The organism is Klebsiella sp. JN_Kp127 (assembly GCF_040062505.1).
Lineage (GTDB): Bacteria > Pseudomonadota > Gammaproteobacteria > Enterobacterales > Enterobacteriaceae > Klebsiella > Klebsiella quasipneumoniae.
Map to the genome: position 1 here is coordinate 1 of NZ_JBEAHS010000050.1, position 57,671 is coordinate 57,671.

Below are 57,671 nucleotides of genomic sequence, written 5' to 3' on the forward strand. Positions count from 1 at the left end.
AACCTGCGACCAATTGATTAAAAGTCAACTGCTCTACCAACTGAGCTAACGACCCACTCTGGCGTCGCTTTGGGCTTGTTTGATATCCCTTGGCAACGGCGGCATATATTACTGATTTCAGAATTCAGCGCAACTAAAATTTCGATAAAGATCACTTAACTGCTGGCGATTCAGGCGACAAGACCAGAAATAACGCGATTTCTGGTCATGCCGTAATCAACCAAGAGCATTAAGTCGTTTTTGCGCTTGTTTCGCACCGTCGGTGCCGGGGAATTTGCTGATCACCTGCTGGTAAACCGCTTTCGCTTTCGCGGTATCACCTTTGTCCTGCATGATCACGCCGACCTTAAACATGGCGTCCGGAGCTTTTGGCGATTTCGGGTAGTTCTTCACCACCGAGGCGAAGTAAAACGCCGCATCGTCTTTTTTCCCCTTATTGTAGTTCAACTGTCCGAGCCAATAGTTGGCGTTCGGCTGATAAGTTGAATCCGGGTACTTTTTAACGAAGTTCTGAAACGCCACCATGGCGTCATCCTGGCGTGAAGCATCCTTCACCAGGGCAATGGCCGCATTGTAATCGGTGTTCGCATCGCCGGTCATCGCCGGAGCGCCTGACGAGGCCGCTGGCGCTGCGCTGGCGGTAGCCGCACTCTGATCGCTGGAAGACGACGACGCCTGAGCGCCCGCCGCCGCTGCGCCACCTCCGCTCGTCAGCCCGTCAATCTGCAGCAGAATCTGCTTCTGACGCTCAACGATCTGATTCAGCTGATACTGGTTCTCCTGGATCTGACCACGGAGAGAATCAATGTCAGTCTGGTTATCAGAGAGTTGTTGCTGGAGTTGGGTTAAAAGCTGGCTGTGAGCATTGGAAATACGCTCGAGTTGAGTGACACGGTCTTCGACCGAGCCTGAGCCGACACTACTGATTGGCGCCTGAGCAAAAGCGGCCCAGGGGGCCGCTATGCCAACCAGTAACGACAGACTCAATAAATGATGTCTGAAGTTACTGCTCATGCAATTCTCTTAGTAAACCAGTACGGCGCGACGGTTTTTGGCATATGCCGCTTCGTCATGACCCAGTACTGCTGGTTTTTCTTTACCGTAAGAAACGATGGAGATCTGATCGGCAGAAACACCTTTGCCCTGCAGATACATCTTAACGGCGTTAGCACGACGCTCACCCAGCGCGATGTTGTATTCCGGGGTACCGCGCTCATCCGCGTGACCTTCTACAGTCACTTTGTAGGACGGGTTGCTGCGCAGGAAGTTAGCGTGCGCGTCCAGCATTGCAGCGAAGTCAGAACGGATATCGTACTTGTCCAGATCGAAGTAAACGATGTTGTTCTGCTGCAGCTGCTGCATCTGCAGACGAGCTTGCTCTTCAGAAGACATGTTGCCGCCGTTACCGTTAGCGTCCATACCAGTGCCGGCACCCAGCATGCCTTCACCGCTCTGGTCGTTGCTGGCGTTCTTGTTAGAAGAACATGCCGCGATTGCCATAACCGGCAGAGCGATCATCAGCCCTTTCAGCACTTTGTTCAGTTGCATTTCTTTGATTCCTTTAATAATCAATTATTTATTATCACAGATACGGCGACCAGGCAGGCGATTTTACCTGTCCATCAGTTGCCGGAAGACGCGCTTTGAAACGCCCATCTGTAGAAACCAGATTCAGCACGGATCCCATCCCCTGAGAAGAGCTGTAGATTACCATAGTGCCGTTAGGTGCCAGACTTGGCGTTTCGTCTAAAAACGTTGATGACAGAACCTGTACACCACCCGCTTCCAGATCTTGTTTGGCAATGTGCTGCTGGCCGCCGGCCGAGCTGACCATTACCATCGTTTTACCATCCGCGCTCACGTCAGCGTCCTGGTTCTGCGAACCTTCCCAGGTGATACGCTGCGGCGTGCCGCCATTAATATTGACTTTATACACCTGCGGACGACCGGCCTGGTCAGAGGTGAAGGCCAGGTTCTGGCTGTCCGGGAACCAGCTTGGTTCGGTGTTGTTGCTGCGACCGTTGGTCACCTGACGAATCTGACCCGAGCCCAGATCCATCACGTACAGGTTCAGGCTACCGGTTTTCGACAGCGCGAAGGCCAGTTTAGAACCATCCGGCGAGAACGCCGGCGCGCCGTTGTGCTGCGGGAAGGAGGCAATCTGACGCACAGCGCCGTTCGCCAGGGTCTGCACCACCAGCGCAGAGCGACCGCTCTCGAAGGTGACGTAAGCCAGTTTTGAACCGTCCGGTGACCAGGCCGGGGACATCAGCGGCTGGGAGGAGCGGTGAACCACAAACTGGTTGTAGCCATCATAATCGGAAACGCGCAGCTCATACGGGAACTGACCGCCATTGGTCTGCACCACGTAGGCGATACGAGTCCGGAAGGCGCCTTTAATACCGGTCAGCTTTTCAAATACCGCGTCGCTGGCAGTGTGCGCGGCATAGCGCAGGTACTGTTTAGTGACTTTGAAAGAGCCTTGCGCCAGCGTTGTGCCCGGCGCACCGCCGGTATCCACCAGCTGATACGCTACCTGGTAAGAACCATCCGGGTTTGACGTCACCTGACCGACGACCACGGCGTCAATGCCCAGCGCAGACCAGGCAGCAGGCTGCACTTCCTGGGCACTGGTCGGCTGCTGCGGCAGACGCGAGCGATCCAGCGGGTTGAATTTACCGCTGTTGCGCAGGTCAGCCGCCACGATACCGCCAACATCTTCCGGCGCAGCGCCCTGGCCGGCCCACTGGAACGGTACCACGCCGATGGGGCGCGCCGAGTCCACCCCCTGGGTGATCTCGATACGTACTTCTGCGTGCAGCACCGCCGCCCACAGCATTAAAAAACCAAATGCTACTCGTAATGCCTGCTTCATCATATCTCCCTTATCCGGGCGGAAAGCCCACGATAATTTAGCAGAATGTTAACAAACTCAAATACACAAAACTACCAAAACCCATGACCGCCCTATTTTCTTTCCCCCCGCTGACGCGGGGGAAAAAGCGCTTAAGGTTTGAAGTCCAGTGGCGCATTTTTGAACGTTTCATAAACAGCCTGCGACGGCGGTTTAGGGAATTTGCTCATCCGACTGGTGGCCGCCAGCATTTGCTGGCAGAACGCCGGATCGCCGCCTTCCGATTTCACACTCAACAACGTTCCATCCTGAGCCAGGTTTACGCGCAACGTACATACTTTACCCTTGTACGTATCCCAGTCATAGAGATGTCCTTTAATCGCGGCCTGCACCTGCGAAATATAGCTGGCAATCTCCGCCTGAGACGCGCCGCCCTGCCCCGGTTTACTTCCTTTAGCAGGTGAAGAGCCACCTGTGCTACCGCTGGTGCTACCTTTCGGCGCATTCTTACCTGAGCTCAGATCGCCGAGCAGGTCGTCCACGCCGTCCGCTTCTTTCGCGGCAGCCGCTTTCTTCGCTGCCGCGGCTTTTGCTGCTGCCGCTTTGGCCGCTTTATCGGCCGCCGCCTTCTCAGCAGCAGCCGCTTTGGCTGCCGCGGCTTTTTCAGCTGCGGCGGCTTTCTCGGCGGCGGCCTTCTCCGCGGCCGCTTTTTGCGCGGCGGCCTTCTCAGCGGCTTTTTCGGCGGCTTTTTCTGCTGCCGCTTTTTCAGCCGCTGCCTGCTTAGCCGCTTCCTGCTGGGCCTTCTTCTCCGCTTCCTGTTGCGCTTTCTTCGCCGCTGCCGCTTCCGCTTTCTTCTGTGCCTCTGCCGCGGCTTTCGCCGCTTCGGCTTCCGCCTGTTTCTTCGCATCGGCAGCCGCTTTCGCGGCGGCGGCTTCGGCCTGTTTCTTCGCGTCAGCCGCCGCTTTCGCTGCCGCCAGTTCAGCCGCTTTCGCCTGGGCATCCGCCTTCGCTTTCGCCTCGGCGGCCGCTTTGGCCGCCGCTTCCTGCGCTTCTTTGGCCTGCGCATCCGCTTTGGCTTTCGCCGCCGCGGCAGCCTTGGCAGCGGCTTCCTCAGCCTGCTTCTGTTGTTCCTTCGCTTCTTTCGCCGCTTCCTGCGCCTGCAGCCGCTCCTGTTCGAGCTGTTTCAGCCGTTCCTGTTCCGCCGCCTGCTTCTCACGTAACTCTTCCGCCTGCTGCTGCGCCTGTTTTTCACGCTGTTCAGCGGCGCGACGTGCGCTGGCCTGCTGCTGTTGCTGACGGTTATAATTGTTTACCACCGCCCCCGGATCGACCATGACGGCATCAATCGACGATCCCCCGCCGCCGCCGGCAGAGGCATCCAGATGCTCGTCAAACGAACTCCAGATCAGCAGCGCGATCAGTATGATGTGCAGCGCGACTGAAATGATGATCGCTCGTTTAAGCTTGTCGTTTTGTTCGGTTGCCTTTGACACTATCGGTTCCCAAAAACTGTTCGCCTGTACCCGCGATGCGCACCGACGGCGAGCGATACTCGCCGCCGAACGCCGTGCGGACGCACCTACCTGAAGCGATTAAATAGGTTTGGTCATCAAGCCGACCGATTTAACCCCTGCGCTATGCAACAGGTTCAGCGCTTTAATAATTTCATCGTAAGGGACGTCTTTCGCACCGCCGATCAGGAATACCGTTTTCTCATTGGCTTCAAGACGACGCTTCGCTTCGGCAATCACCTGCTCCGGCGGCAGCTGGGACAGCGTCTCCTGCCCCACTTTCACGCTGTACTGCCCTACCCCGGAGACTTCCACAATCACCGGCGGATCGTCATTGCTTTTCACCGCTTGCGATTCCGTGGCGTCCGGCAGATCGACTTCCACGCTCTGCGTAATGATCGGCGCCGTTGCCATAAAGATCAGCAACAGCACCAGCAGGACATCCAGCAGCGGAACGATGTTGATCTCGGACTTCAGTTCGCGACGTCCGCGTCCACGTGCTCTGGCCATGGCTTACCCCTTATTGCTTTCGCTGGTGGTAAAGGCCTGACGGTGCAGAATAGCGGTGAACTCTTCCATAAAGTTGTCGTAATTCAGTTCAAGCTTGTTCACCCGCTGGTTCAGTCGGTTGTACGCCATCACCGCCGGGATAGCAGCGAACAGACCGATCGCGGTGGCGATCAGCGCTTCGGCGATACCCGGCGCCACCATCTGCAGGGTGGCCTGCTTCACCGCGCCAAGGGCGATAAAGGCGTGCATGATCCCCCAGACGGTGCCGAACAGACCGATATACGGGCTGATGGAGCCTACGGTGCCGAGGAACGGAATATGGGTCTCCAGCGTTTCCAGCTCGCGGTTCATCGAAATACGCATCGCGCGCGATGCCCCTTCGACGATCGCCTCCGGCGCATGGCTGTTGGCCCGATGCAAGCGCGCAAACTCTTTGAAGCCGCTGTAGAAGATCTGCTCCGAACCGGTCAGATTATCGCGACGCCCCTGGCTCTCCTGATACAAACGGGACAGTTCAATCCCGGACCAGAATTTGTCCTCGAACGCTTCAGCTTCGCGCGCGGCCGAGTTAAGGATACGCGTTCTCTGAATAATGATAGCCCAGGAAGCGATAGAAAAACCAATCAAAATCAACATGATAAGTTTAACCAGAAGGCTCGCCTTCAGGAACAAATCAAGGATATTCATGTCAGTCACTGCTTAAACTCCGCGACAATAGACTTGGGAAGCGCACGTGGCTTCATTAAGAGTGGATCAACGCACACAATGAGAACCTCAGCTTCGTTTAACACTGTATTCTCGGCGTTGACGATTCGCTGCGTGAAAACCAAAGAGGTGCCGCGCATCGAGGTAATTTCCGTCTGGACTTCGAGCATGTCGTCGAGTCTGGCGGGGGCAAAATACTCCAGCGTCATTTTGCGAACCACGAAGGCAACGCGTTCAGCCAACAGAACCTGTTGACTAAAGTGATGGTGGCGCAGCATCTCTGTGCGTGCTCTTTCATAAAAAGCGACGTAACTGGCGTGGTAAACCACACCACCGGCGTCGGTATCTTCGTAGTAGACCCGAACCGGCCATCGAAACAGCGTTGTATTCACTTTACATCCCGGTAATGCAAAAAAAGGTTAGAGCTTTCAAACTTCGCTACTATACGCGCGGGAAAGGTGGTTTGGAATGGGGGAAAGTAAACGGGGCGTAAATTTTTATGGGCTTATGCAAGCCCATAGCATTAACAGAGATCTCTTATTCAAAAGAAGAAAAAGAAGAGACCTAAAGCGAGCACGATATCAGCGATAAGCGGACAAAAAATCCCCTGCCAGTGAACGGCACGCGGGCGGAAGCCCACGCCGTGAATTACGCCACTGCAAACCGCCCACATCAGCAAGAAACCGTGCCAGATTTCCAGCTCGCTGGTCTTCGCGGCAAAGCGCGACGGATCCCAGAAAATGCAGCCTGCCAGCAGCAGCGCCATCAACAAGGAAAGCGCCCTTAACGGGCGCTTGTCCATTATCGCATACATATACTTTATCATTCACGTCGCCTCTTTGTTGGCTACGTCTGCTTACCCCAGTCACTTACTGGTGTAAGCTCCTGGGGATTCACAGACTTGCCGCCTCGATGCAACCCGAATGATTTCGTATATCGCATCACGATAATACTCATCAGTGTTCTTCTTTACCTGCTTTGGTGGCTTCCACGTGCTCAAGCGCCAGCGCGGTAATCACCCCAAAGGCACAGGCAAGAAGCGTTCCCAAAATCCATGCGAAGTACCACATATATAGCTCCTTACCTTAGTACAGCGAGTGGGTGTTCTTTTCGATGTCTTCACGGGTGATGCGGCCAAACATCTTCCAGTAACACCAGCTGGTGTAGCCCAGAATGATCGGCACGAAGACAATCGCCACGTAGGTCATCAGGTTCAGCGTCCGCTGGCTGGAGGTCGCGTCCCACATCGTCAGGCTGGCGTTCAGCATGGTGCTGGACGGCATGATGAACGGGAACATCGCGATACCGGCAGTCAGAATGATGCAGGCCAGGGTCAGCGAGGAGAACAGGAATGCCCAGGCGCCTTTATCCGCTTTGGTCGAAACGACGGTCAGCAGCGGCAGCACCACGCCCAGGGCAGGGATCGCCCACAGCGCTGGCATATTGTTAAAGTTCACCATCCACGCGCCCGCTTCACGCACCACTTCTTTGGTCAGCGGGTTAGACGGGCCGGTATGGTCAATCACCGATTTCACCACATAGCCGTCGATGCCGTAGTAGACCCACACGCCCGCCAGCGCGAAGCAGACCAGCGTCACCAGCGCCGCCACCGTGGAGACGGTGCGGGTGCGCAGATGCAGTTCGCCCACGGTACGCATCTGCAGGTAGGTCGCGCCCTGGGTGAGGATCATCGCCACGCTGACGATACCGGCCAGCAGACCAAACGGGTTCAGCAGCTGGAAGAAGTTACCGGTATAGAACAGACGCAGGTATTCGTCGACATGGAACGGCACGCCCTGCAGCAGGTTGCCGAAGGCCACGCCAATCACCAGCGGCGGCACGAAGCTGCCGATGAAGATGCCCCAGTCCCACATGTTGCGCCAGCGGGTGTCCTCGATCTTGGAACGGTAGTCGAAACCGACCGGACGGAAGAACAACGAGGCCAGCACCAGAATCATCGCCACATAGAAACCGGAGAACGCCGCGGCGTAGACCATCGGCCAGGCAGCGAACAGCGCGCCGCCGGCGGTGATCAGCCACACCTGGTTACCGTCCCAGTGCGGGGCGATGGCGTTGATCATAATCCGACGCTCGGTGTCGTTACGGCCGAGGAAGCGGGTGAGCATGCCCACCCCCATGTCGAACCCGTCGGCGACGGCGAAGCCAATCAGCAGGATGCCAATCAGCAGCCACCAGATAAAACGCAATACTTCATAATCGATCATTTGACGACTCCTGTCTTAGCGTGCCGACTGAATAGCCGCAGAGGACTGTTCAAAGTGATAGCGGCCGGTTTTCAGGCTGCTAGGTCCTTTGCGGGCAAACTTGAACATCAGGAACAGTTCAGCCACCAGGAACAGCGTGTACAGACCGCAGATCAGCAACATAGAGAAGATCAGATCGCCCGCGGTCAGCGACGAGTTGGCCACCGCCGTCGGCAGGACTTCACCAATCGCCCACGGCTGACGGCCGTATTCGGCAACAAACCAGCCCGACTCCACGGCAATCCACGGCAGCGGCAGGCCATAGAACGCGGCGCGCAGCAGCCATTTTTTCTCGCCGATACGGTTACGAATCACGCTCCAGAAGGAGGCGCCGATAATCAACAGCATCAGGATGCCGCACGCCACCATGATACGGAAGGCGAAGTACAGCGGTGCGACGCTTGGAATAGAGTCTTTGGTGGCTTTGGCGATCTGCTCTTCCGTGGCGTCAGCGACGTTCGGGGTATAGCGTTTCAGCAGCAGACCATAGCCGAGATCTTTCTTCACGTTATTGAACTGGTCGCGAACGGCCTGGTCGGTGGAACCGGCGCGCAGTTGCTCCAGCAGCGCGTAGGCTTTCATGCCGTTACGGATACGCTCTTCGTGCTGAACCATCAGATCCTTCAGACCGATAACCGGCTTATCCACCGAGCGGGTGGCAATGATGCCCAGCGCGTAGGGGATCTGGATGGCGAAGTGGTTGGTTTGCGCATTCTGATCGGGAATACCAAACAGGGTAAAGGCCGCCGGCGCAGGCTGGGTTTCCCACTCTGCTTCGATAGCCGCCAGTTTGGTTTTCTGCACGTCACCCATTTCGTAACCGGATTCGTCACCCAGCACAATAACGGAGAGGATCGCCGCCATACCGAAGCTGGCTGCGATGGCGAAGGAGCGCTTAGCAAAGGCAAAGTCACGACCTTTCAGCATGTACCAGGAGCTGATAGCCAGGATAAACATCGCACCGGTGACATAGCCAGACGCCACAGTGTGAACGAATTTCACCTGAGCAACCGGGTTGAGCACCAGTTCGGAGAAGCTGACCATCTCCATACGCATGGTTTCAAAGTTGAAGTCCGATGCGATAGGGTTCTGCATCCAGCCGTTAGCGACGAGGATCCACAGCGCGGAGAGGTTGGAGCCCAGAGCGACCAGCCAGGTGACGGCCATATGCTGAACTTTACCCAGACGATCCCAACCGAAGAAGAACAGACCTACAAAGGTGGATTCGAGGAAGAAGGCCATCAGACCTTCAATGGCCAGCGGCGCGCCGAAGATATCGCCCACGTAGTGTGAGTAATACGACCAGTTAGTCCCGAACTGGAACTCCATGGTCAGACCGGTCGCCACACCCAGCGCGAAGTTGATACCAAACAACTTGCCCCAGAATTTGGTCATATCTTTATAAATCTGTTTGCCGGAAAGGACGTAGACCGTTTCCATGATGGCCAGCAGGAACGCCATACCGAGCGTCAGTGGCACAAACAGGAAGTGGTACATCGCGGTCAAGGCAAACTGTAAGCGCGACAGTTCGACTATATCTAACATCATGACTCCTTGCTCATCGCATGAAGACTCCGAAAATGAACCGAGAAGCTCTGGCTCATACGCATGCCCCAATACAAATTTTTATTTGTCGCCCGCCCGGAGCGGGTTTCAACCAAAGTGAAACCACGCCAGGACAAGGTTACAAATACGTTAACGAAAAACCCAATTGATTCCCCAATATATTACGCCGCAATAACCTTACAATAAATATGTTTTTATTGTTCCAGTTTTACATTTTTCGACGGTGATCAATATATAGCGAAGATGGCCGGTTTAGGCCAATTTGACTTGAGACAATTTAACGTTTTTTGAAGGATTTTTCCAAGCATTAAGTATTGATATAAATCAATTTTTACTCTACGTGTTAATTATGTAGCTCAATAAAGAATATTGGTAAACCTAATGTTAATGCTGTGTTTAAAGTATGCCTTGATTGGTTACTAAAAAGGGAAAGATGAGAATCATAGGTAATATTATTTAACGCCACAGGAAAAAAAATAAAAAAAAAGAGCCGATCCGATTAATGCTAGACCGCTCACAGTATTTTTTCCTGCTTTCTTATCCCCTCCCCCACTCTTTTTTTTACTGTCTGTTTCGTTACCCTGCGGTACGACCAGGGCAAATTTTCATTTCCGACAACCGCGCGTCGATAATATTTATGAAATAATTCATAAAATCAATATGATAGATAAGGTTTTTGCCAAACGCAGGGTTTGCTGACGCAGCGGCTTTCGGAACAAGCGGACAACGGCCAAAAAAAAGGCCACCTGACGGTGGCCAACCATGTCGAAATCGGACAGATTTCTGCTTGCGGATAAGCAGAGAGGGTTTACTTGATGATAGCTTTCAGCGCTTCGCCGATATCGGCCAGGCTGCGAACGGTTTTCACACCGGCTGCTTCCAGGGCTGCGAATTTCTCATCGGCAGTACCTTTACCGCCAGCGATGATGGCGCCAGCATGGCCCATACGCTTGCCCTTCGGCGCGGTCACGCCCGCGATGTAACCGACAACCGGCTTGGTCACGTGCTCTTTGATGTAGGCAGCCGCTTCTTCTTCCGCGCTACCGCCGATCTCACCGATCATCACAATCGCTTCGGTCTGCGGGTCTTCCTGGAACAGCTTCAGGATATCGATGAAGTTAGAGCCCGGGATCGGGTCGCCGCCGATACCGACGCAGGTAGACTGACCGAAGCCGTAGTCGGTGGTCTGCTTAACTGCTTCATAGGTCAGGGTACCGGAACGGGAAACGATGCCCACTTTACCCGGCTTGTGAATGTGACCCGGCATGATGCCGATTTTGCATTCGCCCGGCGTGATCACGCCTGGGCAGTTCGGGCCGATCATACGCACGCCCGCTTCGTCCAGTTTCACTTTCACGGTCAGCATATCCAGCGTCGGGATACCTTCGGTGATGGTGATAATCAGCTTAATGCCCGCGTCAATCGCTTCCAGAATGGAATCTTTGCAGAACGGCGCCGGAACGTAGATCACGGTCGCGGTGGCGCCGGTCGCTTCAACGGCTTCGCGCACGGTGTTGAACACCGGCAGGCCCAGGTGAGTGGTGCCGCCTTTGCCTGGCGTCACGCCGCCAACCATTTGCGTACCGTAAGCGATCGCTTGTTCAGAGTGGAAGGTCCCCTGGCTACCGGTGAAGCCCTGGCAGATAACCTTGGTATCTTTATTAATTAAAACTGACATTATTTCCCCTCCACTGCGGCAACAACCTGCTGTGCTGCGTCCGTCAGACTTTTCGCTGCAATAATATTCAGGCCGCTGTCAGCCAGTTTTTTCGCGCCCAGTTCGGCGTTGTTACCTTCCAGACGAACCACGACCGGAACGTTAACCCCAACTTCCGCTACCGCACCGATGATGCCGTCAGCGATCAGGTCGCAACGCACGATACCGCCGAAGATGTTCACCAGCACCGCTTTCACATTGTCATCAGAGAGGATGATTTTGAACGCTTCGGTGACGCGCTCTTTGGTCGCACCGCCGCCCACGTCGAGGAAGTTAGCCGGTTCGCCGCCGTGCAGTTTAACGATGTCCATGGTACCCATCGCCAGGCCTGCGCCGTTAACCATGCAGCCGATGTTGCCGTCCAGCGCGACGTAGTTCAGTTCCCACTGCGCCGCCTGCGCTTCACGCGGATCTTCCTGCGACTGGTCGCGCATTTCGCGCAGATCCGGCTGGCGGAACAGCGCGTTGCCGTCAGCGCCCAGTTTGCCGTCGAGGCAGATCAGGTCGCCCTGCTTAGTGATAACCAGCGGGTTGATTTCGATCAGCGCCAGGTCGCGCTCCAGGAAAATGGTCGCCAGACCCATGAAGATCTTGGTGAACTGCTGAACCTGTTTACCTTCCAGACCCAGTTTGAACGCCAGTTCACGACCTTGATAAGGCATCGGGCCCGCCAGCGGATCGATGGCGATCTTGTGGATCAGGTGCGGGGTCTCTTCCGCCACTTTTTCGATTTCCACGCCGCCTTCGGTAGAGGCCATGAACACTACGCGACGGGAGCTACGGTCAACGACCGCGCCCAGGTACAGCTCTTTGTCAATATCGGTCGCCGCTTCAACCAGGATCTGGTTAACCGGCTGGCCGTTCGCATCTGTTTGATAGGTCACCAGACGTTTGCCCAGCCAGTGCTCGGCAAATGCGCGGATCTCTTCTTTGCTCTTCACCACTTTCACACCGCCCGCTTTGCCGCGGCCACCAGCGTGAACCTGACATTTCACTACCCACGGACCCGCGCCGATTTTTGAAGCGGCTTCTTCTGCTTCACGCGGAGTAGTACAGGCATAACCCACCGGCGCCGGTAAGCCATAGCGGGCAAAAAGTTGTTTTGCCTGATATTCATGTAAGTTCATGTGTTCAGTCCATCCTTCAGGGTGTAATTATCTTTAAACCTGTAGGCCTGATAACAGCGTTAACGCGTGTTATCCGGCCTACGGTAGGTAATACGCTTGCTGACTACACGTCCAGCAGCAGACGGGTCGGATCTTCCAGCAGCTCTTTAATCGCCACCAGGAAGCCTACCGATTCACGTCCGTCGATCAGACGGTGGTCGTAGGAGAGCGCCAGGTACATCATCGGCAGGATCTCTACCTTGCCATTCACCGCCATCGGACGGTCTTTAATGGCATGCATACCCAGGATGGCGCTCTGCGGTGGGTTGATGATCGGCGTGGACATCAGGGAGCCGAACACGCCGCCGTTGGTAATGGTGAAGTTACCGCCGGTCAGGTCGTCTACGGTCAGCTTGCCGTCACGGCCTTTCACCGCCAACTCTTTAATATTCTTTTCGATATCCGCCATGCCCAGCAGGTCAACGTCACGCAGAACCGGGGTGACCAGGCCGCGTGGAGTGGATACGGCCATGCTGACGTCGAAGTAGTTGTGGTACACCACGTCGTCGCCATCGATAGAGGCGTTCACTTCCGGATAGCGTTTCAGCGCTTCCACCACCGCTTTCACGTAGAAGGACATAAAGCCCAGACGGATGCCGTGACGTTTTTCGAACGCGTCGCCGTACTGCTTACGCAGATCCATGATTGGCTTCATGTTGACTTCGTTGAACGTGGTCAGCATGGCGGTGGAGTTTTTCGCTTCCAGCAGACGCTCGGCCACGCGTTTACGCAGGCGGGTCATCGGGACGCGTTTTTCAGAGCGGTGGCCCAGCTGCGGCGCCGGCGCGGCTGCCGGGGCAGCGGCTGGCGCTTTGGCTTCTGCCGCCGCCGGGGCTTTCGCCAGATGTTTCTCGACATCTTCGCGGGTCAGGCGGCCGCCGACGCCGGTGCCTTTGATGGCCGCCGCGTCGAGGTTGTGTTCAGCCAGCAGACGACGGATCGCCGGGCTCAGCGCATCGTTGTTCTGCTCTTCCAGAGAGGCCTGCTGACGCTGCGCCGGCGTGGACGCTTTCGCATCGGCTTTTTCGCTGCTTTCTTTACCTGCGCTGTTACCTTCGCGCAGGCGGCCAAGGATCTGGCGAGACAGGACGGTAGCGCCCTCGTCTTCCAGCACTGCATCCAGAATGCCGTCCGCTGATGCCGGTACTTCCAGTACCACTTTGTCAGTTTCGATTTCGACCAGGACTTCGTCACGGACGACCGCGTCGCCCGGTTTTTTGTGCCAGGTGGCGACGGTTGCGTCAGCTACGGACTCAGGCAGGTCGGGAACCAGAATATCTACGCTACTCATTGTGTATCCTTTAATTAATCGACGTTCAGCGCGTCATTGACCAGATCTTGTTGCTGTTTCTGGTGAACGGACATATACCCTACCGCCGGAGAGGCGGAGGCCGGGCGGCCTGCATAACGCAGAGAGGCCCCAAACGGAATCACTTCACGGAAGTGATGCTGGCTGCAGTACCATGCGCCCTGGTTGAGCGGCTCTTCCTGGCACCAGACAAAATCATGTACGTGCGCATACGCTTTCAGCGCATCCTGCACCGCCTGATGCGGGAACGGATAGAGCTGCTCGATACGAACGATAGCGACATCTTTTTGCTCGTTTTTACGGCGCTGTTCCAGCAGGTCGTAGTAAACCTTACCAGAGCACAGCACCACGCGCTTCACAGCCTGCGGATCAAGTTGATCGATTTCACCGATGGCCGGCAGGAAAGTGCCGTTTGCCAGCTCATCCATGCTGGAGACCGCCAGCGGATGACGCAGCAGCGACTTCGGCGACATCACCACCAGCGGACGACGCATACCGCGCAGCGCCTGACGACGCAGCATGTGGTACACCTGCGCCGGCGTGGACGGCACGCATACCTGCATATTCTGCTCAGCGCACAGCTGCAGATAACGCTCCAGACGGGCGGAGGAGTGCTCCGGGCCCTGGCCTTCGTAGCCGTGCGGCAGAAGCATCACCAGGCCGCACATCCGGCCCCACTTCTGCTCACCGGAGGAGATGAACTGGTCGATCACCACCTGCGCGCCGTTGGCGAAGTCGCCAAACTGCGCTTCCCAGATGGTCAGGGTGCGCGGCTCTGCAGTGGCGTAACCATATTCAAACGCCAGCACCGCTTCTTCAGACAGCACGGAGTCCCAAACGCGGAACTGGCCCTGACCGTTATGGACATGCTGCAGCGGGGTGTAGGTTGAACCATTGGTCTGGTTATGGATCACCGCATGACGGTGGAAGAAGGTGCCGCGACCGGAGTCTTCCCCGGACAGACGCACCGGAATACCTTCGTCAACCAGCGTGGCGTAGGCCAGGTTTTCAGCGCCGCCCCAATCGAACAGCTTCTCACCTGCCGCCATCGCCTGGCGGTCGGCGTAAATTTTCGCCACGCGGGACTGCATTTCGATACCTTCCGGCACCGTGCTGATGCGTTTGGCCAGCTCCTGCAGACGCTTCGGCTCCACTTTATCCGGATAGCTCTCGTCCCACTCATGGTTGAGGTACGGCGACCAGGTAAAGGAGTGCATGTTCATCGGACGCCATTCCTTCACCACGCATTCGCCGGCATCCAGCGCATCGCGGTAGAGGTTAACCTGCTCGGTAGCATCTTCCAGGGTCGCGACCTTGTCCTGCTCCAGCTTGTCAGCATAGATTTTGCGCGGAGTCGGGTGCTTTTTGATCTTCTGATACATCAGCGGCTGGGTTGCGCTCGGCTCATCGGCTTCGTTATGGCCGTGACGGCGGTAGCACACCAGGTCGATGAAGACATCGCGTTTGAAGGTATTGCGGAAATCCAGCGCCAGACGGGTGACGAAAGCGACCGCTTCCGGATCGTCGGCGTTGACGTGGAAAATCGGCGCCTGCACCATTTTACCGATGTCGGTGCAGTACGGGGTCGAACGCGCATCCAGCGGGTTAGAGGTCGTGAAGCCCACCTGGTTGTTGATAACGATGCGCACGGTCCCGCCCACTTCGTAACCGCGGGCTTTGGACATGTTCAGGGTTTCCTGAACCACGCCCTGTCCGGTCACCGCGGCGTCGCCGTGGATAGTGATCGGCAGAACCTTGTTGCTGCTCGGCTCGTCCAGACGATCCAGACGGGCGCGTACGGAACCGATCACCACCGGGCTGACGATCTCGAGGTGCGACGGGTTAAACGCCAGCGCCAGGTGCACCAGACCGCCTTCGGTTTCTATATCGGAAGAGAAGCCCATGTGGTACTTCACATCGCCGGTACCGAGGTGTTCTTTATGTTTGCCGGCAAACTCGTCGAACAGGTCCTGCGGTTTTTTACCCAGCACGTTGACCAGCACGTTGAGACGGCCACGGTGCGCCATGCCCAGCACCACTTCACGGGTGCCGCTCTTACCCGCATGGCGGATCATCTCTTTGAGCATGGGGATCAGGGCGTCGCCACCCTCCAGCGAGAAGCGCTTCGCCCCCGGGAATTTGGCGCCGAGGTAGCGCTCCAGCCCTTCCGCGGCAGTCAGTTCGCCGAGGAAACGTTTTTTCTCTTCTGCGGTAAAGCTCGCTTTGCCGGCTACCGATTCAATGCGCTGCTGGATCCAGCGTTTTTCTTCGGTAGAGGTGATATGCATGTATTCCGCGCCGATGGAGCCGCAGTAGGTTTGCTTAAGGGCGGCAATCAGCTCGCCCAGCTTCATCGTGTCTTTACCGATGGCAAATGAACCTACGTTATAGCTTTCCTGGAAATCGGCCTCGGTCAGATCGTGGTAGGCCGGATCGAGATCCGCCACTCTCTCTTGCTTCCACAGCCCCAGCGGATCGAGATTCGCATGCTGGTGGCCACGGAAACGGTATGCGTTGATGAGCTGCAGGACTTTAACCTGCTTCACATTGGTGTCTGGGTCGGAAATCGAAGAAGTGTAACGTGAGGCATCCTTCGCCAGTCGACGGAAATAATCACGCGTTTTGGAATGAAATTGATCCGGTTTAACTCCGGTGCCAGGTAACTGCTGGAACATTGAACGCCAGTTGGCGTCAACAGAGTCAGGATCGGTTAAGAAGTCTTCATAGAGCTGTTCTATCCAGCTCTGGTTCGAACCAGAGAGGTAAGAAGAGTCCAGCCAGGCTTTCATTGCGCCGTTCTGCATCGTGATCCCTTAAGCATTCATATGCTTATTTCGCCGTAGAAACTACCACGCACACCGAGTGCACGTGCCGGGGTTCACTTGTTGCGGACGAGTTGTGGTTTCTATCCGCTAAGGAACCTTTAAAAACTGCCATTAATCTTCGGCGTTCAGGCTGCGGTTGCGTTAGCTGCCTTCACTTTCCCCGGTCACATAGTTCACTATGCTCCCGGGGATGCGTTCAGTTGCCGCCTTACCTCGCTCTGAACGCCTTGATTACTGGTACATATTTGGCGGTTTTTAAAGATTTCCTGCTATATCTATTGCCTGATGGCGCTTCGCTTATCAGGCCTACAAAATATGCTCCTGTAGGCCGGATAAGACGTTTACGTCGCCATCCGGCAACTAAAACAACTTACGCGCTGCGCTGCAGCAGCATCGACTTAATATGGCCGATGGCGCGCGTCGGGTTCAGCCCCTTAGGACACACACTGACGCAGTTCATAATGCTGTGACAGCGGAATACGCTGAAAGCATCGCTCAGGCCGTCCAGACGCTCGCTGGTTTCGGTATCGCGACTGTCGATCAGGAAGCGATACGCGGCCAGCAGGCCTGCCGGGCCGATGAACTTGTCCGGGTTCCACCAGAACGACGGGCACGAGGTCGAACAACATGCGCACAGAATACACTCGTACAGGCCATCGAGCTTCTCACGCTGCTCAGGCATCTGCAGATGCTCGCGAGCCGGAGGATTTTGCCCATTATTCAACAAGTAAGGCTTAATCTTCTCATATTGTGCATAGAATTGCCCCATGTCCACCACCAAATCACGGATAACCGGTAATCCTGGCAGCGGGCGGATAACAATCTTCTTGCCCGGCTGATTCAGCGCGGAGATCGGCGTGATGCACGCCAGACCGTTTTTCCCGTTCATGTTCAGGCCATCGGAACCGCAGACCCCTTCACGGCAGGAGCGGCGGAACGACAGCGACGGATCTTTTTCTTTCAGCTGGATCAGCGCATCCAGCAGCATCATGTCACGACCTTCTTCCGCGTCGAGGGTGTAATCCTGCATGTGCGGAGCGTCGTCAACATCCGGGTTATAGCGATAAATTGAAAACTCGAGTTTCATTTTCCTGTCTCCGCATTAATAAGTACGAATCTTCGGCGGGAATGCCGGACGCAGTTTCGGTTCCATGTTGACGCTACGACGCGTCATGGATTCCGACTCTGGCAGATACAGGGAATGGCACAGCCAGTTTTCATCATCACGATCCGGGAAGTCGAAGCGGCTGTGGGCGCCACGGCTCTCGGTACGGAAGTTAGCGGATACGGCGGTCGCGTACGCGGTTTCCATCAGGTTATCCAGCTCCAGGCACTCAACGCGCTGGGTGTTGAACTCGCTGGAGGTATCGTCGAGACGGGCGTTTTTCAGGCGCTCGCGGATCACTTTCAGCTGTTCCAGACCTTTGTGCATCGCATCGCCTTCGCGGAACACCGAGAAGTTATGCTGCATACATTCCTGCAGCGCTTTGCGGATCGCCACCGGATCTTCACCGGAACGGGTGTTGTTCCAGCGGTTGAGGCGGTCCAGCGAGCCTTCGATATCGGATTCGCTGGCGTCGCGCAGCGTGCCCTGCTCGGCGATAGACTCCTGCAGATGCAGGCCCGCCGCGCGGCCGAAGACCACCAGGTCGAGCAGCGAGTTGCCGCCCAGACGGTTGGCGCCGTGGACCGATACGCAGGCGATTTCGCCCACCGCGAACAGACCCGGGATCACCACGTCTTCGCCCTTCTCATTGACGGTCAGCGCCTGGCCGGTCACTTTGGTCGGAATACCGCCCATCATGTAGTGGCAGGTTGGGATAACCGGGATCGGCTCTTTCACCGGATCGACGTGAGCAAAGGTGCGGGACAGCTCAAGGATACCCGGCAGACGAGATTCCAGAACCTCTTTACCCAGGTGATCCAGTTTCAGTTTCGCGTGCGGGCCCCACGGACCGTCGCAGCCGCGGCCTTCGCGGATCTCGATCATGATGGAACGCGCCACCACGTCACGACCCGCCAGGTCTTTCGCGTTCGGCGCATAACGCTCCATAAAGCGCTCGCCGTGTTTATTCAGCAGATAACCGCCTTCGCCGCGGCAACCTTCGGTGACCAGAACCCCTGCCCCGGCGATACCGGTCGGGTGGAACTGCCACATTTCCATATCCTGCACCGGCACGCCGGCGCGAATGGCCATCCCGACGCCGTCACCGGTGTTGATGTGGGCGTTGGTGGTGGACTGATAGATACGGCCTGCGCCGCCGGTCGCCAGCACGGTGGCGCGGGCTTTAAAGTAGACCACTTCGCCGGTCTCGATGCACAGGGCGGTACAACCCACCACCGCGCCGTCCTGGTTTTTCACCAGATCGAGGGCATACCATTCGGAGAAGATAGTGGTGTGGTTTTTGAGGTTCTGCTGGTACAGGGTGTGCAGCAGGGCGTGACCGGTACGGTCAGCCGCCGCCGCGGTACGCGCCGCCTGCTCGCCGCCGAAGTTCTTCGACTGGCCGCCGAACGGGCGCTGATAAATACGGCCGTCGTCAAGACGGGAGAACGGCAAGCCCATATGCTCCAGCTCGAGAATCGCTTCCGGGCCGGTCTTACACATATATTCGATGGCGTCCTGGTCGCCGATATAGTCCGACCCTTTTACGGTGTCGTACATATGCCATTCCCAGTTATCTTCATGGGAGTTACCGAGCGCGACGGTGATACCACCCTGCGCGGATACGGTGTGCGATCGGGTCGGGAAAACTTTGGAGAGCAGCGCACAGGTCTGTCCGCTCTGGGAAATTTGCAGCGCCGCGCGCATACCTGCGCCGCCGGCACCGATGACAACAGCATCAAACTCTCTGACTGGCAATTTCATTACACACCCCACACCACAACAAATCCATAAAGAACGTAAGCCACCAGCGCCACAACGATAGCCAGTTGCAGAACCAGGCGCAGAGCCAGTGGTTTAACGTAGTCCGTTAACACCTGCCACATCCCGATCCAGGCATGGATAAGAATGGAAACGAGAGCCAGCAGAGTGAAGACTTTAGTGAAGCCGGAGGCAAAGAATCCGGTCCACACTTCCCATGAGATTTCACCGGTGGTAGCGAAGAAGCCAACCATGTAGATGATGTAGAGGGTCAGAACGATGGCGGTAGCACGGACCAGAATAAAGTCATGTACGCCGTTGCGTCCCAGTGCTGAGGCGTTGCTTACCATACGAGGACTCCTGCGAGAAGTGAAAGCACGACAGTAATAACAAAAGAAATCTTGGCGGAACGTTTCCCTGCTTCGAGGGTTTCGTCCAGGTAGCCAAAGTCCATCATCAGATGGCGGATACCAACAACGACGTGATAGGCCAGCGCGGTGAGAATGCCCCACATGATGAACTTCACAAAGAAGCTATCCATGATCGAGGCCGCCGTCAGAAAACCTTCAGGGGAGGAGAGGCTGGTGCCCAGCAGCCAAAGCAGAATTCCGACCGCCACGAAGGTGATGACACCGGAAACGCGATGGAGAATGGACGCTATCGCCGTGATTGGGAACCGTATCGTTTGTAGATCCAGATTGACAGGTCTTTGTTTTTTCACATTTCTTACCATGAATAACGCCCACATGCTGTTCTTATTGTTTCCTTCCTCCGGTCTGCTTGCGGGTCAGACAGCGTCCTTTCTATAACCAGAAGTCATGTTAAAACGTCTTTTCAGGCATTAAAACATCACTAAACAACGCTGGGTGGCTCGGGATTGCAGGGTGTTCCGGAGACCTGGCCGCAGTATAGGCCGTTCACAAAATCATTACAATTAACCTACATATAGTTTGTTGGGTTTTCTCCGGAACAGTGATCAAGGTCACGATAACAACATTTTTTTAATTTTTAATCACCTGATTTGACAAATATTAAACATTCTTGTTACAACCATTACCAGTTAAATGCAATAATGCTCAAAAGTTATGAGGTCACGCTTTCACCTGAGAATAAGTTATGTAACAGTGTGTCAGTATTGACCGATGTAATCAGGACAGTTATTAGTGGTATACAGGTTTTAATATTCGGACTGCTAAAACGCTGATTTGCTGTTGTTTCACCGCAGCCCTGAAGAACGTGCCATCAAGCGCCGTTGCTCTGTACCCTGCCCTTTTCGCTGACGCAGAGCTGTGTGCAACATAACAAACTGGTAACGTATACGGGCGCGGACCGAAAGCAAATCCACCACCCGGCAGTCTTAAGCAATAAAGGCGCTAAGGAGACCATAAATGTCTGATGCTAAAGCAAAAATCACCCTGGGTGGTGACACTGCTATTGAACTGGATGTGCTAAAAGGCACGCTCGGTCAGGATGTTATTGATATTCGTAGTCTTGGTTCAAAAGGCGTATTTACTTTTGACCCAGGTTTCACATCTACCGCTTCCTGTGAATCTAAAATTACGTTTATCGATGGTGACGAGGGGATCCTGCTGCACCGTGGCTTCCCGATCGACCAGTTAGCGACCGAATCAAACTATCTTGAAGTTTGTTACATTCTGCTAAACGGTGAAAAACCGACCCAGGCCGAATATGACGAATTCAAAACCACCGTCACCCGCCACACCATGATCCATGAGCAGATTACTCGTCTGTTCCATGCGTTCCGTCGCGATTCTCACCCGATGGCCGTTATGTGCGGGATCACCGGCGCCCTGGCGGCGTTCTATCACGACTCCCTCGACGTGAATAACCCGCGTCACCGTGAAATTGCCGCCTATCGCCTGCTGTCCAAAATGCCGACCATGGCAGCCATGTGTTACAAGTATTCTATCGGCCAGCCGTTTGTTTATCCGCGCAATGACCTCTCCTACGCCGGCAACTTCCTGCGCATGATGTTCGCCACGCCGTGCGAAGAGTACGAAGTCAATCCGGTGCTGGAGCGCGCAATGGACCGTATTCTGATCCTGCACGCCGATCACGAACAGAACGCCTCGACCTCGACGGTACGTACCGCGGGCTCTTCCGGCGCTAACCCGTTCGCCTGTATCGCAGCCGGCATCGCCTCCCTGTGGGGACCGGCGCACGGCGGCGCCAACGAAGCGGCGCTGAAAATGCTGGAAGAGATCAGCTCCGTTGAGCACATTCCGGAATTTGTTCGTCGTGCGAAAGACAAGAATGACTCTTTCCGCCTGATGGGCTTCGGCCATCGTGTGTACAAAAACTACGACCCGCGCGCCACCGTGATGCGTGAAACCTGCCATGAAGTGCTGAAAGAGCTGGGCACCAAAGACGACCTGCTGCAGGTGGCCATGGAGCTGGAGCATATCGCGCTGAACGACCCGTACTTCATCGAGAAGAAACTCTACCCGAACGTCGACTTCTACTCCGGTATCATCCTGAAAGCGATGGGTATTCCGTCCTCCATGTTTACCGTTATCTTCGCCATGGCGCGTACCGTGGGCTGGATTGCGCACTGGAACGAAATGCACAGCGATGGCATGAAAATCGCCCGTCCGCGTCAGCTCTATACCGGCTACGAAAAACGCGATTTCCAGTCCGACATCAAGCGTTAATCTCGCTGTCCGGATGATAAAAACGCGCCTGATGGCGCGTTTTTTTATGCCTGACGATGAGGTCTGGCGCTGCCTGGCCGCCGGCTTAATGCTGGCAGTGCGGGCACCAGTAAAAGGGCCGCGAGGAGAGCATCGTCTTCTCAATCACGCCCCCGCAGCGCTCGCACTGTTCGCCATCGCGATGGAACACCTTAAAGCGGAACAGCGCGCCGTGGTGCTTGTTGTCATCGGGCTGGCCGCGGGTGCGATAAGAAAGCCGCGGGATATCAAGCAGCGCGTGCGCCAGCGCATCCAGTTGTATTGCATTCAGCTCCGAGGCCTTATGCTGCCCGGTCAGCCCCACCTGCCAGAGGATTTCCACCCGCAGATAGTTTCCCAGCCCGGCAAGAAAAGCCTGATCCAACAGCAGGCCGGAAAACTGACGATGGCGGAATTTGGCCGACAGCAGCCGCGCTTTCACCTGCTCCGCAGTTAACGTCATATCCAGTACGTCCGGACCGATGCGCAGCAAGAACGGATGGTTGGCCACCTGCTCCGCTGTGAGCATCTCAATGTCCGACGCGCTGTAGAGCAAAATCGCCTTGCTGGCGGTCTGGAGCCTGACGCGCAGCACCCGGTTAGAGGCGGGCTGTTCGCCAGCGTCAACCACGCGCCAGACGCCGTACAGCTGATTATGGCTGTACAGGGTCAGGCCGCCGGAGAAGCGGGTCAGCAGGGCTTTGCCCCGGGTGTCGATATGGGTAACCCGCTGACCAATCAGCGGGGTTTGGTAGGGTTGCAACCGGGGAAAGGCGAACCAGACGTCGGTTAAGGGTTCGTCTTTGATTGCCGCCTCCAGTGTATCCGCCGCGCGGCGGATCTCCGGACCTTCCGGCATACTGTCATCCTTTTGTCAGTGGGTGGCGCCGCCGCCCAGTTTACTGTCCACCGGCTGGCGCAGGGCCACGGCAATGGCCGTCTCCAGCGCCTCCCGCACGGTGGCGATCGCCATACTCGGCTCGCCGGGATGGGCCGCCGCCTGCGCCGGTAGCCATGGAATATGGATAAAACCGCCTCTCACCTCAGCCTGACCCTGCAGCCTGTGCAACAGGCCGTACATGACGTGGTTGCAGACGAAGGTGCCGGCAGTCTGCGACACCGAGGCCGGGATCCCGCGATCGCGCAGCGCGCTGACGATCGCTTTGATCGGCAAGGTGCTGAACCACGCCGCCGGCCCGCCGTCGACGATCGGCGTGTCGATGGGTTGCTGGCCTTTGTTATCGGGGATGCGCGCATCATCGACGTTGATCGCCACACGTTCGACGCTGATATCGACCCGACCGCCGGCCTGCCCCACCGCGATAACCAGCTTCGGCTGCAGGTCCTCTATCGCCGCGTCGAGCGCCGACAGCGCCTCGCCAAACACGCAGGGAAGCTGCCGGGCGGTCACCGGCTGGCCAGCAATCATAGTGCCGTCAAGCTGCTGCACCACTTCCCAGGAAGGGTTCACCGTCTCGCCGTCAAAGGGTTCGAAACCGGTGAGTAATACTCCCGCCACCATCCTCTCCTTCGCGGTCATGCCGATTGTCATATCTCAGCCTCTGGCTGAGCGCTGACCAGAATATGGCGCCCGGCGAACGCCGCCCGTAAACGGCGGGCAAAATCGAGGGCATGCGGACCATCACCGTGCAGACATACCGTCTGCGCCACCACGTTCGCCCATTCGCCGCTGACGCTGCGCACCCGGTGGTGTTGCACCATCTCGAGGGTTTGCGCCAGGGCCTGCTCTTCGCTGTCAATCAGCGCCCCGGGCTGGCTGCGCGGCACCAGGCTGCCGTCGGCCAGATAACCGCGATCGGCAAACACCTCCTGACGCGTCGTCAGACCATAGCGCTGTCCGGCGCGGATCAATTCGCTGCCCGCAAGACCCACCAGCACCAGCTGCGGGTTAACATCGCGGACCGCGCGGGCGATCGCGTCGGCCAGCGGCGGCGATTTGGCCGCCTGGTTGTAGAGCATGCCGTGCGGCTTCACGTGCTGCATCTCGCCGCCCTGCGCCTGAACGATCGCCGCCAGAGCGCCAATCTGATACAGCGTCTGGGCATAGACCGTTTCCGGCGGCAGATCCATCGCCGTGCGGCCAAAATTTTCCCGGTCGGGATATCCCGGATGGGCGCCCACCGCCACGCCGTACTTCAGCGCCTCGCGCACGCTCTGCACCATCAGCCCGGCGTCGCCGGCGTGAAAACCACAGGCGATATTCGCCGATGACACCAGCTGGAGCAGCGCGCTATCGTTCGCCCCGCCTTCTCCAAGATCGGCATTAAGATCAATCATCATCGTGGAGTCTCCAGGCCAGTTGTTCAAGATAACGCTGGCGATCGGCCCGCGCCTTCAGCGCCTCCTCCAGCGAGCAGGCCACGAAATGGATCGGCTGCCCCAGCGGGATCTGCGCCAGCTGGTACATATCGGCATCGATAATGCAGGCGATCCGCGGATAGCCGCCGGTGGTTTGCGCGTCGTTCATCAGCACAATGGGCTGGCCGTTGTGCGGCACCTGCACCACGCCCGGCAGCAGGCCGTGCGACAGCATTTCACGATCGGTGGTGCGTTTCAGCGGCTGCCCCTGCAGGCGGTACCCCATGCGGTTACTCTGCGGACTGAGCTTCCAGGGGGCGCGCCAGAATGACGCCTGCGAGGCCTCGTCAAATTCATGGTACTCCGGCCCGGGCAGCGCACGAATGCGGTTGCCCAGCGGCAGCTGCTTGACGCCGCGCGGGGTGGTGAAGCGGCGGGCGGCTTTCCCGAGCTTCAGCTTGTCGCCATCCTGCAGGCGGCGTCCTTCCAGACCGCCAATCCCCGCCTTGAGATCCGTGCAGCGCGAGCCAAGGACCTCGGGGACCGCAATCCCGCCCGCCACCGCCAGATAGCTACGGATGCCATGCTGCGGCGTTTTCAACACCAGCCGCTGCCCGGCCCGGTAGGCGGTGCGCCAGCCCACCCAGACCGCTTTACCGTCCAGCGTCGCTTCGCAGGCGGCGCCGGTCAGCGCAAACCAGCCGCTGCGGGCAAATTCGATCTCCACCTGGCCGAGGGTAATCTCCAGCCCGGCGGCATTCGCCTCGTTGCCAACCAGCAGATTGGCAATCACCAGCGAGGGATAATCCAGGGCGCCGCAGCGGCTGATGCCAGACTGGCGCAGGCCTTCTCGTCCACCGTCCTGTACCGAGGTGTACAGGCCGGCGCGGATCAAGGTCAACATACCCCCTCCTTTTGCGGCACAAAGCGAATTTTATCGCCCACGCGCAGTAGCGCAGGCTCCTTCCGCGCCGGGTCGAACAGCGTCAGCGCGGTGCGCCCCAGCAGCTGCCAGCCGCCGGGCGTCGCCAGCGGATAGATACCGGTTTGCGCGCCGCCGATACCCACCGACCCGGCCGGGACGAGCACGCGCGGTTCGGCGCGACGCGGTGTCGCCAGCGCCGCAGGCAGCCCGCCCAGGTAGGGAAATCCCGGCTGAAAACCAATAAACCAGACCAGATATTCCACCGAGGCGTGCAGCTCCACGACCTGTTTTTCACTCAGGCCGCTGTGCTGCGCCACTACCCCGAGGTCCGGTCCGGCCTCGCCGCCGTATACGACCGGAACAGACAGCGAGCGCGACTCCGGCTCGATCGCGAGGCTCTCCTCCCACCAGCGCTGCAGACGGTCTATCGCCTCCCACGCCACCTCCTGCGGGCGGCGGAGCACCACAGTGATATTGTTCATGCCGGGAATGGCGTCAATCACCTCTTCATGGTTCGCCAGACGCTGGGCTAATCCCCAGATCCGTTGCTGGCTTTCAAGGGTAACCGGCGGCTCCAGCTCCAGCACGACAGCCGTTTCTCCTAACAGATAACAACGCGCTCGCTGCACTTTTCTCTCTCCCGTCAGGCAGGGTTAGGAATATCAATAAAGGTGACATCCAGGTCGGTGGTTTCCGTCAGCCATTCGCTGAGGGCGCGAATGCCGCCCCGCTCGGTGGCGTGGTGGCCGGCGGCATAAAAATGCAGGCCCTGCTCGCGGGCAGAGTGGATGGTTTGTTCCGACACCTCGCCGGTGATAAACGCGTCCACGCCGAAGCGCGCCGCGGCGTCGATAAAGCTCTGGCCGCCCCCGGTACACCAGGCGACGCGGCTGACGGTGTCCGGCCCGGTATCGCCGCACCACAGCGGCTTGCGTCCCAGCCGCGCTTCAATCCACGAGGCCAGCTCGAGGCCGGACACCGGCATCGACAGTTCGCCCCAGGGCACCAGCGGTTCGATTTCGCCCAGCACGTTAATCCCCAGCAGATGCGCCAGCTGCGCGTTATTGCCCAGCTCGGGATGGGCATCCAGCGGCAGGTGCCAGCCGTAGAGATTGATATCGTTGGCCAGCAGGGTTTTCAGGCGCCGGCGCTTCATGCCACGGATCACTGGCGATTCGTTTTTCCAGAAATAGCCGTGATGGACGATTACCGCATCCGCCTGCAGGCGGACGGCCTCATCCAGCAGCGCCTGGCTGGCCGTGACTCCGGTGACGATCTTGTGCACCGTGTCGCGCCCTTCCACCTGCAGACCGTTAGGGGCGAAGTCACTGATGGCTGCGCTATTGAGCTTGTCGTTTATCAGTTGTTCCAGTTCGCTATTTTTCATCGCCACTCCAGCAGATAATCAGGGTATACAAAGGCATAACATAACCAGATCCATTCGGGTCGTCGATAGTCCGCCTCCGACACTGACGATGACTTTTTACCGAATAGCGCAATTTGTCTATTCATCCCGCCGCGCATTCGTGTATATTTATGCATTAATAAAGCATATTAAATAATCAGAAAGCCCCTCAAGCCATGAATATGACTAATTAAACGCTATTCATGCAGAACGATCGACTTTCGCTTTACGCCAGGAAACACACTTCTCATGAAGACAACATCATCGCAACCGCGGGCGATTTACTACGTCGTGGCGCTGCAAATCTGGGAATACTTTAGCTTCTACGGCATGCGCGCCCTGCTGATCCTCTATCTCACCAATCAGCTTAAATATGACGATAACCACGCTTACGCCCTGTTCAGCGCCTACTGTTCGCTGGTCTATGTGACGCCGATCCTCGGCGGCTATCTGGCCGATAAGCTGTTAGGCAACCGGATGGCGGTCATGCTCGGCGCACTGCTGATGGCCATTGGCCATCTGGTGCTCGGGGCCAGCGAAACCGCCCCGGTCTTCCTCTACCTGTCGCTGGCGATCATCGTCTGCGGCTACGGGTTGTTTAAATCCAACGTCAGCTGTCTGCTGGGCGAGCTGTACGAACCCGCCGATCCGCGTCGCGATGGCGGTTTCTCGCTGATGTATGCCGCGGGCAATATCGGCTCGATCATCGCGCCGATCGCCTGCGGCTACGTCCAGGAGGAGTATAGCTGGGCGATGGGCTTTGCCCTGGCGGCCATCGGCATGGTGGCGGGACTGGTGATTTTCCTCTGCGGCAACCGCCACTTCCAGCATACCGCCGGCGTGAACCGCCAGGCGCTGTGCGCCCGTCGCTTCCTGCTGCCGAACTGGGGCTGGCTGCTGGTGCTGCTGGTCACTGCTCCGCTGCTGATTGCCGTGCTGTTCTGGCAGGAGTGGTCGGTATATGCCCTGATCGTGGCCACGGCCATTGGCCTCGCGGTGCTGGCGCGGATCTACCTGCGCGCCGAGACCGATAAACAGCGCAAGGATCTGCGCCTGATCGTCGTCCTGACCGCTTTCAGCCTGCTGTTCTGGGCCTTCGCCCAACAGGGCGGCAGCTCCATCAGCCTGTATATTGACCGCTTCGTTAACCGCCATATCATGAGCTACGAAGTTCCTACCGCTATGTTCCAGTCGATCAACGCCTTCGCGGTGATGCTCTGCGGCATGGTGCTGGCGTGGCTGGTGAAAGAGAGCGTCGGCGGTAATCGCACCGTGCGCATCTGGGGAAAATTTGCCCTCGGTCTGGGCCTGATGAGCGCCGGGTTCTGCATCCTAACCCTCAGCGCCCGCTGGTCGGCGGCCTATGGTCAGTCGTCCATGCCGCTGATGGTGCTGGGGCTGGCGGTGATGGGTTTTGCCGAACTGTTTATCGACCCGGTCGCGATGTCGCAAATCACCCGCATTGAGATCCCGGGGGTCACCGGGGTGTTGACCGGCATCTATATGCTGCTCTCCGGGGCCATCGCCAACTATCTGGCCGGCGTTATCGCCGACCAGACCTCGCAGGCGTCATTCGACGCCGCCGGGGCGGTGAACTACTCCATTGACGCCTACATCAACGTCTTCAGCCAGATCACCTGGGGCGCGCTGGCCTGCGTCGGCGTGGTGCTGGTCATCTGGCTGTATCACTCGCTGAAGGTCAGGACCCGCCGTCTGGCGGTGGAGTAATCCCCTTTCTGGCGGCCTCCCAGGCCGCCAGCGTCTCCTGCCGCGCCTGCTTGTGATCGACTATCGGGCGCGGATAATCCAGCGTAATCCCCTGTTTATCCGCCCACGCCCACGGCTGATGCAGCGCCTTCTCCGGCACCTTTGCCAGCTCCGGCAGCCAGCGACGCATAAACCCCCCCTGCTTATCAAACTTCTCGCCCTGGGTGGTGGGATTAAATATGCGGAAATAGGGCGCGGCGTCGGTGCCCGTCGAAGCCGCCCACTGCCAGCCGCCGTTGTTCGCCGCCAGGTCGCCATCAATCAGCTGGCTCATGAAATAGCGCTCCCCTGCCCGCCAGTCGAGGCGCAGATCTTTAGTCAGGAAGCTGGCGACGATCATGCGCAACCGGTTATGCATCCAGCCGGTGGCGTTAAGCTGGCGCATGGCGGCATCGACAATCGGATAGCCGGTCTCCCCGCGCTGCCAGGCCTGCAGGGCGCCATCCTCTTCGCGCCAGGCGACCTTATCGGTCCAGGCGACAAACGGCCGTCCTTTACAGAGTTTCGGATAGTAGACCATCAGATGGCGGTAAAACTCCCGCCAAATCAGCTCATTAAGCCAGGTGGCGCCTGCCCCGCCGTCCAGCGCGGCGGGGTGTTCCGTCAGCAGCCGATGCAGACACTGGCGCGGCGACAGCACCCCGGTGGCCAGGCAGGGCGACAGGCGACTGGTCCCTTCCACGGCCGGGAAGTCGCGCTGCCCCTCATAATCCGCCGCCGGTTGCTGACAAAACGCGCGCAGCCGCGCCAGCGCCGTTTTTTCATCCGCGGCAAACAGCAGCCCATCGAACGGCGTTTGCGGATAGTTGAGCTCCGGCGGCGGCGGCGCCTGGCGGGCGGGTGTCTGGCGCGGCTTTGGCGCGGCCACGCACGCCGGCAGCCCTTCCCGCAGCCGGCGAATAAACGCATTCTTAAACGGAGTGAAGACTTTATACATTTCGCCGCCGCCGGTCAGTACGCTGCCGGGCGGCAACAGGACGCTGTCGTCAAATCCCTGGCAAATCACTTCGCTCAAGGTGTTCTCAACGGCGGCATCGCGCTGGCGTTCATTGAATTCGTACTGATAGTTGTAGAACAGGTGACTGACCTGGTGCTGCTGGCAAAAATGGGCCAGTCGCTCGACGCTGGCGCTAAAATCGTCCGCCTCTTCTACCCACAACGGTATGCCACGCTCCGCCAGCGCGGCGTGCAGACTGTGCAAATGGCTGGCGATAAAAGCGGCCTGCCGCGGCGCCATATGATGCTCGCGCCACTGCCCTGGAGTGGCAATATAGAGCGCCAGCACCTGCGCCTGCGGATCGCGGCAGGCGGCGGCCAGCGCCAGGTTATCGTGAATGCGTAAATCCGTGCGTAACCAGACCAGATGGGTGGCCATATCACTCCTCATTATCCGTCAGCAAAACTCATCTCATGATCTAAGCCGGAAAAAATAGCGCGCTCCGGCAAAATAAGCACCTGCCAATTCCGCTGCGGCGCTTGCAACGAGTGTAGACAAGCGACGAAAAAAAACCGCCGGGGGCAACCGGCGGTTATTGGCTTTCATTGCAGCAGGGCGAATCAGTAGAAGTCGTGAGCGGCTTTTTCCGCCTGCGCCATCCACACCGGCTGCTCGCTGGTTTTCGACCACACCCGGTGCAGCCAGCTGTAATAGCGGGCGCGATCTTTCCAGAACAGCATCACCGGCAGCGCCGCGACGCCAGCCACGACGGCGAAAGCCCGACGCAGCAAAATAATATGAGCAGGATAAGCTTTGTACAACGCCATCATTTCTCTCCCCTTTGTCAGGCCGGCAAGTCGCGCCGGTAAAAAATTACCATGTTTGTTTGAGCAAAATAGTACCGCGTTGGTTGTAATTTTACTACTCATCCGACCACTAAAAAGCACGTATTTATACTTAATTTACATTCATCCCGTAAATTAGTTACGAAAAAGTTAAATTAATACTAACCATCAGTTAAATTGTGCCTTTGCCATTTTTATACTTTTTTTACACCGCGCCCGCGGATTTTTGCGAAATCTTTGCGCCGTAATTTCTATTCTCCTGGTAAATCAAAAACACACCCGGAGGTGGATTGTGACTGCAGGCGTACTCACTGGCGTTGGGCTGGTGTTCCTGTTACTGGCTTATCTGGTTTATGCCTTGATACATGCGGAGGCATTCTGATGGCTGCCCAGGGATTTTTATTATTAGCCAGCTATCTGCTGGTATTGCTGGCGCTGGCGCGCCCGCTGGGGATGTGTCTGGCGAGAATGGTGAACGACATCCCGCTTCCCGGCCTGGCCGGCGTCGAGCGCGTTCTGTGGCGCGTGGCCGGGATCCGCGCCGAAGAGATGGGCTGGCTGCAGTATTTGCTGGCGATCCTGCTGTTTAACGCCCTCGGCGGCCTGGCGCTGTTTGCCCTGCTGATGCTCCAGGGCGTGCTGCCGTTTAACCCGCAGCACCTGCCGGGGCTGCCGTGGGATCTGGCGCTCAACACCGCGGTCAGCTTTGTCAGTAATACCAACTGGCAGGCTTACGCCGGCGAAAGCACCATGAGCTATCTCAGCCAGATGGTGGGGCTGACGGTGCAGAATTTCCTCTCCGCCGCCACCGGCATCGCCGTGGTCTTCGCCCTGACCCGCGCCTTCGCCCGACAGAAAATGTCCACCCTCGGCAATGCCTGGGTCGACCTGACGCGCATTACCCTGTGGCTGCTGCTGCCGCTCTCTCTGCTGGCGGCCCTGTTCTTTATTCAGCAAGGCGTGCCGCAGAACCTGCAGGCTTACCAGCCCTTTACCACCCTCGAAGGGGCGCACCAGCTGCTGCCGATGGGGCCTGTCGCCTCACAGGAAGCGATTAAGCTGCTGGGCACCAACGGCGGCGGTTTCTTTAACGCTAACTCCGCCCATCCGTTTGAAAACCCGACGGCGCTGACCAATCTCGTGCAGATGCTGGCCATCTTCCTGATCCCGGCGGCGCTGTGCTTCGCCTTCGGCGAGGTGGTGAGCGATCGCCGCCAGGGGCGCGCTATTCTGTGGGCGATGACGCTGATCTTTATCCTCTGCGTCGCCGTGGTGATGTGGGCGGAAACCCGCGGCAACCCGCACCTGCTGACGCTGGGCGCCGACAGCAGCCTGAATATGGAGGGTAAAGAGAGCCGCTTCGGTATTCTCGCCAGCAGTCTGTTCGCGGTGATCACCACCGCCGCCTCCTGCGGCGCGGTCAACGCCATGCATGACTCCTTCACCGCGCTGGGCGGGATGGTGCCGATGTGGCTGATGCAGATTGGCGAAGTGGTGTTCGGCGGCGTCGGCTCGGGTCTCTATGGCATGCTGCTGTTCGTTATGCTGGCGGTGTTTATCGCCGGGCTGATGGTCGGCCGCACCCCGGAGTACCTCGGGAAGAAAATCGATGTCCGGGAAATGAAAATGATCGCCCTGGCCATTCTGGTCACCCCGACGCTGGTACTGCTCGGCACGGCGCTGGCGATGATGACCGAGGCCGGCCGCGCCGGGATGTTCAACCCCGGCGCGCACGGCTATAGCGAAGTGCTGTACGCCGTCACCTCGGCGGCCAATAACAACGGCAGCGCCTTCGCCGGCCTGGGCGCGGCGACACCCTTCTGGAACCTGCTGCTGGCGTTCTGCATGCTGGCTGGACGCTTCGCCGTCATCATTCCGGTGATGGCTATCGCCGGCTCGCTGGTGACGAAGAAAATTCAACCGGCCAGCCCCGGTACCCTGGCCACCCACGACGCCCTGTTTATCGGTCTGCTGATTGGCACCGTGCTGCTGGTGGGCGCCCTGACCTTTATTCCAGCGCTGGCGCTTGGCCCGCTGGCCGAACACTTTTCCTTACTTTGAGCGATGCGGAGCCCCCTGTTATGAGTCGCAAACAATTAGCCCTGCTGGAGCCGACGCTGGTGCGCCAGGCGCTGCTGGATGCCGTGAAAAAACTCAGCCCGATGGTGCAGTGGCGCAATCCGGTGATGTTTATCGTCTGGGTGGGCAGCCTGTTAACCACCCTGCTGGCCATCGCCATGGCTGGCGGCGCTCTGACCGGCAGCGCCACGTTTACCGCCGCCATCAGTATCTGGTTATGGTTTACCGTGCTGTTCGCCAACTTTGCCGAAGCGATGGCGGAAGGCCGCAGCAAAGCCCAGGCCAATAGCCTGAAAGGGGTGAAAAAAACGGCCTTCGCCCGTAAGCTGCGCGCCCCGCAGCATGACGCGACGGTCGACCATGTGCCGGCGGAAGACCTGCGCAAAGGCGACGTGGTGCTGGTGGAAGCCGGGGATATTATCCCCTGCGATGGCGAAGTCATCGAAGGCGGCGCCTCGGTGGACGAAAGCGCCATTACCGGCGAGTCCGCGCCGGTGATCCGCGAATCCGGCGGCGATTTCGCCTCGGTGACCGGCGGGACGCGCATCCTCTCCGACTGGCTGGTGATCCGCTGCAGCGTCAACCCGGGAGAAACCTTCCTCGACCGGATGATCGCCATGGTGGAAGGCGCCCAGCGCCGTAAAACGCCGAACGAAATCGCCCTGACGATCCTGCTGATCGCCCTGACGCTGGTGTTCCTGCTGGCCACCGCCACCATCTGGCCATTCTCGGCCTGGAGCGGCAATGCGGTGAGCGTCACCGTGCTGGTCGCTCTGCTGGTGTGCCTGATCCCGACCACCATCGGCGGTCTGCTGTCGGCGATCGGCGTCGCCGGGATGAGCCGTATGCTGGGCGCCAACGTGATCGCCACCAGCGGCCGCGCGGTGGAGGCCGCTGGCGATGTCGATGTCCTGCTGCTGGATAAAACCGGGACCATTACGCTTGGCAACCGCCAGGCCTCCGCTTTCCTGCCGGCGCGCGGTGTGGAAGAGCGAACCATCGCCGACGCCGCCCAGCTCTCCTCGCTGGCTGACGAAACCCCGGAGGGACGCAGCATCGTGGTGCTGGCGAAGCAGCGCTTCAACCTGCGCGAACGCGATCTGCAGTCGCTGCACGCCACCTTTGTCCCCTTTACCGCGCAAACGCGGATGAGCGGCATCAATATCGATCAGCGCATGATCCGTAAAGGCTCGGTGGACGCGATTCGCCGTCACGTGGAGGCCAACGGCGGCCACTTCCCTGCCGATGTCGAGAAGCAGGTGGAAGAGGTCGCCCGCCAGGGGGCCACGCCGCTGGTGGTTGCCGAAGGTGAAAAGGTGCTGGGAATTATTTCCCTCAAAGATATCGTCAAAGGCGGCATCAAAGAGCGTTTCGCCCAGCTGCGCAAAATGGGCATTAAAACGGTGATGATCACCGGCGATAACCGCCTCACCGCCGCGGCGATCGCCGCCGAGGCCGGCGTCGACGATTTCCTCGCCGAAGCGACGCCGGAAGCCAAGCTGGCGCTGATCCGCCAGTATCAGTCGGAAGGTCGGCTGGTGGCGATGACCGGCGACGGCACCAACGACGCGCCCGCGCTGGCCCAGGCCGACGTCGCGGTGGCCATGAACTCAGGCACCCAGGCGGCGAAAGAGGCGGGCAACATGGTCGACCTGGATTCCAACCCCACCAAACTGATTGAGGTGGTCCATATCGGCAAACAGATGCTGATGACGCGCGGCTCGCTGACCACCTTCAGTATTGCCAACGACGTGGCGAAATATTTCGCCATTATTCCGGCGGCGTTTGCCGCGGTCTATCCCCAGCTGGCGATGCTGAACGTGATGGGCCTGCATTCGCCATCGTCGGCGATCCTCAGCGCCGTTATCTTCAACGCGCTGATCATCGTCTTCCTGATCCCGTTGGCCCTGAAAGGGGTGAGCTATCGCCCGCTCTCCGCCTCGGCAATGCTGCGCCGCAACCTGTGGATCTACGGCCTCGGCGGTCTGCTGGTGCCTTTTATCGGTATTAAAGCCATTGACCTGCTGCTGACCCTGAGCGGTCTGGTGTGAGGAACAAACTATGTCATTGATTCGTCCAGCACTTGTGCTATTTATTCTGTTAACCCTGCTCACCGGCGGCGTTTATCCTCTGCTGACCACCAGCCTGGGACAGTGGTGGTTTAACTCACAGGCCAATGGCTCGCTGATCCGCCTGAACGGCGAGGTGCGCGGCTCGGCGCTGATTGGCCAGAACTTTACCGCCGCAGGCTCTTTCCAGGGCCGCCCGTCAGCCACCGCGGAGACAGCGGATAACCCGATGGCCTCTGGCGGCAGCAACCTCGCCGCCAGCAACCCGGCGCTGGATAAGGCGGTGAGCGAGCGGGTGCAGGCCCTGCGCGCCGCGAACCCGGATGCCGACCCGCGGGTGCCAGTCGAACTGGTCACCACCTCGGCGAGCGGTCTCGATAACAACCTGACCCCGGCCGCCGCGCTGTGGCAGGCGCCCCGGGTGGCCAAAGCGCGCCAGCTGAGCGTCGACCAGGTGACCGCGCTGGTTAACCAGGCCACACAAACGCCGCTGCTGAGCTTCCTTGGCCAGCCGGTGGTCAATATACTGCAACTCAATATGGCGCTGGATGCCCTGAAGGATAAGTAAATGAGTGACGAGCCGCTGCGTCCGGACCCTGACCGCCTGCTGCAGCACACCGCCGCCCCGCATCGCGGCAAACTGAAAGTCTTCTTCGGCGCCTGCGCCGGGGTGGGGAAAACCTGGGCGATGCTGGCGGAAGCGCAGCGGCTGCGGGCCCAGGGGCTGGATATTCTGATTGGCGTGGCGGAGACCCACGGCCGGAAAGAGACCGCCGCGATGCTGCAGGGCCTGAGCACCCTGCCGCCGCGGCGGCTCGCTCACCGCGGGCGCTACGTGTATGAGTTCGACCTCGACGCCGCCCTCGCCCGCCGCCCGGCGCTGATTCTGGTGGATGAACTGGCGCACAGTAATGCCCCCGGCTCCCGCCATCCGAAGCGCTGGCAGGATGTGGACGAACTGCTGGAGGCCGGGATTGACGTCTTCACCACGGTTAACGTTCAGCATCTGGAAAGCCTGAACGACGTCGTCAGCGGGATCACCGGCGTGCAGGTGCGGGAGACCGTCCCCGATCCCTTTTTTGACGCCGCGGACGACGTGGTGCTGGTGGACCTCCCCCCTGACGATCTGCGCCAGCGGCTCAATGAGGGCAAAGTCTATATCGGCGGCCAGGCCGAGCGCGCTATCGAGAACTTTTTCCGCAAAGGGAACCTGATTGCGCTGCGCGAACTGGCTCTGCGCCGTACCGCCGATCGCGTCGATGAGCAGATGCGCGCCTGGCGCGACCGCCAGGGCCAGGAGAAAGTCTGGCACACCCGCGACGCCATTCTGCTCTGTATCGGGCACAACACCGGTAGCGAAAAGCTGGTGCGTACCGCCGCCCGCCTCGCCGCCCGTCTGGGCAGCGTCTGGCATGCGGTATATGTCGAAACGCCTTCCCTGCACCGCCTGCCGGAATCCCGGCGGCGGGCCATCCTCGCCGCGCTGCGTCTGGCTCAGGAGCTGGGCGCCGAAACCGCCACCCTCTCCGACCCGTCTGAAGAGAAAGCGGTCCTCCATTACGCGCGCGAACATAACCTCGGAAAAATTGTCATCGGCCGCCAGAGCAAACGCCGCTGGTGGGATCGCAGCGGCTTCGCCGACCGTCTGGCTCGTCACGCGCCGGACCTCGATCTGGTGGTCATCGCCTTGGATGAAAAGCCCTTCCCCCTTCCGGCGCGCGCCAGCGACACTCGTCCGGCGCTGGAGAAATGGCGGCTGCAGCTGCAGGGCTGCGCGTTGGCGGTGGCCCTGTGCGCCATTATTACCCTGGTGGCCATGCAGTGGCTGATGGCCTTCGAAGCCGCCAACCTGGTCATGCTCTATCTGCTGGGGGTGGTGATCATCGCCCTGCTCTATGGCCGCTGGCCGTCGGTGCTGGCGACGGTGATCAACGTTATCAGCTTCGATCTCTTTTTTGTCGCCCCGCGCGGCACGCTGGCGGTGTCAGATGTCCAGTATCTGCTCACCTTCGGCGTGATGCTCACCGTTGGCCTGCTTATCGGTAACCTCACCGCCGGCGTGCGCTACCAGGCGCGGGTGGCGCGCTATCGCGAGCGGCGTACCCGCCACCTGTATGAAATGTCCAAAGCGCTGGCGGTGGGTCGTAGCCAGCAGGATATCGCCACCACCAGCGAGCGGTTTATCGCCTCCACCTTTCAGGCTCGCAGCCAGCTGCTGCTCCCGGACGCCCAGGGGAAACTGCTGCCCTTAACCCACCAGCCCGGGCTGACGCCGTGGGATGACGCCATCGCCCGCTGGAGCTTTGATAAGGGTCAACCCGCCGGCGCCGGCACCGATACCCTGCCCGGCGTGCCGTATCAGATCCTGCCCCTGAAGAGCGCCGCCCGCACCTGGGGACTGCTGGTGGTGGAGCCGGCGAATCTGCGCCAGCTGATGATCCCAGAGCAGCAGCGGCTGCTGGAGACCTTCACCCTGCTGGTGGCCAGCGCCCTGGAGCGTCTCACCCTGACCGCCAGCGAAGAGCAGGCCCGGCTGACCAGCGAGCGCGAAAGCCTGCGTAACTCGCTGCTCGCCGCCCTGTCCCACGATCTGCGTACCCCGCTCACCGTGCTGTTTGGCCAGGCGGAAATCCTGACCCTCGATCTGGCCAGCGAGGGCTCGAAGCATGCCCCGCAGGCCAATGAAATCCGCCAGCATGTGCTCAATACCACCCGGCTGGTGAACAACCTGCTGGATATGGCGCGGATCCAGTCCGGCGGCTTTAATCTGCACAAAGAGTGGCTGACGCTGGAGGAAGTGGTGGGCAGCGCGCTGCGTATGCTCGAGCCGAGCCTCGGCGGCCAGCACGTTCAACTGGATTTACCCGACCCGCTGCAGCTGGTGCATGTCGACGGGCCGCTGTTCGAGCGGGTGCTGATCAATCTGCTGGAGAATGCCCATAAGTATGCCGGCGCCCGGGCGGACATCGGTATTCGCGCCGAAGCAGACGCCCGGCAGCTGTCGCTGGAGGTATGGGATAATGGTCCGGGGATCCCGGCGGGTCAGGAACAGGCTATCTTTGATAAATTCGCCCGCGGCAACAAAGAGTCGGCGATCCCCGGCGTCGGGCTGGGCCTTGCCATCTGTCAGGCCATCGTCGACGTCCACGGCGGGACCATCTCCGCCAGCAACCGGCCGGAAGGCGGCGCCTCATTCCGTGTTACACTGCCGGGAGAAACGCCCCCTGAACTGGAAGAGCTATCTGAGGAATTGTGATTAACGTTCTGATTATCGAAGACGAACACGCTATCCGTCGCTTTCTGCGCACCGCGCTGGAAGCCGACGGCATGCGCGTATTTGAAGCGGAAACCCTGCAGCGCGGGCTGATCGAAGCCGCCACCCGTAAGCCCGACCTCGCGATACTCGATCTCGGCCTGCCGGATGGCGACGGCATTGATTTTATTCGCGACCTGCGCCAGTGGAGTCAGATGCCGATTATCGTCCTGTCAGCGCGTAGCGAAGAGCACGACAAAATTGCCGCCCTGGATGCCGGCGCCGATGACTACTTAAGTAAACCCTTTGGCATCGGCGAGCTGCAGGCCCGCCTGCGCGTCGCACTGCGTCGTCACGGCGCGGCGCAGGCCGACGAGCCGGTGGTGCGCTTCGCCGACCTGGAGGTCAATATCCCCGCCCGCCGCATCCTGCGCGGCAGCGAAGAGATCCACCTGACGCCCATCGAGTTTCGCCTGCTGGCGGCGCTATTGAATAATCCCGGTAAAGTGCTTACCCAGCGCCAGCTGCTGAATCAGGTGTGGGGCCCTAACGCCGTGGAGCACAGCCATTATCTGCGGATCTATATGGGTCACCTGCGGCAAAAGCTGGAGGCCGATCCGGCGCGCCCGCAGCATCTGCTGACCGAAACCGGGATTGGCTATCGCTTTATGCCCTGAGCCCCGCCTCTGCAGTACCAGAGGCTGGCGATTTTCAGCCCTTCAGAGAGCAGCAGGAAGCCTGCCAGGATCGCGAAATCCGGACGCCGGCGGCCTGAATCAGCCACAGACCCAAAGAAAGCGAAGGCTGCATAAACACCAGCCTGAGCGGCGCCTGCCCCCAGGCCAGCCACAGCCCATAGCGGCTCTGACGGAAGAAGAGGATCATCGACAGCGGGATGCTGATAATCAGCAGCACATTCAGCGGATAGAGTCAGACCGCCGCAGCGCCCCAGGCGTGCAGCAGCTGGAGATAAGCCAGCAGGTCGTCGTAAAAAGGGAGTCGGCGGTGGGCAATATTCCACCATAAGAATTGCAGGACGAAAAAGAGATCCATCCACGCCCAGAACAAAAACAGGGACTTCCGCTGTATTTTCATCGCTATCCTTGCGAAAAAAATCAGGCCCGCGAGGGGCCTGATGGTCGTGCGCCTTTAGGCGTTCTTCAGCACTTCACTGACAATCTCTACCGCTTCTTTTTCGATCAGTTTGCGATGTTCTTCGCCGAGGAAGCTTTCGCAGTAGATCTTGTAGGCGTCTTCGGTGCCTGACGGACGCGCCGCGAACCAGCCGTTGTCGGTCATCACTTTCAGGCCGCCAATCGCCGCCCCGTTGCCCGGTGCTGCGGTCAGACGGGCGGTGATCGGATCCCCCGCCAGGGTGTCAGCGCTGACCATTTCCGGCGACAGCTTAGACAGCGCCGCTTTCTGCGCGGAGGTCGCGGAAGCCTGCAGACGGTTGTAGCTCGGCGCGCCAAAGCGCTCCGCCAGCTCGTTATAGTGCTCCTGCGGGTTTTTGCCGGTCACTGCGGTGATTTCCGCCGCCAGCAGGCACATGATAATGCCGTCTTTATCGGTGGACCACGGCGTGCCGTCGAAGCGCAGGAAGGAGGCCCCGGCGCTCTCTTCGCCGCCGAAACCGAAGCTGCCGTCGAACAGACCGTCGACGAACCACTTAAAGCCCACCGGCACTTCCACCAGCTTGCGGCCCAGATCGTTCACCACGCGGTCAATCATCGCCGAGGAGACCAGGGTTTTACCGACCGCCACCTCTTTGCCCCACTGCGGACGATGCTGGAACAGGTAGTTAATCGCCACCGCCAGATAGTGGTTCGGGTTCATCAGCCCGGCTGGGGTGACAATCCCGTGACGGTCGTAATCCGGGTCGTTGGCAAACGCCAGATCGAACTTATCGCGCAGCGCCAGCAGGCCCGCCATCGCACATTCCGAGGAGCAGTCCATGCGGATGGCGCCGTCTTTATCGAGGTGCATAAAGCGGAAGGTCTGGTCTACCTGGTCGTTCACAATGGTCAGATTGAGCTTGTAGTGCTCGCCAATGCGCTTCCAGTATTCGATACCTGAACCGCCCAGCGGATCGACGCCCAGCGTCAGGCCCGCTTTCTGGATCGCCGCCATGTCGACGATATCCGCCAGGCCTTCAATAAACGGCTGCACCAGATCCTGCTCTTTGACGTGGCCGGAAGCCAGCGCCGCGTCCAGAGGAAGGCGTTTCACGCCCTGCAGGCCAGCGGCCAGCAGTTCGTTGGCGCGGTTTTCCACCACTTTGGTGACGTTGGTATCAGCCGGACCGCCGTTTGGCGGGTTGTACTTGATACCGCCATCTTCCGGCGGGTTGTGTGACGGGGTGATCACAATGCCGTCCGCCAGCGGACCGCCTTTTTTGTTATGCACCAGAATCGCATTGGAGACCGCCGGCGTCGGGGTGAAGCCGTTGTTTTCCTGCACGATCACGTCAACACCGTTGGCGGTTAACACTTCCAGCACCGAAATAAACGCCGGCTCGGACAGGGCGTGGGTATCTTTACCGACATAGCACGGACCGGTGATCCCGTTCTTCGCACGATCTTCCGCAATCGCCTGGGCGATGGCCAGGATATGCGGTTCGTTGAAGTTGTGACGCGCCGCGCTGCCGCGATGGCCGGAGGTGCCGAATTTGACCGCATGCTCCGCATTACCGACTTCAGGCTTCAGCACGTAGTACTGAGCAGTCAGTTGGGCGACGTTAATCAAATCACTCTGTTGCGCAGGCTGCCCCGCACGTTTATCGATTGCCATTGCCTGATCCTTCTGGTGCAAATGTTAAAAAGCTAGATCGTGCCGCAAACCTTTTCAATCAGCTCCGCAGGGAACTGCATCGACTGCATGATGTGCTCAATCATGCTGCATTTACGGCCGGTATTGGTATTGGTGATCACCCACCACGGTGTACCAGGAACCTGTTTCGGTTTGGTCTGATTACCGCTTTTCAGCAGCGTACGCGCATCTTCCGCGAAGTAGACGCGCGTGCGGCCATGCAGAGACTCCGTCGCCTCGGCAAATGCTTTACTGTCCAGGGAGTAGAGGGTGGTCAACACCAGCATAAAACGGTTCACCGCGCGCTTCTGCTCGGCGTATTCATCAGATAACAGCATCTCGCGCATGGCGCGGACTTTATCTTTCGCCGGGTTAGCGGGTTTCACCTCAACGGCAGGCGCGGGCGCCAGCGCCGGCGCGGCTTTGCTGACCTGTGTAGCCGGTTGGGAAACGGCGGAAAATTTCAGCATGCGCCGTAAAATGTCGGATGCGCTCTCGCCGATATGCAGAGTGTGGCTGGCAATATAGCGATAGAGTTCATCATCAACTTCAATTGTTTTCATCTTAATCCAGTGCGATATCTTTTCTGAATACAAATCGTTGGGATTATAAGTACAAATCCCAACCGCGGATAGCGTCAAACCAGGATGGCGGTAAAACTCAGAAAACTTCTGGGTCTTGCAGCCGGATGGCAGAATGTCCAACATAATACCCTAACCCGACGGAGCGAAAAAAAGAACTTTGCCATGAAATTAAATAGCCGAGCGCAATCTGCACAGAATCCGCACAACCACTCCCCGATCGTGCTGGTCCACGGTCTGTTTGGCAGCCTGGACAACCTGGGCATCCTCGCCCGCGACCTGGTCGCCGACCACGATATTCTGCAGGTCGATATGCGCAACCACGGTTTGTCGCCGCGGTCGCCAGAGATGACCTACCCCGCGATGGCGCAGGATCTGCTCGATACGCTCGACGCGCACCAGATTGAGCACGCCACCTTTATCGGCCATTCGATGGGCGGCAAAGCGGTGATGGCGCTGACCGCCCTGGCGCCGGAGCGCATCAACGGTCTGGTGGCGATCGATATCGCCCCGGTGGATTATCATGTTCGCCGCCATGATGAGATCTTCGCCGCTATCCGCGCCGTCAGCGAATCCGCCGCCAGCACCCGCCAGCATGCGGCGCAGGTGATGCGCGAGCATCTGCAGGAAGAGGGGGTGATTCAGTTCCTGCTGAAATCTTTCGTCGACGGCGACTGGCGCTTCAACGTCCCGGTGCTGTGGGACCAGTACCCGCATATCGTCGGCTGGGAAACCATCCCGGCCTGGCGGCACCCGACGCAGTTTATTCCCGGCGGCAACTCACCCTACGTGACCGACGCCTACCGCGACGCGCTGCTGGCCCAGTTCCCGCAGGCCCGGGCCCACGTCATCGCCGGCGCCGGACACTGGGTCCATGCCGAGAAACCCGAAGCGGTGTTGCGCGCGATCCGCCGCTATCTCACGAGCATTGGCGCCTGATTGGCTAAAATATGCCCGACCGCGCCGCAGAATGCCCGCGGTCGTTGGCGCAGCCGTTCGCCTGATGTATGATGGCGCGCTATCTGCGCCGGCTAGAGCCCGGCAGCTTGTTTCCCCGAAGTCACTCAGAATCATGGCAAAAGAACAAACGGACCGTACGACATTAGATTTGTTCGCAAACGAGCGTCGCCCGGGAAGACCAAAAACCAATCCGCTGTCGCGCGATGAACAACTGCGCATCAACAAACGTAATCAGCTGAAACGCGATAAAGTGCGCGGGCTGAAGCGCGTGGAGCTAAAGCTCAACGCCGACGCGGTCGATGCGCTTAACGAACTGGCGGAAGCGCGTAATATGAGCCGCAGCGATCTCATCGAAGAGATGCTGATGACGCAATTAACCGCCCTGCGCAGCCAGGGAAAAGTCTAACTTTCCGCGAAAAATCCGCATTCATGTAGCAGAGTGTGCAGTCGGGCGTGATTGCTGTTTCCGCGTCCTTGCCTGTTCTGCTATGATTGCCGTTATCTGTGGGCATCGCGTCCCTACCACATCATTTAAGTTTCAAGAGGTTATTTTACTCATGGCAATCATCGGCATCTTTTTTGGCAGCGACACCGGCAACACCGAAAATATTGCAAAAATGATTCAAAAGCAGCTTGGTAAAGATGTTGCTGATGTTCACGACATTGCCAAAAGCAGCAAAGAAGATCTGGAAGCCCACGACATCCTGCTGCTCGGCATCCCGACCTGGTACTACGGTGAAGCCCAGTGTGACTGGGACGACTTCTTCCCGACGCTGGAAGAGATCGACTTTAACGGCAAGCTGGTGGCGCTGTTCGGCTGCGGCGACCAGGAAGACTACGCAGAGTACTTCTGCGATGCGCTGGGCACCATCCGCGACATCATTGAGCCGCGCGGCGCGACCATCGTTGGCCACTGGCCGACTGCCGGCTATCACTTCGAGGCCTCCAAAGGCCTGGCGGATGACGACCACTTCGTCGGCCTCGCCATTGATGAAGACCGTCAGCCGGAACTGACCAACGAGCGCGTTGAGAAGTGGGTGAAGCAGGTGGCTGAAGAGCTGCACCTCGAAGAAATCAAAAACGCCTGATAATTAAGCGGCGCAATCGTTGAGTTGCGTCGTATTAATAGACAAAAGCAATCAAACTAATAGCTACAAGTTTTTAACTTTTAATCACATATCTGTACAATGTCCTCTGATTCTACGAGGCACGTGACGCAGTTTGTAGCTGGTGCCTCGTTTTTGACAGCAAACCAGGCCCGATGCTTGCAGTTTTCATTTACCAGTGGCAGTTCTATAATGAGACGCATTACGTCGGGTTAATTTCTGTATGACTTCCGTTGAAGGAAGTAGATCGTTTAGCAACAGGACAGATTCCGCATGACTGACAACAATACCGCATTAAAGAAGGCTGGCCTGAAAGTCACACTTCCTCGACTGAAAATCCTTGAAGTGCTGCAGGAACCGGATAACCATCATGTCAGTGCGGAAGACTTATATAAACGCCTGATCGACATGGGCGAAGAGATTGGTCTGGCGACCGTTTACCGCGTCCTCAACCAGTTTGATGACGCCGGTATCGTGACTCGTCATAATTTTGAAGGCGGTAAATCCGTTTTCGAACTGACCCAGCAGCATCACCACGATCACCTGATCTGCCTCGACTGCGGCAAAGTGATCGAATTCAGTGATGACTCTATCGAAGCGCGCCAGCGTGAAATCGCTTCCCGTCACGGCATCCGCCTGACCAACCACAGTCTGTATCTGTACGGTCACTGTGCGGAAGGTGATTGCCGCGAGGACGAACACGCCCACGACGCGGTGGAAAAGTAATTCCCTGCTTCGCCTGCTCTGAAAAGCCAACCAGCCGGTTGGCTTTTTTATGGGCGCTTCTGCCGCGCTTCCCGCTCACGTCCCGGCGGCGACCCTCGCGAGTCCCCGCTTTGTCCGGAGAGTTGATATGGAACTTCGCCAGCTACGCTATTTTACGCGCATTGTTGAAACCGGCAGCATGGGCCGCGCCGCGCTCGATCTGAATATCGGCGTCTCGGCGCTCAGCCAGCAGATCGCGCGTCTGGAAAATGAGCTGGCCATTCGCCTCCTGCAGCGAACCTCTCGCGGCGTGACGCCCACCAGCGCGGGCCTCGCTTTCTACTCACAGGCGCAGCTGGCGCTGCGTCATGCCGATGATGCCATCCTCGCCGCCCGCGAGGCGCGGCTGTCGGGCCACGTCAGCGTCGGCATGGCCCCCAGCACCGCCTCCGTTCTTGGCGTACCGTTCATCAACGCGATGCGCGAGAGCTACCCCGACGTCCGCCTGCACCTGGTGGAAAGCCTCTCCGGGAATCTGGAGCGGATGATCAACACCCGCCAGCTGGATTTAGCCATCGTCTTCCAGCAGGAGAAGATCCTGCGCTGGAGCGCCAGACCGGTGCTCGAAGAGCGCCTGTTTCTGATTGGCACCCATGCGCTGTTGGCCTCGCTGCCGGATGACCCTGTTTCCCCTGACCAGCTCACCACCCTGCCGCTGATTATGCCAAGCCAGGGCCACGGCCTGCGCGGCAGGCTGGAGGCGGTTTGCCAGCAGCACAGCCTCAGCGTTGAGGTGGTGGCGGACATTGACGGTCTGGCCCTGCTGATGCAGGCCGTGCGCAGCGGACTGGGCGCCACTCTGCAGCCCGGGGCCGCTATTTCCCATCTCGACCATCAGGCGCTGAGGGTGATCGGCATCGCTAATCCGGTCCTCAGCCGCCCCAACTTTCTGGTCAGCCTGTCGGATGATGAGCTCACCCCGGCAGGCCTTGCGGCACGGGTCATACTAAGCAAAGTCATGCGCCAGCTGGTGGAGTCCGATCGCTGGCCAGGCGCCACCCTTTACGTTAACTAAACCCCTCTTTAGCGTTACGCCATAGCGCCCCGCCGCCGTTACCGCCTACATTCCCATTACAAATTTAACAATTAATTAAATTGTAAGGGAGCCGATAATGGTGGATGTACTGGTCATTGGCGGCGGCAATGCCGCGCTATGCGCCGCCTTAACCGCCCGGGAAGCCGGCGCCTCGGTGCTGCTGCTGGAGGCGGCGCCGCGGGAGTGGCGAGGCGGCAATTCGCAGCACACGCGTAACCTGCGCTGTATGCACGATGCGCCGCAGGACGTGCTGGTCGACAGCTATCCGGAAGAGGAGTACTGGCAGGATCTGCTGCGCGTCACCGAAGGGAACACCAACGAAGCGCTGGCCCGGCTGGTGATCCGCACCTCGTCACAGTGCCGGGACTGGATGCGTCAGCACGGGGTTAACTTTCAGCCGCCGCTCTCCGGCGCCCTGCACGTGGCCCGCACCAACGCCTTTTTTATGGGCGGCGGCAAAGCGCTGGTCAATGCCTATTACCGCAGCGCAGAGCGGATGGGGGTGCAGATCCGCTACAACACGCCGGTGCAGGCTCTGGAACTGCGCAACGGTGAATTTGTCGCCGCGCTGGCGGGCGAGGAACGGATTGTCGCGAGAAGCTGCGTCCTCGCCGCCGGCGGATTTGAATCCAACCGCGAGTGGCTGCGCGAGGCCTGGGGGCAAAATGACCGCGGCGAATGGCCCGCCGATAACTTTCTCATCCGCGGCACGCGCTTCAACCAGGGGGTGCTGCTCAAGTTTATGATCGACGCCGGGGCCGATATCATCGGCGATCCTTCCCAGTCCCACTGCGTCGCCATTGACGCCCGGGCGCCGCTCTATGACGGCGGGATCTGCACCCGCGTCGACTGCGTTTCGCTGGGGGTGGTGGTCAACCGCGATGCCGTGCGCTTTTATGATGAGGGGGAAGATTTCTGGCCTAAACGCTACGCCATCTGGGGCCGACTGGTCGCCCACCAGCCTGGACAGATCGGCTACTCGATCATCGACAGCAAAGCCATCGGCCACTTTATGCCCCCCGTCTTTCCCGGCGCTCAGGCCAATACCATCGAGGAACTGGCCCGCCAGCTGGGGCTGGACGGCGAACGCTTAGCGCAAACCATCGCCGACTATAATGCCGCCTGCGCGCCGGGCCAGTTCGATCACACCCGCCTGGATAACTGCGCGACCTCTGGCCTCACGCCGGCGAAAACCCACTGGGCGCGCCCCATCGATACGCCGCCTTACTACGGCTACGCCCTGCGTCCGGGGATCACCTTCACCTACCTCGGGCTCTACGTCGACGACACCGCCGCCGTCCATTTCGCCGGTCAACCCAGCCGTAATCTGTTCGTCGCCGGGGAAATGATGGCCGGCAACGTGCTGGGCAAGGGCTACACCGCCGGCGTCGGGATGTCGATCGGCACCACCTTCGGCCGCATCGCCGGCCAGCAGGCCGCCCGGGCGGCGCAGCAGGAGAAACACCATGAAGTCGCTTGAAAAGCTGATCATTGACGCGCAGATCATCACCGAACCGGAGGCGGAAGTCGAACGGGTGATGCAAGTGTGTAACGCCTGCCGCTACTGCGAAGGGTTTTGCGCCGTGTTCCCGGCGATGACCCAGCGCCTGGACTTTGGCAAGGCGGATATCAACTATCTGGCTAACCTGTGCCATAACTGCGGCGCTTGCCTGCATGCCTGCCAGTATGCGCCACCGCACGAGTTCGCCATTAACGTGCCGAAGGCGATGGCCGAAGTCCGGCTCGAGACCTATCAACACTACGCCCAGCCCGCCGCCTTTGGCAGCCTGTACCGCCGGGCCGGCATGACCACCGTGCTGGCGCTGGTCGGCGGCCTGATTGTCTTTCTGCTGCTGGCGATGGGGCTCAAAGGCTCGCTGCGCCATCCGCCGCTGGCGGGCGACTTCTACCAGATATTCCCCCATAACCTGCTGGCGTGGATGTTTGGTTCGGTCTTTGTGCTGGCGATTGGCTTACTGATGAGCGGGGTGATCCGCTTCTGGCGCGAGATCTCCCCGGGCCAGCCGCAACCGATTGATATTGCGAAGGCATCCCATGATGCGCTGACGCTGAAATATCTCGACGGCGGCCACGGGAAAGGCTGCAACGAAGCCGATGACGCCTTCACCCTGCTGCGCCGCCGTTTCCACCACTGCACCTTCTACGGCTTTATGCTCTGTTTCGCCGCCACCGTGGTGGCCACGGGCTATCACTATATCGCCGGCCAGGAAGCCCCCTACCCGTTTTTCAGCCTGCCGGTGCTGCTCGGCACCCTCGGCGGCATCGGCCTGCTGGTCGGCCCGGCGGGCCTGCTGTGGCTGAACCTGCGCCGCTCGCCGCTGCACGGCGACGCGCGGCAGAAACCGATGGATCGCGGATTTATTCTGCTGCTGCTGCTGACCAGCTTCACCGGCCTGGCGCTGCTGGCGGGGCGGGATACTTCGTGGATGGGCGTCCTGCTCGCCATCCACCTCGGGGTGGTGATGGCCCTGTTCTTAACCCTGCCGTATGGAAAATTTGCCCACGGATTTTATCGCTGTGCGGCGTTACTCAAGTGGGCGATTGAGAAACGCCGCGGAAAACAGGCGGGCGTCGCCGGCGACTGACCTGCCCCTCTGCACCCGATAACAACAAGATAAAGACAATGGAGAGCACCCCCTATGACCCAACAACCCACCCGCGCCGGCACCGTCGGCGCTATCCTCCGCGTGACCAGCGGTAATTTTCTCGAACAGTTCGACTTCTTCCTGTTTGGCTTTTACGCCACCTATATCGCCCGCACCTTCTTTCCGGCGGAGAGCGAGTTCGCGGCGCTGATGCTCACCTTTGCGGTATTTGGCTCGGGCTTCCTGATGCGTCCTATCGGCGCGGTGGTGCTCGGCGCTTATATCGACAGAATCGGTCGCCGCAAAGGGCTGATGGTCACCCTGGCGATCATGGGCTGCGGGACGCTACTCATCGCCCTGGTCCCTGGCTATCAGACTATCGGCGTGCTGGCGCCGATCCTCGTGTTAGTGGGCCGTCTGCTGCAGGGGTTCTCGGCGGGCGTCGAGCTTGGCGGAGTGTCGGTCTATCTCTCTGAAATCGCTACGCCGGGCAATAAAGGCTTCTATACCAGCTGGCAGTCCGCCAGCCAGCAGGTGGCTATCATCATGGCGGCGCTGATCGGCTATGCGCTGAACGCCACGCTGGAACATGAGGAGATTGCCGCCTGGGGCTGGCGCATCCCCTTTTTTATTGGCTGTATGATCATTCCGCTGATTTTCGTGCTGCGCCGCTCGCTGCAGGAGACCGAGGAATTCCTGCAGCGTAAACATCGCCCGGATACCAAAGAGATCCTGACCACCATCGCCAGAAACTGGCGCATTATTACCGCGGGGACGCTGCTGGTAGCGATGACCACCACCACTTTCTACTTTATTACCGTCTATACGCCAACCTACGGCAGAGCAGTGCTGCACCTCAGCGCCCGCGACAGCCTGCTGGTCACCATGCTGGTGGGCATCTCCAATTTTATCTGGTTACCGATTGGCGGCGCGATCTCCGATCGGATCGGTCGTCGCCCGGTGCTGATGGGGATTACCGTGCTGGCGCTGCTCACCACCTGGCCGGTGATGCACTGGCTCACCGCCGCGCCGGATTTCACCCGTATGACGCTGGTCCTGTTGTGGTTTTCCTTCTTCTTTGGCATGTATAACGGCGCGATGGTGGCGGCGCTCACCGAAGTGATGCCGGTTTATGTCCGCACCGTGGGCTTTTCGCTGGCCTTCAGCCTCGCCACCGCCATCTTCGGCGGCCTGACGCCGGCTATCTCCACTGCCCTGGTCGAGCTTACCGGCGATAAAAGCGCGCCGGGATGGTGGCTGATGTGCGCTGCGCTGTGCGGGTTCATCGCCACCGCGCTGCTGTTCGTGCGCCTGAGTCGCGGCTATCAGCCGGCGGAGAGTCAGCGCTAAAAAAACAAACGGGCGGAGATAGACTCCGCCCGGTTGCCGCTGCCGTCTGGCTTAATGGGTGGTGTTATTGCTGCGGATCTCTTTCCAGATCTGGTCGCAGCGCGCTTTCACCGCCTGATCGTTACCGGTACGGGTAGCCTGGATACACTGCTGATAATCCAGTACCCGGACGCTCTCCTGGTTAGCAAACTGCTGGTGCTGTTTATCCTCTTTCAGGACATTCAGTACGCTCTGGCAGGCTTCAATTTTGTCCGGATTGCCTTCCGCCGTATTAATACAGGCGCTATAGGCATCTTTCAGTTTGGTGTCTTCTTTCGGTGCCGGCGACGTGGTGCAGGCCACCAGAGCCGATGCCATCATGGCAATAAGCAGCATTTTTTTCATTGTCGTTCTCCCAGAGGTGCGGCAGGCTCACGCCCGCCGCGCAGGCATCAGAAAATTGTGAACGGGGCGATAACCATGAACTTCACGTCGCGCTCATCCTGGAAGATGTTGCCGTAGCCGCCGCTCCAGCTCGGAATATCGGAATGGTTGTCGTACTGGGTAAAGTGCAGTTTAAACAGCGTGCCCTTCGCCCGGCCTTCCTGCACGGTATACAGCGCATCCAGGCTGTAGGCCGACTCTTTCAGACGGTAATCAGCGTCATAGTAGGCGTCCGGGGAGGACATTTTGCCCGGCTTCGCATCCCAGGCGTACACATAAGACGCGCCAAACGCCCAGCCCGGCATATCCCAGTTTTTCATGTCATACATCGCGCCGAAGAAGACCGCTTTTTCGCCGTTGGCGTTGAAGTCGGAACGGTTATCCCACCAGATATCGAGACGACCGTTGGAGGAGGCGTAGGTCGGGGTCATACGCTGCAGGAAGTAGCCCTGCTGGCCATCGGCCTTCACCCAGGTCCCTTCCAGACGCAGATCCAGCACATCCGCCACTTTATAGCCAAAGGTTAACGCCTGCAGCCATGCGGTGCCGTCATAGATGTCGTTGACCCCGCCGTTGCTGACCTTATCGCGAGTGCCGTAGAACTGGTAGCTGGTGCTCAACGGCGCGCCGGCGACGTCAAACTTGTAGCTGGCTTTAGCAAAGTACTGATCGATATAGCCCTGAGCCTGACCAAATGCCGCCTCCAGCACCAGGTCGTTTTTGAAATCATATTTGGCGCCGACGGAGTGGAGATAATCGACTTTAGTCTTCTTATCGTTCTGGTAGAAATCATCCATCTCGATATGCCATGGCGCTTTATACTCGTTCGTCCACATGTAGGAGAAACTTAACGCGCCCGCGGTGCCATAGTCGAAGTTGGCCCCGGCTTCCGCCCCCTGATAGGTACCCGGCATAAAGCTCCAGTGCGGCGCCAGCAGGGTCTGACCGGTTGGCTGGATGTAGCCCGCGCGCGCCCACGCCGGACCGTATTTGAATTTCGCAGCGGCTTTATACAGGCTGATGCCGCTCTTATCGCCGGAGTAGTCTTCGTCATAGGCTTTGTTACGCGACGAGAAGGCAATTTCGTTCGGGTGGCCGCTGTCGCCGTTCTCCGCCATTTCAATCGCGGTAAACGCCGCAATATCAAGGCCAAACATATCGGCGGCATAGCCGGACTGGAAGTCCAGGTTGGCGTTCCAGGTGGAGTGGGAAAGGTTGGTTTTGTATTTGTCGCCGTCGGTCACATCTTTACGGTCACGCTCACGCTGCCAGTAATAGATACCGCCGGTTAAAGTAGAATCATCGATAAAGCCTGCTGCGCTGGCCTGCGGAATCACAACCCAGCCCGACATCGCGGTGACGGCGGCAATAGCCAGCGCCAGCGTACTACGTTTGCCACTAAACGTACGCATGTGCATATCCTCTTTGACGTTTTAAAAGGCGAAGACCAGGGGGTCATTCGCTAAAAAAATAAATAACACTGCAAAATGTGGGGCGGTGAAAAAGGCCGCGAAACCACTGTAGATAGACTATTTTTCGTGACGCGAATTATCAATGTTTTTCGTGAGGCAAAGCTTAAGATTATGACAAAGCGCACATAATTTATGTCGTTTTGTTACAGTCTTATCTCTGATGATTTTGTCATGGAAGTCATTGCAAAATCAGGGAAAAACGCAAAACCTGAAAGCGATTACATTGGTTTTTTGTATGAGACAGGAAATATCAGAAGCGTTATTTATTTCCGGTTTGAAACAGAATTAATTCGCTTCGCGAAAATAAAAAGAGTAATTTGCTGATTCTGAAACAAAAAAAGCGCCGCAGAGTGCGGCGCTTTGACGGTAGGGAAAATGTTATTCGCCCGCTTTCGCCCAGGTATCGCGCAGACCGACGGTGCGGTTAAACACCAGACTGGTTGCGGTTGCATAGCGGCTGTCGAGGCAGAAGTAACCTTCACGCTCAAACTGGTAAGCTTTACCGGCTTCCGCCTGCGCCAGGCTCGGCTCCGCGTAACCCTGTTTGATCACCAGCGATTCCGGATTGATCACCGCGAGGAAATCCTCCGCTGCACCCGGGTTTGGTACGCTGAACAGGCGATCGTAGAGACGGATCTCTACCGGCAGCGCATGCGCCGCGCTCACCCAGTGGATCACGCCTTTGACCTTGCGGCCGTCAGCCGGATCTTTACTCAGGGTGTCGGCATCGTAGGTACAGAAGATAGTGGTGATATTGCCTTCGGCATCTTTCTCCACGCGTTCCGCTTTGATGACGTAGGCGTTGCGCAGACGCACTTCTTTGCCCAGCACCAGACGCTTGTACTGCTTGTTGGCTTCTTCACGGAAGTCCGCGCGGTCGATCCAGATTTCCGCGCTGAACGGCACTTCGCGGCTGCCCATCTCCGGCTTGTTCGGATGGTTCGGCATCGCCACCATTTCGCTTTCGCCCTGCGGGTAGTTCTCGATAACCAGTTTCACCGGATCGATCACTGCCATCGCGCGCGGCGCGTTTTCGTTGAGATCTTCGCGAATGCAGGACTCCAGCGACGCCATCTCAATAGTGTTGTCCTGCTTGGTCACGCCGATGCGCTTGCAGAATTCGCGGATGGATTCGGCGGTGTAGCCGCGACGACGCAAACCGGAGATGGTCGGCATACGCGGATCGTCCCAACCTTCCACGTGCTTCTCGGTCACCAGCTGGTTCAGCTTACGCTTGGACATCACCGTGTATTCAAGATTCAGGCGCGAGAATTCGTACTGGCGCGGGTGAACCGGGATGCTGATGTTGTCCAGCACCCAGTCGTACAGACGACGGTTGTCCTGGAACTCCAGGGTACACAGCGAGTGGGTAATGCCTTCCAGCGCATCGCTGATGCAGTGGGTGAAGTCGTACATCGGGTAGATGCACCACTTGTTGCCGGTCTGATGATGCTCAGCGAACTTAATGCGGTACAGCACCGGATCGCGCATCACGATGAACGGCGACGCCATATCGATCTTCGCGCGCAGGCAGGCCTTGCCCTCTTCGAAGCCGCCGCTGCGCATTTTTTCGAACAGCACCAGGTTTTCTTCCACGCTGCGGTCGCGATACGGGCTGTTCTTACCCGGCGCTTTCAGGGTGCCGCGATATTCACGAATTTCATCAGGAGAGAGTTCATCAACATAGGCCAGGCCTTTGTTGATCAGCTCAACCGCATACTGATGCAGCTGATCAAAGTAGTCAGACGAGTAGCAAACGTCCCCGGACCAGTGGAAACCTAACCACTGCACGTCGTTTTTAATCGACTCCACGTATTCGATATCTTCTTTCACCGGGTTGGTGTCATCGAAACGCAGGTTGCATTGGCCCTGATAATCCTGGGCGATGCCGAAGTTCAGGCAGATGGATTTCGCATGGCCAATGTGCAGATAACCGTTCGGCTCCGGCGGGAAGCGGGTGTGAACGGTGGTGTGCTTACCGGTAGCCAGATCTTCATCAATGATCTGACGGATAAAGTTAGTCGGGCGGGCTTCTGCCTCACTCATCACGGGTTCCTCAAAGCGTAAACAACGTATAACGGCACATGATCTTACAAGCAGGGCGTAGTGACAACTATTAGTTACGTAAAATAGGTATCAGAAGAGGATTATGGGGCCGATTGCTGCAAAAAAAAGCGGCGAAGGTTTCCCTTCGCCGCTGAGGCATAAACTCGACTCAGGAGCCTTACTTGCCTTTAATCTCATACAGCGGCGTCTGGCCGGCAACGACCTTACCGCTCGCCAGTATCACCAGCGCGCTGTAGTCATCGCTGTTGCTGCAGACCACCGGGCTAATCATCGAGCGCGCGTTAGCGTTGAGGAAGTCCAGATCCATTTCCAGAATCGGCTCGCCCGCCTTCACGTCCGCGCCCTCTTCAACCAGTCGTTTGAAGCCCTTGCCTTCCAGCGCCACGGTGTCGATACCCATGTGGACAACGATTTCCGCACCGTTGTTGGTTTCGAGGCAGAACGCGTGGTTAGTGTTGAAAATTTTCACCACGGTACCGGCGGCCGGGGCCACCACGATGTTGCTGGTCGGTTTCACCGCGATACCGTCGCCGACGGCTTTGCTGGCGAAGGCTTCGTCCGGCACCTGTTCGAGGGCCACCACGTCACCAGTAATCGGCGAAACCAGCGACTCAACGGTCTTCGCGTTCGCTACCGCCTGCGGTTTAGCCGCGGGCGCTGCGGTGGCGACGTTGCCAGCCGGCGCGGCTGCCGCTGCCGCTACCGGGCCGCGGGTCACCACTTTTTTCATCTCATCGCCGATAGACTCTGCCTTCGCGCCGACGATAACCTGGATGGTTTGCTTATTCAGTTTCACCACCCCGGACGCGCCGAGACGTTTACAGGCGGCGTCGTTGACTTTCGCCGAATCGCCCACGGTCAGGCGCAGACGGGTGATACAGGCGTCAATCGCTTTCAGGTTGTCCGTTCCGCCCACCGCGGCGATATAGCTGGTCGCCAGCTGGGTCAGGCCTTCTTCAGTGTTGCTGTTCGCTTCTTCCGTTACCACGTCAGCGGCTTTGTCTTCACGACCCGGCGTTTTCAGGTTGAACATGCGGATCACCGCGCTGAACAGCAGGAAGTAGACGAAGAAGAACACCACGCCCATCACCAGCAGCATCCAGACGTTTTTGCTGGCGGCCGGCAGGCTGTACATCAGCACGTAGTCAATAGCGCCTGCGGAGAAGGAGAAGCCCGCATGAATGCCCAGCGCCGTTGCGATGAACAGGCTGATACCGGTCAGTACCGCGTGCAGGAGGTACAGCAGCGGAGCCAGGAACATGAACAGGAATTCCAGCGGCTCGGTTACCCCGGTCAGGAACGCGGTGATGGCAACGGACAGCAGCATACCGCCCACCATCGGACGACGCGCTTTCGGAGCGGCCAGATACATCGCCAGCGCCGCGCCCGGCAGACCAAACATCATGATCGGGAAGAAGCCGGACATGAACATCCCCGCGGTGCCGTCGCCGGCGTAGAAGCGGTTGATGTCGCCGTGGAACACGGCGCCTGCGGCGTTCGTGAACTCACCAATCTGGAACCAGGCGATGGTGTTCAGCACCTGGTGCAGACCGGTCGGGATCAGCAGACGGTTGATAAAGCCGAAGATACCGGAACCCAGCGCCCCTGCGGAAACGATCCACTCGCCGCCCGCATGGATAGCGTGCTGCACCGGCGGCCAGACGTAGCCGAAGAGCGCCGCGAGGATCAAACAGAAGAAGCCGGTGGCGATCGGCACGAAGCGTTTGCCGCCGAAGAAGCTCAGGAAGTCCGGCAGCTTGATGCCGGCCCAGCGATTGTACACCGCCCCTGCTACCAGACCGGTAATGATACCGGCCAGTACGCCCATGTTGATTTCCGGATTGATGGTGACCATCGCTTTGGTCATCACGAAATAACCTACTGCCCCGGCCAGCGCCGCAGAGCCGGCGTTATCCTTGGACCAGCTTGACGCCACACCGATAGCAAAGATCAGCGCCAGGTTGTCGAAGATAGCCCCACCCGCTTGCGCGATGAAGGGTACATTCAACAGGTCTGGTTGCCCGAAACGCAGCAGCAATGCCGCGACCGGCAGCACTGCGATAGGGAGCTGTAACGCCCTACCCAGTCGCTGAAAGAAACCTAAAATATTCATCTTATTCCCCCTATGAGACCCCGATGAGGCTCATTTTCAAAGCCACTTTTTTATTGTGTAACAAGGTCGGTTTTATCACTTACCGGCAAAGTGTGTGAAAAATTAATTCGTATCGCAAATTAAACGGGTATTTTTTGTGATAATTATCACCAAATATCGTATTCCCCCCTCCCTTAGACTGGCTAACATCGAAAACTTATTTTATCATTCAAAAAATCAACACGGATTGACCCCGGTCGGCGCAGTTGCTGCAATACTCTCCTCAGAGTGCTGGCGCCAATCCGCCAGATTCTACTTTTAACTATAGAGGTGAAGAATGAGACTGATCCCCCTGGTAACCGCTGAGCAGGTCGGTAAATGGGCTGCCCGCCATATCGTGAACCGCATTAATGCATTCAAACCAACCGCGGACCGTCCGTTCGTGCTGGGTCTGCCGACCGGCGGCACCCCGCTCACCGCCTACAAGGCGCTGGTTGAAATGCATAAAGCAGGCCAGGTTAGCTTCAAGCACGTTGTCACCTTCAACATGGATGAATACGTTGGCCTGCCGAAAGAGCATCCGGAAAGCTATCATAGCTTCATGCACCGTAATTTCTTTGACCACGTTGATATTCCGGCAGAAAATATCAACCTGCTGAATGGTAACGCGCCGGACATCGATGCGGAATGCCGTCGCTATGAAGAAAAAATTCGTTCCTACGGTAAAATCCACCTGTTTATGGGCGGCGTGGGCAACGATGGCCACATCGCGTTCAACGAACCGGCCTCTTCTCTGGCGTCCCGCACCCGTATTAAGACCCTGACCCATGACACCCGTGTGGCGAACTCCCGCTTCTTCGACGGCGACGTGGATCTGGTGCCGAAATATGCGCTGACCGTCGGCGTGGGCACCCTGCTGGATGCGGAAGAGGTCATGATTCTGGTGCTGGGCCATCAGAAAGCGCTGGCGCTGCAGGCGGCAGTTGAAGGTAACGTCAACCACATGTGGACCATTACCTGTCTGCAGCTGCATCCGAAGGCGGTGATCGTCTGCGACGAACCGTCCACCATGGAGCTGAAAGTGAAGACGCTGAAATATTTCAACGAATTAGAAGCTGAAAATATTAAAGGTCTGTAATGTAGTCGCGTCCCGCGACTTTGCGCGGGACCATCTTTTTCTTTGTATGCATCATCAGGCCGGCGGCAAACGAACGTTCCCGGGCCTGATGAGACGTATATACCGGGGGTCGTAATGTATGCATTAACCCAGGGCCGGGTTTATACCGGTCATGAAATTCTCGATGACCATGCGGTTGTTATCGCTAATGGCCTTATCGAACGTCTTTGTCCGCTGGCAGATTTGCCGTCTGACATCGAGCAGCGCTCAGTCAACGGCGCGATCCTCGCCCCCGGTTTTATCGACGTCCAGCTCAACGGCTGCGGCGGCGTGCAGTTTAACGACAGCCCTGACGCGGTCACTGTCGAAACGCTGGAGATCATGCAGAAGGCCAACGAACGCTCAGGCTGCACCAGCTTCCTGCCGACGCTGATTACCTCCAGCGACGATCTGATGAAGCAAGGCGTCCGCGTGATGCGCGAATACCTGCAAAAGCACCCGAACCAGGCGCTGGGTCTGCATCTTGAAGGACCCTGGCTGAATATCGTTAAGAAAGGCACCCACAATCCCGACTACGTGCGTAAACCGGACGCGGCGCTGGTCGATTTCCTGTGCGACAACGCCGATGTGATCACCAAAGTGACCCTCGCCCCTGAGCGCGTCGAGCCGGAAGTGATCCGCAAACTGGTCGCCGCCGGGATCGTCGTCTCCGCGGGCCACTCCAACGCCACGCTGAAAGAGGCGAAAGTGGGCTTCCGCGCGGGCATTACCTTCGCCACCCACCTGTATAATGCAATGCCGTACATTACCGGCCGCGAACCGGGTCTGGCCGGGGCGATTTTTGACGAGCCGGATGTCTACTGCGGTATTATTGTCGACGGGATGCACGTCGATTACGCCAACGTGCGCAACGCCAAGCGCCTGAAAGGCGACAAACTGTGCCTGGTCACCGACGCCACCGCGCCGGCGGGGGCGAATATTGACCAGTTCATTTTTGCCGGGAAAACAATATACTACCGCAACGGGCTGTGCGTAGATGAAAACGGCACCCTCAGCGGATCTTCCCTGACCATGATTGAAGGGGTGCGTAATCTGGTTGAGCATTGCGGTGTGGCGCTGGACGAAGTATTGCGGATGGCGACGCTCTATCCCGCGCGCGCCATTGGTGTGGACAAGCAGCTCGGCAGCATTGCGCCGGGTATGGTCGCTAACCTGACCGCCTTTACACGCGATTATAAAATCACCAAGACCATCGTTAATGGTAACGAGGTCGTCACTGAGTAAGTAAAAGTATGACAGCAGGCGGACAAGCTCAAATTGGTAACGTTGACCTCGTAAAACAACTGAACAGCGCGGCCGTGTACCGCCTGATTGACCAGCATGGGCCTATCTCGCGCATTCAGATCGCGGAACAAAGCCAGCTTGCCCCTGCCAGCGTGACCAAAATCACGCGTCAGCTTATTGAGCGCGGCCTGATCAAAGAAGTCGATCAGCAGGCCTCCACCGGGGGGCGCCGCGCCATCTCCATCATTGCGGAGACGCGTAACTTCAACGCCATTGGCGTGCGCCTTGGCCGCTATGACGCCACCCTGACCCTCTATGATTTAAGCAGCAAGACCCTGGAGGAGGAGCATTTCCCGCTGCCCGAGCGCACCCAGGAAACGCTGGAACACGCCCTGCTGAATATTATCGCCACTTTTATCGAA

The 57,671-nt window shown here is 58.5% G+C and carries 52 protein-coding genes and 2 pseudogenes (1 of these 54 running past the window's edge); 20 read left to right on the top strand and 34 right to left on the bottom strand.

Annotation, left to right across the window (positions count from 1 at the left end; all coding sequences use genetic code 11):
- Nucleotides 1-216: 216 nt before the first annotated feature.
- From cpoB to sdhC, 19 genes are all read right to left on the bottom strand, one after another.
- Nucleotides 217-1,014: a cell division protein CpoB gene (gene cpoB, locus ABLV04_RS18805; RefSeq protein WP_064158152.1), complete on the bottom strand. Its 798-nt coding sequence runs from the start codon at nt 1,012-1,014 to the stop codon at nt 217-219.
- Nucleotides 1,015-1,023: 9 nt separating this feature from the next.
- Entirely contained in the window at nt 1,024-1,548 is a 525-nt protein-coding gene (pal, locus tag ABLV04_RS18810; RefSeq protein WP_002895068.1) for a peptidoglycan-associated lipoprotein Pal, read from the bottom strand.
- Nucleotides 1,549-1,582: 34 nt separating this feature from the next.
- A complete protein-coding gene (tolB, locus tag ABLV04_RS18815) occupies nt 1,583-2,875 on the bottom strand; it encodes a Tol-Pal system beta propeller repeat protein TolB (RefSeq protein WP_023288877.1) in 1,293 nt (430 codons plus the stop codon).
- A gap of 131 nt (nt 2,876-3,006) precedes the next feature.
- Entirely contained in the window at nt 3,007-4,347 is a 1,341-nt protein-coding gene (gene tolA, locus ABLV04_RS18820) for a cell envelope integrity protein TolA (RefSeq protein WP_004885996.1), read from the bottom strand.
- 99 nt (nt 4,348-4,446) lie between these two features.
- A complete protein-coding gene (gene tolR, locus ABLV04_RS18825; RefSeq protein ID WP_002895061.1) occupies nt 4,447-4,875 on the bottom strand; it encodes a colicin uptake protein TolR in 429 nt (142 codons plus the stop codon).
- A 3-nt stretch (nt 4,876-4,878) separates the two neighbouring features.
- Nucleotides 4,879-5,571, bottom strand: coding sequence for a Tol-Pal system protein TolQ (tolQ, locus tag ABLV04_RS18830; protein ID WP_004152221.1), 693 nt, complete (start codon nt 5,569-5,571; stop codon nt 4,879-4,881).
- Entirely contained in the window at nt 5,568-5,972 is a 405-nt protein-coding gene (gene ybgC, locus ABLV04_RS18835) for a tol-pal system-associated acyl-CoA thioesterase (RefSeq protein WP_002895056.1), read from the bottom strand. Before ybgC ends, tolQ begins: the two co-directional genes overlap by 4 nt.
- A gap of 149 nt (nt 5,973-6,121) precedes the next feature.
- The gene (ybgE, locus tag ABLV04_RS18840) at nt 6,122-6,406 is read right to left on the bottom strand and encodes a cyd operon protein YbgE (protein ID WP_008805691.1); all 285 of its coding nucleotides are present in this window, start codon (nt 6,404-6,406) and stop codon (nt 6,122-6,124) included.
- A gap of 130 nt (nt 6,407-6,536) precedes the next feature.
- A complete protein-coding gene (cydX, locus tag ABLV04_RS18845; protein ID WP_004100325.1) occupies nt 6,537-6,650 on the bottom strand; it encodes a cytochrome bd-I oxidase subunit CydX in 114 nt (37 codons plus the stop codon).
- 15 nt (nt 6,651-6,665) lie between these two features.
- Nucleotides 6,666-7,805: a cytochrome d ubiquinol oxidase subunit II gene (cydB, locus tag ABLV04_RS18850; protein WP_004885993.1), complete on the bottom strand. Its 1,140-nt coding sequence runs from the start codon at nt 7,803-7,805 to the stop codon at nt 6,666-6,668.
- Nucleotides 7,806-7,820: 15 nt separating this feature from the next.
- A complete protein-coding gene (cydA, locus tag ABLV04_RS18855) occupies nt 7,821-9,389 on the bottom strand; it encodes a cytochrome ubiquinol oxidase subunit I (protein WP_002895047.1) in 1,569 nt (522 codons plus the stop codon).
- 829 nt (nt 9,390-10,218) lie between these two features.
- A complete protein-coding gene (gene sucD, locus ABLV04_RS18860) occupies nt 10,219-11,088 on the bottom strand; it encodes a succinate--CoA ligase subunit alpha (protein ID WP_004885990.1) in 870 nt (289 codons plus the stop codon).
- Complete coding sequence (gene sucC, locus ABLV04_RS18865; protein WP_002895039.1) at nt 11,088-12,254, bottom strand: ADP-forming succinate--CoA ligase subunit beta; 1,167 nt, start codon at nt 12,252-12,254, stop codon at nt 11,088-11,090. Before sucC ends, sucD begins: the two co-directional genes overlap by 1 nt.
- Before the next feature lie 103 nt (nt 12,255-12,357).
- Entirely contained in the window at nt 12,358-13,584 is a 1,227-nt protein-coding gene (gene odhB, locus ABLV04_RS18870; protein ID WP_023288876.1) for a 2-oxoglutarate dehydrogenase complex dihydrolipoyllysine-residue succinyltransferase, read from the bottom strand.
- A gap of 14 nt (nt 13,585-13,598) precedes the next feature.
- On the bottom strand, nt 13,599-16,406 hold the full coding sequence (gene sucA / locus ABLV04_RS18875) for a 2-oxoglutarate dehydrogenase E1 component (RefSeq protein ID WP_023288875.1): 2,808 nt from the start codon (nt 16,404-16,406) through the stop codon (nt 13,599-13,601).
- 391 nt (nt 16,407-16,797) lie between these two features.
- Nucleotides 16,798-17,514 (bottom strand): succinate dehydrogenase iron-sulfur subunit SdhB, encoded by a 717-nt coding sequence (gene sdhB / locus ABLV04_RS18880; RefSeq protein WP_023288874.1) that lies wholly within the window; start codon nt 17,512-17,514, stop codon nt 16,798-16,800.
- A gap of 15 nt (nt 17,515-17,529) precedes the next feature.
- The gene (gene sdhA / locus ABLV04_RS18885; RefSeq protein WP_004179067.1) at nt 17,530-19,296 is read right to left on the bottom strand and encodes a succinate dehydrogenase flavoprotein subunit; all 1,767 of its coding nucleotides are present in this window, start codon (nt 19,294-19,296) and stop codon (nt 17,530-17,532) included.
- Nucleotides 19,296-19,643 carry a succinate dehydrogenase membrane anchor subunit gene (sdhD, locus tag ABLV04_RS18890; protein ID WP_002894949.1) on the bottom strand — a complete coding sequence of 116 codons (348 nt, stop codon included), beginning with the start codon at nt 19,641-19,643 and terminating at the stop codon, nt 19,296-19,298. The genes sdhA and sdhD overlap by 1 nt, the downstream gene beginning before the upstream one ends.
- Nucleotides 19,637-20,041 (bottom strand): succinate dehydrogenase cytochrome b556 subunit, encoded by a 405-nt coding sequence (gene sdhC / locus ABLV04_RS18895; RefSeq protein ID WP_004142216.1) that lies wholly within the window; start codon nt 20,039-20,041, stop codon nt 19,637-19,639. The genes sdhD and sdhC overlap by 7 nt, the downstream gene beginning before the upstream one ends.
- 640 nt (nt 20,042-20,681) lie before the next feature.
- On the opposite strand from sdhC, the gene gltA reads away from it, so the two are divergent.
- Nucleotides 20,682-21,965 carry a citrate synthase gene (gene gltA / locus ABLV04_RS18900; RefSeq protein ID WP_023288873.1) on the top strand — a complete coding sequence of 428 codons (1,284 nt, stop codon included), beginning with the start codon at nt 20,682-20,684 and terminating at the stop codon, nt 21,963-21,965.
- An 85-nt stretch (nt 21,966-22,050) separates the two neighbouring features.
- Here the strand turns inward: gltA and nei are convergent, their stop codons facing one another.
- From nei to ABLV04_RS18930, 6 genes are read right to left on the bottom strand one after another with little or no spacing between them, the layout of a single operon-like run.
- The gene (gene nei, locus ABLV04_RS18905; RefSeq protein WP_023288872.1) at nt 22,051-22,842 is read right to left on the bottom strand and encodes an endonuclease VIII; all 792 of its coding nucleotides are present in this window, start codon (nt 22,840-22,842) and stop codon (nt 22,051-22,053) included.
- Between the two features lie 15 nt (nt 22,843-22,857).
- Nucleotides 22,858-23,502, bottom strand: coding sequence for a pyroglutamyl-peptidase I (gene pcp, locus ABLV04_RS18910; RefSeq protein WP_048334976.1), 645 nt, complete (start codon nt 23,500-23,502; stop codon nt 22,858-22,860).
- 29 nt (nt 23,503-23,531) lie between these two features.
- On the bottom strand, nt 23,532-24,284 hold the full coding sequence (gene pxpA / locus ABLV04_RS18915; protein WP_023288870.1) for a 5-oxoprolinase subunit PxpA: 753 nt from the start codon (nt 24,282-24,284) through the stop codon (nt 23,532-23,534).
- On the bottom strand, nt 24,274-25,206 hold the full coding sequence (pxpC, locus tag ABLV04_RS18920) for a 5-oxoprolinase subunit PxpC (RefSeq protein ID WP_023288869.1): 933 nt from the start codon (nt 25,204-25,206) through the stop codon (nt 24,274-24,276). The genes pxpA and pxpC overlap by 11 nt, the downstream gene beginning before the upstream one ends.
- Nucleotides 25,200-25,856 carry a 5-oxoprolinase subunit PxpB gene (gene pxpB / locus ABLV04_RS18925; protein WP_044521671.1) on the bottom strand — a complete coding sequence of 219 codons (657 nt, stop codon included), beginning with the start codon at nt 25,854-25,856 and terminating at the stop codon, nt 25,200-25,202. The genes pxpC and pxpB overlap by 7 nt, the downstream gene beginning before the upstream one ends.
- Before the next feature lie 14 nt (nt 25,857-25,870).
- A complete protein-coding gene (locus tag ABLV04_RS18930; RefSeq protein WP_004885970.1) occupies nt 25,871-26,614 on the bottom strand; it encodes a type 2 GTP cyclohydrolase I in 744 nt (247 codons plus the stop codon).
- 267 nt (nt 26,615-26,881) lie between these two features.
- Between ABLV04_RS18930 and ABLV04_RS18935 the strand changes: the two genes are divergently transcribed.
- Entirely contained in the window at nt 26,882-28,360 is a 1,479-nt protein-coding gene (locus tag ABLV04_RS18935; protein ID WP_032455154.1) for an MFS transporter, read from the top strand.
- Here the strand turns inward: ABLV04_RS18935 and phrB are convergent.
- Entirely contained in the window at nt 28,332-29,774 is a 1,443-nt protein-coding gene (gene phrB / locus ABLV04_RS18940; RefSeq protein ID WP_348816047.1) for a deoxyribodipyrimidine photo-lyase, read from the bottom strand. The two genes, ABLV04_RS18935 and phrB, sit on opposite strands and share 29 nt — an antisense overlap.
- A 182-nt stretch (nt 29,775-29,956) precedes the next feature.
- The gene (locus ABLV04_RS18945; protein WP_004142243.1) at nt 29,957-30,166 is read right to left on the bottom strand and encodes a DUF2517 family protein; all 210 of its coding nucleotides are present in this window, start codon (nt 30,164-30,166) and stop codon (nt 29,957-29,959) included.
- Between the two features lie 307 nt (nt 30,167-30,473).
- On the opposite strand from ABLV04_RS18945, the gene kdpF reads away from it, so the two are divergent.
- The 6 genes from kdpF to kdpE are packed head-to-tail and all read left to right on the top strand — an operon-like array spanning nt 30,474 to nt 38,259.
- Nucleotides 30,474-30,563, top strand: coding sequence for a K(+)-transporting ATPase subunit F (gene kdpF, locus ABLV04_RS18950; RefSeq protein WP_020323459.1), 90 nt, complete (start codon nt 30,474-30,476; stop codon nt 30,561-30,563).
- Entirely contained in the window at nt 30,563-32,242 is a 1,680-nt protein-coding gene (gene kdpA / locus ABLV04_RS18955) for a potassium-transporting ATPase subunit KdpA (protein ID WP_348816049.1), read from the top strand. Before kdpF ends, kdpA begins: the two co-directional genes overlap by 1 nt.
- A gap of 20 nt (nt 32,243-32,262) precedes the next feature.
- Entirely contained in the window at nt 32,263-34,311 is a 2,049-nt protein-coding gene (gene kdpB, locus ABLV04_RS18960; protein WP_348816051.1) for a potassium-transporting ATPase subunit KdpB, read from the top strand.
- Nucleotides 34,312-34,321: 10 nt separating this feature from the next.
- Nucleotides 34,322-34,897: a potassium-transporting ATPase subunit KdpC gene (kdpC, locus tag ABLV04_RS18965; protein ID WP_348816052.1), complete on the top strand. Its 576-nt coding sequence runs from the start codon at nt 34,322-34,324 to the stop codon at nt 34,895-34,897.
- A complete protein-coding gene (kdpD, locus tag ABLV04_RS18970) occupies nt 34,898-37,585 on the top strand; it encodes a two-component system sensor histidine kinase KdpD (protein ID WP_032455149.1) in 2,688 nt (895 codons plus the stop codon). It abuts the gene before it with no gap.
- Nucleotides 37,582-38,259 (top strand): two-component system response regulator KdpE, encoded by a 678-nt coding sequence (kdpE, locus tag ABLV04_RS18975; protein WP_002894776.1) that lies wholly within the window; start codon nt 37,582-37,584, stop codon nt 38,257-38,259. Before kdpD ends, kdpE begins: the two co-directional genes overlap by 4 nt.
- Here kdpE and ABLV04_RS18980 read toward each other — a convergent pair.
- From ABLV04_RS18980 to seqA, 3 genes and pseudogenes are all read right to left on the bottom strand, one after another.
- Nucleotides 38,241-38,677: pseudogene (locus ABLV04_RS18980) on the bottom strand (arginine:ornithine antiporter). The gene kdpE and the pseudogene ABLV04_RS18980 overlap by 19 nt on opposite strands.
- A gap of 54 nt (nt 38,678-38,731) precedes the next feature.
- Nucleotides 38,732-40,372 carry a phosphoglucomutase (alpha-D-glucose-1,6-bisphosphate-dependent) gene (gene pgm, locus ABLV04_RS18985; protein WP_023288859.1) on the bottom strand — a complete coding sequence of 547 codons (1,641 nt, stop codon included), beginning with the start codon at nt 40,370-40,372 and terminating at the stop codon, nt 38,732-38,734.
- 32 nt (nt 40,373-40,404) lie between these two features.
- A complete protein-coding gene (seqA, locus tag ABLV04_RS18990) occupies nt 40,405-40,953 on the bottom strand; it encodes a replication initiation negative regulator SeqA (protein ID WP_032428668.1) in 549 nt (182 codons plus the stop codon).
- 183 nt (nt 40,954-41,136) lie between these two features.
- On the opposite strand from seqA, the gene ybfF reads away from it, so the two are divergent.
- The 8 genes from ybfF (at nt 41,137) to ABLV04_RS19030 (ending at nt 48,794) form a co-directional block, all read left to right on the top strand.
- A complete protein-coding gene (gene ybfF / locus ABLV04_RS18995) occupies nt 41,137-41,910 on the top strand; it encodes an esterase (RefSeq protein WP_348816054.1) in 774 nt (257 codons plus the stop codon).
- A 133-nt stretch (nt 41,911-42,043) separates the two neighbouring features.
- Complete coding sequence (ybfE, locus tag ABLV04_RS19000; RefSeq protein ID WP_002894767.1) at nt 42,044-42,337, top strand: LexA regulated protein; 294 nt, start codon at nt 42,044-42,046, stop codon at nt 42,335-42,337.
- A gap of 151 nt (nt 42,338-42,488) precedes the next feature.
- The gene (fldA, locus tag ABLV04_RS19005; RefSeq protein ID WP_002894765.1) at nt 42,489-43,019 is read left to right on the top strand and encodes a flavodoxin FldA; all 531 of its coding nucleotides are present in this window, start codon (nt 42,489-42,491) and stop codon (nt 43,017-43,019) included.
- A gap of 291 nt (nt 43,020-43,310) precedes the next feature.
- Nucleotides 43,311-43,763, top strand: a complete 453-nt coding sequence (gene fur / locus ABLV04_RS19010; protein WP_004885952.1) for a ferric iron uptake transcriptional regulator — start codon at nt 43,311-43,313, stop codon at nt 43,761-43,763.
- Between the two features lie 127 nt (nt 43,764-43,890).
- On the top strand, nt 43,891-44,817 hold the full coding sequence (gene tcuR, locus ABLV04_RS19015) for a tricarballylate utilization LysR family transcriptional regulator TcuR (RefSeq protein ID WP_065804704.1): 927 nt from the start codon (nt 43,891-43,893) through the stop codon (nt 44,815-44,817).
- A gap of 97 nt (nt 44,818-44,914) precedes the next feature.
- On the top strand, nt 44,915-46,318 hold the full coding sequence (tcuA, locus tag ABLV04_RS19020) for an FAD-dependent tricarballylate dehydrogenase TcuA (RefSeq protein WP_032455143.1): 1,404 nt from the start codon (nt 44,915-44,917) through the stop codon (nt 46,316-46,318).
- Nucleotides 46,305-47,444, top strand: coding sequence for a tricarballylate utilization 4Fe-4S protein TcuB (tcuB, locus tag ABLV04_RS19025; protein WP_072413668.1), 1,140 nt, complete (start codon nt 46,305-46,307; stop codon nt 47,442-47,444). Before tcuA ends, tcuB begins: the two co-directional genes overlap by 14 nt.
- A 54-nt stretch (nt 47,445-47,498) precedes the next feature.
- The gene (locus ABLV04_RS19030) at nt 47,499-48,794 is read left to right on the top strand and encodes an MFS transporter (RefSeq protein ID WP_023288852.1); all 1,296 of its coding nucleotides are present in this window, start codon (nt 47,499-47,501) and stop codon (nt 48,792-48,794) included.
- Between the two features lie 51 nt (nt 48,795-48,845).
- Here the strand turns inward: ABLV04_RS19030 and chiQ are convergent, their stop codons facing one another.
- A complete protein-coding gene (gene chiQ / locus ABLV04_RS19035) occupies nt 48,846-49,178 on the bottom strand; it encodes a ChiQ/YbfN family lipoprotein (RefSeq protein ID WP_023288851.1) in 333 nt (110 codons plus the stop codon).
- Between the two features lie 47 nt (nt 49,179-49,225).
- On the bottom strand, nt 49,226-50,629 hold the full coding sequence (gene chiP, locus ABLV04_RS19040; protein WP_023288850.1) for a chitoporin: 1,404 nt from the start codon (nt 50,627-50,629) through the stop codon (nt 49,226-49,228).
- A gap of 75 nt (nt 50,630-50,704) precedes the next feature.
- Between chiP and ABLV04_RS19045 the strand changes: the two are divergent.
- Nucleotides 50,705-51,013 (top strand): annotated as a pseudogene (locus ABLV04_RS19045) (methionine synthase).
- Between the two features lie 54 nt (nt 51,014-51,067).
- Here the strand turns inward: ABLV04_RS19045 and glnS are convergent.
- Together glnS and nagE are read right to left on the bottom strand one after the other, a co-directional pair.
- Nucleotides 51,068-52,735, bottom strand: coding sequence for a glutamine--tRNA ligase (gene glnS, locus ABLV04_RS19050; RefSeq protein ID WP_065882511.1), 1,668 nt, complete (start codon nt 52,733-52,735; stop codon nt 51,068-51,070).
- Between the two features lie 178 nt (nt 52,736-52,913).
- A complete protein-coding gene (gene nagE / locus ABLV04_RS19055; protein ID WP_023288849.1) occupies nt 52,914-54,869 on the bottom strand; it encodes a PTS N-acetyl glucosamine transporter subunit IIABC in 1,956 nt (651 codons plus the stop codon).
- A 316-nt stretch (nt 54,870-55,185) separates the two neighbouring features.
- Here nagE and nagB point away from each other — a divergent pair, with 316 nt between their 5' ends.
- From nagB to ABLV04_RS19070, 3 genes are all read left to right on the top strand, one after another.
- The gene (gene nagB, locus ABLV04_RS19060) at nt 55,186-55,986 is read left to right on the top strand and encodes a glucosamine-6-phosphate deaminase (RefSeq protein ID WP_012542446.1); all 801 of its coding nucleotides are present in this window, start codon (nt 55,186-55,188) and stop codon (nt 55,984-55,986) included.
- 114 nt (nt 55,987-56,100) lie between these two features.
- Nucleotides 56,101-57,249, top strand: a complete 1,149-nt coding sequence (gene nagA / locus ABLV04_RS19065) for an N-acetylglucosamine-6-phosphate deacetylase (RefSeq protein WP_032455137.1) — start codon at nt 56,101-56,103, stop codon at nt 57,247-57,249.
- A gap of 8 nt (nt 57,250-57,257) precedes the next feature.
- Nucleotides 57,258-57,671 carry the 5' portion of an N-acetylglucosamine repressor gene (locus ABLV04_RS19070; protein ID WP_032455136.1) on the top strand. Its footprint extends 807 nt past the window's final position, so 414 of the gene's 1,221 nt are visible here — the first part of the coding sequence; its start codon is at nt 57,258-57,260; its stop codon lies off the right edge, out of view.

Coding starts and splice junctions, on each gene's coding strand:
- cpoB (WP_064158152.1), bottom strand. CDS start 1,014: ATGAGCAGTAACTTCAGACATCATTTATTGAGTCTGTCGTTACTGGTT.
- pal (WP_002895068.1), bottom strand. CDS start 1,548: ATGCAACTGAACAAAGTGCTGAAAGGGCTGATGATCGCTCTGCCGGTT.
- tolB (WP_023288877.1), bottom strand. CDS start 2,875: ATGAAGCAGGCATTACGAGTAGCATTTGGTTTTTTAATGCTGTGGGCG.
- tolR (WP_002895061.1), bottom strand. CDS start 4,875: ATGGCCAGAGCACGTGGACGCGGACGTCGCGAACTGAAGTCCGAGATC.
- ybgE (WP_008805691.1), bottom strand. CDS start 6,406: ATGATAAAGTATATGTATGCGATAATGGACAAGCGCCCGTTAAGGGCG.
- cydX (WP_004100325.1), bottom strand. CDS start 6,650: ATGTGGTACTTCGCATGGATTTTGGGAACGCTTCTTGCCTGTGCCTTT.
- cydB (WP_004885993.1), bottom strand. CDS start 7,805: ATGATCGATTATGAAGTATTGCGTTTTATCTGGTGGCTGCTGATTGGC.
- cydA (WP_002895047.1), bottom strand. CDS start 9,389: ATGTTAGATATAGTCGAACTGTCGCGCTTACAGTTTGCCTTGACCGCG.
- sucD (WP_004885990.1), bottom strand. CDS start 11,088: ATGTCAGTTTTAATTAATAAAGATACCAAGGTTATCTGCCAGGGCTTC.
- sucC (WP_002895039.1), bottom strand. CDS start 12,254: ATGAACTTACATGAATATCAGGCAAAACAACTTTTTGCCCGCTATGGC.
- odhB (WP_023288876.1), bottom strand. CDS start 13,584: ATGAGTAGCGTAGATATTCTGGTTCCCGACCTGCCTGAGTCCGTAGCT.
- sucA (WP_023288875.1), bottom strand. CDS start 16,406: ATGCAGAACGGCGCAATGAAAGCCTGGCTGGACTCTTCTTACCTCTCT.
- sdhB (WP_023288874.1), bottom strand. CDS start 17,514: ATGAAACTCGAGTTTTCAATTTATCGCTATAACCCGGATGTTGACGAC.
- sdhA (WP_004179067.1), bottom strand. CDS start 19,296: ATGAAATTGCCAGTCAGAGAGTTTGATGCTGTTGTCATCGGTGCCGGC.
- sdhD (WP_002894949.1), bottom strand. CDS start 19,643: ATGGTAAGCAACGCCTCAGCACTGGGACGCAACGGCGTACATGACTTT.
- sdhC (WP_004142216.1), bottom strand. CDS start 20,041: ATGTGGGCGTTATTCATGGTAAGAAATGTGAAAAAACAAAGACCTGTC.
- gltA (WP_023288873.1), top strand. CDS start 20,682: ATGTCTGATGCTAAAGCAAAAATCACCCTGGGTGGTGACACTGCTATT.
- nei (WP_023288872.1), bottom strand. CDS start 22,842: ATGCCGGAAGGTCCGGAGATCCGCCGCGCGGCGGATACACTGGAGGCG.
- pxpA (WP_023288870.1), bottom strand. CDS start 24,284: ATGATGATTGATCTTAATGCCGATCTTGGAGAAGGCGGGGCGAACGAT.
- pxpC (WP_023288869.1), bottom strand. CDS start 25,206: ATGTTGACCTTGATCCGCGCCGGCCTGTACACCTCGGTACAGGACGGT.
- ABLV04_RS18930 (WP_004885970.1), bottom strand. CDS start 26,614: ATGAAAAATAGCGAACTGGAACAACTGATAAACGACAAGCTCAATAGC.
- ABLV04_RS18935 (WP_032455154.1), top strand. CDS start 26,882: ATGAAGACAACATCATCGCAACCGCGGGCGATTTACTACGTCGTGGCG.
- phrB (WP_348816047.1), bottom strand. CDS start 29,774: ATGGCCACCCATCTGGTCTGGTTACGCACGGATTTACGCATTCACGAT.
- ABLV04_RS18945 (WP_004142243.1), bottom strand. CDS start 30,166: ATGATGGCGTTGTACAAAGCTTATCCTGCTCATATTATTTTGCTGCGT.
- kdpA (WP_348816049.1), top strand. CDS start 30,563: ATGGCTGCCCAGGGATTTTTATTATTAGCCAGCTATCTGCTGGTATTG.
- kdpB (WP_348816051.1), top strand. CDS start 32,263: ATGAGTCGCAAACAATTAGCCCTGCTGGAGCCGACGCTGGTGCGCCAG.
- kdpC (WP_348816052.1), top strand. CDS start 34,322: ATGTCATTGATTCGTCCAGCACTTGTGCTATTTATTCTGTTAACCCTG.
- kdpD (WP_032455149.1), top strand. CDS start 34,898: ATGAGTGACGAGCCGCTGCGTCCGGACCCTGACCGCCTGCTGCAGCAC.
- pgm (WP_023288859.1), bottom strand. CDS start 40,372: ATGGCAATCGATAAACGTGCGGGGCAGCCTGCGCAACAGAGTGATTTG.
- seqA (WP_032428668.1), bottom strand. CDS start 40,953: ATGAAAACAATTGAAGTTGATGATGAACTCTATCGCTATATTGCCAGC.
- ybfF (WP_348816054.1), top strand. CDS start 41,137: ATGAAATTAAATAGCCGAGCGCAATCTGCACAGAATCCGCACAACCAC.
- ybfE (WP_002894767.1), top strand. CDS start 42,044: ATGGCAAAAGAACAAACGGACCGTACGACATTAGATTTGTTCGCAAAC.
- fldA (WP_002894765.1), top strand. CDS start 42,489: ATGGCAATCATCGGCATCTTTTTTGGCAGCGACACCGGCAACACCGAA.
- fur (WP_004885952.1), top strand. CDS start 43,311: ATGACTGACAACAATACCGCATTAAAGAAGGCTGGCCTGAAAGTCACA.
- tcuR (WP_065804704.1), top strand. CDS start 43,891: ATGGAACTTCGCCAGCTACGCTATTTTACGCGCATTGTTGAAACCGGC.
- tcuA (WP_032455143.1), top strand. CDS start 44,915: ATGGTGGATGTACTGGTCATTGGCGGCGGCAATGCCGCGCTATGCGCC.
- tcuB (WP_072413668.1), top strand. CDS start 46,305: ATGAAGTCGCTTGAAAAGCTGATCATTGACGCGCAGATCATCACCGAA.
- ABLV04_RS19030 (WP_023288852.1), top strand. CDS start 47,499: ATGACCCAACAACCCACCCGCGCCGGCACCGTCGGCGCTATCCTCCGC.
- chiQ (WP_023288851.1), bottom strand. CDS start 49,178: ATGAAAAAAATGCTGCTTATTGCCATGATGGCATCGGCTCTGGTGGCC.
- chiP (WP_023288850.1), bottom strand. CDS start 50,629: ATGCGTACGTTTAGTGGCAAACGTAGTACGCTGGCGCTGGCTATTGCC.
- glnS (WP_065882511.1), bottom strand. CDS start 52,735: ATGAGTGAGGCAGAAGCCCGCCCGACTAACTTTATCCGTCAGATCATT.
- nagE (WP_023288849.1), bottom strand. CDS start 54,869: ATGAATATTTTAGGTTTCTTTCAGCGACTGGGTAGGGCGTTACAGCTC.
- nagB (WP_012542446.1), top strand. CDS start 55,186: ATGAGACTGATCCCCCTGGTAACCGCTGAGCAGGTCGGTAAATGGGCT.
- nagA (WP_032455137.1), top strand. CDS start 56,101: ATGTATGCATTAACCCAGGGCCGGGTTTATACCGGTCATGAAATTCTC.